The organism is Bradyrhizobium sp. UFLA05-89 (genome assembly GCF_059803475.1).
In genome coordinates, this window is the sequence record NZ_JBANBA010000090.1 from 1 (window position 1) to 40,744 (window position 40,744).

The 40,744-nt window shown below is 57.9% G+C and carries 26 protein-coding genes and 7 pseudogenes; 19 read left to right on the forward strand and 14 right to left on the reverse strand.

Going from position 1 to position 40,744, the window contains the following annotated elements; all coding sequences use genetic code 11:
• Positions 1-83 precede the first annotated feature (83 nt).
• A pseudogene (locus tag SO139_RS33555) lies at positions 84-281 on the forward strand (transposase); the annotation flags it as partial.
• Here the strand turns inward: SO139_RS33555 and SO139_RS33560 are convergent.
• From SO139_RS33560 to SO139_RS33585, 6 genes and pseudogenes are all read right to left on the reverse strand, one after another.
• A pseudogene (locus SO139_RS33560) lies at positions 281-832 on the reverse strand (IS110 family transposase); the annotation flags it as partial. The pseudogenes SO139_RS33555 and SO139_RS33560 overlap by 1 nt on opposite strands.
• A gap of 680 nt (positions 833-1,512) precedes the next feature.
• Positions 1,513-1,875 (reverse strand): transposase, encoded by a 363-nt coding sequence (locus SO139_RS33565; RefSeq protein ID WP_498541305.1) that lies wholly within the window; start codon positions 1,873-1,875, stop codon positions 1,513-1,515.
• Between the two features lie 49 nt (positions 1,876-1,924).
• Positions 1,925-2,071 (reverse strand): annotated as a pseudogene (locus tag SO139_RS33570) (hypothetical protein); the annotation flags it as partial.
• Positions 2,046-2,114 (reverse strand): annotated as a pseudogene (locus SO139_RS33575) (hypothetical protein); the annotation flags it as partial. The pseudogenes SO139_RS33570 and SO139_RS33575, both read right to left, overlap by 26 nt.
• A 70-nt stretch (positions 2,115-2,184) precedes the next feature.
• Positions 2,185-2,292, reverse strand: a pseudogene (locus SO139_RS33580) (hypothetical protein); the annotation flags it as partial.
• Between the two features lie 62 nt (positions 2,293-2,354).
• Positions 2,355-2,840, reverse strand: coding sequence for a transposase (locus tag SO139_RS33585; RefSeq protein ID WP_498541306.1), 486 nt, complete (start codon positions 2,838-2,840; stop codon positions 2,355-2,357).
• A gap of 845 nt (positions 2,841-3,685) precedes the next feature.
• On the opposite strand from SO139_RS33585, the gene SO139_RS33590 reads away from it, so the two are divergent.
• A complete protein-coding gene (locus SO139_RS33590; RefSeq protein WP_498541307.1) occupies positions 3,686-4,006 on the forward strand; it encodes a hypothetical protein in 321 nt (106 codons plus the stop codon).
• Positions 3,993-5,252, forward strand: a complete 1,260-nt coding sequence (locus SO139_RS33595; protein WP_498541308.1) for a D-amino acid dehydrogenase — start codon at positions 3,993-3,995, stop codon at positions 5,250-5,252. The genes SO139_RS33590 and SO139_RS33595 overlap by 14 nt, the downstream gene beginning before the upstream one ends.
• A 1,159-nt stretch (positions 5,253-6,411) precedes the next feature.
• Here SO139_RS33595 and tnpC read toward each other — a convergent pair.
• Together tnpC and tnpB (SO139_RS33605) are read right to left on the reverse strand one after the other, a co-directional pair.
• Entirely contained in the window at positions 6,412-7,890 is a 1,479-nt protein-coding gene (tnpC, locus tag SO139_RS33600) for an IS66 family transposase (protein ID WP_254113322.1), read from the reverse strand.
• A 122-nt stretch (positions 7,891-8,012) separates the two neighbouring features.
• A pseudogene (gene tnpB, locus SO139_RS33605) lies at positions 8,013-8,246 on the reverse strand (IS66 family insertion sequence element accessory protein TnpB); the annotation flags it as partial.
• Between the two features lie 234 nt (positions 8,247-8,480).
• Between tnpB (SO139_RS33605) and SO139_RS33610 the strand changes: the two are divergent.
• The 5 genes from SO139_RS33610 (at position 8,481) to SO139_RS33630 (ending at position 14,254) form a co-directional block, all read left to right on the forward strand.
• Positions 8,481-9,362 (forward strand): site-specific integrase, encoded by an 882-nt coding sequence (locus tag SO139_RS33610; RefSeq protein WP_498541309.1) that lies wholly within the window; start codon positions 8,481-8,483, stop codon positions 9,360-9,362.
• Between the two features lie 10 nt (positions 9,363-9,372).
• On the forward strand, positions 9,373-10,578 hold the full coding sequence (locus SO139_RS33615; RefSeq protein ID WP_498541310.1) for an IS91 family transposase: 1,206 nt from the start codon (positions 9,373-9,375) through the stop codon (positions 10,576-10,578).
• 504 nt (positions 10,579-11,082) lie between these two features.
• Positions 11,083-12,321, forward strand: coding sequence for a tyrosine-type recombinase/integrase (locus SO139_RS33620; protein ID WP_498541311.1), 1,239 nt, complete (start codon positions 11,083-11,085; stop codon positions 12,319-12,321).
• On the forward strand, positions 12,318-13,250 hold the full coding sequence (locus tag SO139_RS33625) for a tyrosine-type recombinase/integrase (RefSeq protein ID WP_498541312.1): 933 nt from the start codon (positions 12,318-12,320) through the stop codon (positions 13,248-13,250). Before SO139_RS33620 ends, SO139_RS33625 begins: the two co-directional genes overlap by 4 nt.
• Positions 13,247-14,254, forward strand: a complete 1,008-nt coding sequence (locus SO139_RS33630; protein WP_498541313.1) for a tyrosine-type recombinase/integrase — start codon at positions 13,247-13,249, stop codon at positions 14,252-14,254. The genes SO139_RS33625 and SO139_RS33630 overlap by 4 nt, the downstream gene beginning before the upstream one ends.
• A gap of 46 nt (positions 14,255-14,300) precedes the next feature.
• Here the strand turns inward: SO139_RS33630 and tnpB (SO139_RS33635) are convergent, their stop codons facing one another.
• Together tnpB (SO139_RS33635) and tnpA are read right to left on the reverse strand one after the other, a co-directional pair.
• Complete coding sequence (gene tnpB / locus SO139_RS33635) at positions 14,301-14,426, reverse strand: IS66 family insertion sequence element accessory protein TnpB (RefSeq protein ID WP_456865491.1); 126 nt, start codon at positions 14,424-14,426, stop codon at positions 14,301-14,303.
• Positions 14,427-14,452: 26 nt separating this feature from the next.
• Positions 14,453-14,905, reverse strand: coding sequence for an IS66-like element accessory protein TnpA (gene tnpA, locus SO139_RS33640; protein ID WP_254113323.1), 453 nt, complete (start codon positions 14,903-14,905; stop codon positions 14,453-14,455).
• Positions 14,906-15,757: 852 nt separating this feature from the next.
• Here tnpA and SO139_RS33645 point away from each other — a divergent pair.
• From SO139_RS33645 to SO139_RS33655, 3 genes are all read left to right on the forward strand, one after another.
• Positions 15,758-16,234: an SET domain-containing protein-lysine N-methyltransferase gene (locus SO139_RS33645; protein ID WP_498541314.1), complete on the forward strand. Its 477-nt coding sequence runs from the start codon at positions 15,758-15,760 to the stop codon at positions 16,232-16,234.
• 318 nt (positions 16,235-16,552) lie between these two features.
• Positions 16,553-18,286, forward strand: coding sequence for a class I adenylate-forming enzyme family protein (locus SO139_RS33650; protein WP_498541315.1), 1,734 nt, complete (start codon positions 16,553-16,555; stop codon positions 18,284-18,286).
• 418 nt (positions 18,287-18,704) lie between these two features.
• Positions 18,705-19,406: an aspartate/glutamate racemase family protein gene (locus tag SO139_RS33655; RefSeq protein WP_498541316.1), complete on the forward strand. Its 702-nt coding sequence runs from the start codon at positions 18,705-18,707 to the stop codon at positions 19,404-19,406.
• Between the two features lie 667 nt (positions 19,407-20,073).
• Here SO139_RS33655 and SO139_RS33660 read toward each other — a convergent pair.
• Complete coding sequence (locus tag SO139_RS33660) at positions 20,074-20,361, reverse strand: IS66 family transposase (protein ID WP_498541327.1); 288 nt, start codon at positions 20,359-20,361, stop codon at positions 20,074-20,076.
• Between the two features lie 590 nt (positions 20,362-20,951).
• Here SO139_RS33660 and SO139_RS33665 point away from each other — a divergent pair.
• From SO139_RS33665 to SO139_RS33680, 4 genes are all read left to right on the forward strand, one after another.
• The gene (locus tag SO139_RS33665) at positions 20,952-21,626 is read left to right on the forward strand and encodes a hypothetical protein (protein WP_498541317.1); all 675 of its coding nucleotides are present in this window, start codon (positions 20,952-20,954) and stop codon (positions 21,624-21,626) included.
• 742 nt (positions 21,627-22,368) lie between these two features.
• Positions 22,369-23,514, forward strand: coding sequence for an IS630 family transposase (locus tag SO139_RS33670; RefSeq protein WP_498541318.1), 1,146 nt, complete (start codon positions 22,369-22,371; stop codon positions 23,512-23,514).
• 1,047 nt (positions 23,515-24,561) lie between these two features.
• Positions 24,562-25,941, forward strand: coding sequence for a CapA family protein (locus tag SO139_RS33675; protein ID WP_498541319.1), 1,380 nt, complete (start codon positions 24,562-24,564; stop codon positions 25,939-25,941).
• Positions 25,942-28,113: 2,172 nt separating this feature from the next.
• Positions 28,114-28,560, forward strand: a complete 447-nt coding sequence (locus SO139_RS33680) for an SET domain-containing protein-lysine N-methyltransferase (protein WP_498541320.1) — start codon at positions 28,114-28,116, stop codon at positions 28,558-28,560.
• 1,806 nt (positions 28,561-30,366) lie between these two features.
• Here SO139_RS33680 and SO139_RS33685 read toward each other — a convergent pair.
• Both SO139_RS33685 and SO139_RS33690 read right to left on the reverse strand, forming a co-directional pair.
• Positions 30,367-31,447, reverse strand: a pseudogene (locus tag SO139_RS33685) (IS110 family RNA-guided transposase).
• Between the two features lie 44 nt (positions 31,448-31,491).
• Entirely contained in the window at positions 31,492-31,716 is a 225-nt protein-coding gene (locus SO139_RS33690; protein ID WP_498541321.1) for a hypothetical protein, read from the reverse strand.
• A gap of 654 nt (positions 31,717-32,370) precedes the next feature.
• Between SO139_RS33690 and SO139_RS33695 the strand changes: the two genes are divergently transcribed.
• Both SO139_RS33695 and SO139_RS33700 read left to right on the forward strand, forming a co-directional pair.
• A complete protein-coding gene (locus SO139_RS33695) occupies positions 32,371-33,546 on the forward strand; it encodes a M24 family metallopeptidase (protein WP_498541322.1) in 1,176 nt (391 codons plus the stop codon).
• A gap of 35 nt (positions 33,547-33,581) precedes the next feature.
• Positions 33,582-34,343 (forward strand): hypothetical protein, encoded by a 762-nt coding sequence (locus SO139_RS33700; protein WP_498541323.1) that lies wholly within the window; start codon positions 33,582-33,584, stop codon positions 34,341-34,343.
• A 1,271-nt stretch (positions 34,344-35,614) separates the two neighbouring features.
• On the opposite strand, the gene SO139_RS33705 is transcribed toward SO139_RS33700, so the two are convergent.
• Positions 35,615-35,785, reverse strand: coding sequence for a hypothetical protein (locus SO139_RS33705; protein WP_498541324.1), 171 nt, complete (start codon positions 35,783-35,785; stop codon positions 35,615-35,617).
• Positions 35,786-36,500: 715 nt separating this feature from the next.
• Here SO139_RS33705 and SO139_RS33710 point away from each other — a divergent pair.
• Positions 36,501-38,972, forward strand: coding sequence for a CaiB/BaiF CoA transferase family protein (locus SO139_RS33710; RefSeq protein WP_498541325.1), 2,472 nt, complete (start codon positions 36,501-36,503; stop codon positions 38,970-38,972).
• 304 nt (positions 38,973-39,276) lie between these two features.
• Positions 39,277-40,569 carry a diaminobutyrate--2-oxoglutarate transaminase gene (ectB, locus tag SO139_RS33715; protein ID WP_498541326.1) on the forward strand — a complete coding sequence of 431 codons (1,293 nt, stop codon included), beginning with the start codon at positions 39,277-39,279 and terminating at the stop codon, positions 40,567-40,569.
• Positions 40,570-40,744 lie beyond the last annotated feature (175 nt).

The following is a 40,744-nucleotide window of genomic DNA, read 5'->3' on the forward strand; positions in this document are numbered from 1 at the left end:
CAATCATCCCGACCGCGCTATCCAGAGCATTCCGCGCGAGTCAAGGCCCGGCACGGTGAGCTTCCCGTGACGCTCACATTTCAGCCGCAACATTTGTCGCCGCGATCGGCGATCTGGCTCGCTTCGAGAGTGCTCGCCATTTGATGGCGTATCTCGGCCTGGTGCCCTCGGAGCAGTCGAGTGGTGGGCGGATCCGGCGTGGTGGTATCACTAAAACCGGCAACAGCGAGGCTCGGCGCATGCTCATCGAGGCCGCCTGGAGCTATCGCTATCCGCCTCGGTGCACGGGCTGATCGAATGTCTGGCCCGCAAGCCACGAACGATGCCGTTGAGTCCAATGTTTTCCGGTATCGTAGGTGCGGCCGTGGCGCAGCAGAAATGCCAGCAATTGCTGTCGCGCCCGCATGAGATGCATGGATGCATCCATCCGAGCCCGGGTGAGATCATGCATTGCCTCATGTCCCTCGTCTGGGACCCACACTTGCGTGAGGTCGCCCGACCAGTGCAAAATTGCCAGCTTCTGGGAGTCACGGCGATCTGTCTTGATCCGCTCCCCCGGCTTGCGCGGAATCATGGATGTCGCAACAACAGTGCAACCATGTCCCAGACTGGTCAGCTGCCGATGTATGCCATAGCCGCAAGGGCCAGCTTCGTAACAAAACTCCAGTCGATGGCCATCCTTAGCCAGCCGTTTGCTCAGCTTAGATAACGCTGCCGGCGTGTTTGGGACCGCTCCGATGAAACCCACCGTCCCGCTCCGTCCCTCCTCCGCGACGGTCACAGAAATACTGACTTTGTGAACGTCGAGCCCCACGTAAAGAATCTTCTGCATCTACACTCTCCGATGTCGAGCCGCCGCGCCTTCATACGCGGCGGCGGCTCGACTGTGACGGAGACCGATGGCGCCGCTATGCTGGCGCTTCAGGACATACGGACTTAAAAATTGCAGGGATCGACGCCTAGAGCTCGAAATCTCTGCGATCTGAAAGAGCATCCTCTACTAGTCTTACTGCGTCACAAACGGTGGTCTGTGGAATGGGCGAACTTGATTGCACAACAAGGACATCTCGATAGCGTTCGGACGAGCCCTTGTTCGAGTCGCCGTCGCATCGTTGTGATCGAATCTGGAATGTGACGTTGGGTCCGTAGCGGCAGAACCGCGGGGTCTGTAATCTGCGGGAACGCGAGCGAGCGGGATCGGCCGGGCGCGCCGAGCGCCTGAGGGGGAATTCGTCTCCCGCTCGGAGATCAGGAATCCGAAGGCTGCAATGCACATCGTTGCGTGATGATGAAAGCCGCGCCAGCGGCGCCCCTCGAAGTGGCCAATCCCGACCTCCTGCTTGAGTTCCTGATAGTCGCGTTCGATGCCCAGCGAATTTAGCCGTCTCAACGAGAGTCCGGAATGCCACATCCTCCGGCAATGTCGAGAGCCAGTATTTGGTAGGCTGGTCCTCGCCTTTCGGCCATTCGATCAGCAGCCATTCCTCCAATCGCTGGGTGGTTTGCCAATAATCATGGTGCGCGGCACGGACCCGCACGCGGGCAAAGCGCGAGCTCAGCTTTTCGTTCGTTCCTTGCCGCCACGTTGATGGTGCGCCAAGCTTTGGCCGGCAGGCCGAGCGCGAGCGCTTTGACGGCGGCCGGCCGATGTTGACGGTTGCGGCGCATCAGTTTCGGGGGCCGGCCGCGGCCCGACCATGGCTTCGGCGGCAAGGGACCGGTGCCGGGCGCCCACACCGTTGTGCTCGACAGAAGACCCGCCACATAGGTCAATCCCAGCGCCGTGATCTCCGTGCGCAGATCGCTGTTGTTGCCGTAGCCCGCGTCCATCAGCACGACATCGCGCGGAAGCCCGGTCGCACAGGCCCACTGCAACTGACTCCAGTGCGATCTCCAGCTTGGTCCGGAAGCCGACTTCGGCAGGAATGCCCGCCTTGCGCCGCCGATCGCAATCCTCGGTCCATTCCTTCGGAAGACAAAGGCGATAGGCGACACAGGCTGGCGTGGTGGTTGGCAATCGACAGTGACACCGCCACCTGGCAACTATCCTGCTTGCCGAGCTGCCCGCAATATTGCCGTGCAACTCCAACGAATGTCGCCCCTGCTTGGGAAATCCGGTTTCATCTCATCGATGATCCAAGCTTCGATCGGGCCCTGGCGTTCAATCGCCGGCAGGACCATCTCGCGTACCTTGCCCAGCACCTTCTCATCCGACCAGGTGCCGCTGCCGACGAAATGCAGCAGCGATTGATGCTGGGCGGCCGTCCGTTCCGGAGCCGTCACCGCCGCCATCGGCTCCACGCTCTTGAGAAGATATCGAGGAGTTCGCCGATCTTGCGACAAGTAGCTTCGAATCACGTTTCTGCGCGGCTGGTGAGGTTGGGGCTGTAGGGCGGCAGGAAGAGTAGATGCGCTCCTCTGGCGCGGATGGCGTTGCGGGCAGACTTGCTCTTATGGGTGCCGAGATTGTCGGGAATGACGACCTCGCCTTTTGCCAAGGTGGGCGCCAACACTTTCTCGACATAGAGCGTGAAGAACTCACCGTTGATGGAACCGTCGATGACACAGGGCGCGCTGATCCGGTCGTGGCGCAGTGCTACAATGAAGGTCATGGTCTTCCAATGGCCAAAAGCGCAAGACGCTACCCGCGGCTCCCGCCCGCGCGATGGCGCCATGTTGGATTTGATCCAGGTCTCGTCGATAAAGACCAGGCGTGAGGCCTCGATCCTGTCCTGATGGACCTTCCAGCGCGTCCGTTTACGCGCGATATCGGGACGGTCTTGTTCGGCCGGCCGGAGTGTTTTTTTAAGCTCAGCCCGTCGGCGTGAACGAACGTCCATACCGCCCGCACGTTCAGCTTCCGCAAAGTAAATGGTCCGGAGCGAATGCGTTTGCGCAGCCAGTCGGCGTTGGTGCTGGTAGGACCGGCTTCTTGTGACCGCCGATCTTGCTGAGCGAAACGCCTCCGATCTCCTGCCGCAGATTCTTCCACTTCGTCACACAAGAAGGACTGATCTGAAGCGCATCTGCAATCGAACGAACTGTCTCGCCCGCGGGGACCATGGACCGCGTGCAGGTCCGCATCAATTGCAAGCTTGACGGTAACGAGCTCTTGTCCAGGGCGTTCGCGACGTCGTGCGCAAGCCAGCTCGCTATCGCCGCTCATAGGTGGCAGCAAACCCAAGGTCATCGTCACCACCGCCATTGCAAGCAAATCGGACGACTCCCAGTGAGCGATCGCTCGTCGCGTACAGGTCGTATCCCAACTAGCGCATGAGAGCATGCTCAACCGAGTCTCTGCCCCGCCTCCCAGGTGATGGCCCACTGCGGGCCGGGCGCTGGGCGGAATTACCGATTGTCCGCGAAAGAATGCGCGGTCCAGCACAGGACTATTATGCAGTTGCCGCTACACGGCGAAGTATTCCCCTGTTGGAGCCGCAAAAGTGCGTCCTGTCCCGAAAAGCGCAGGTATCCTGCAGCCGATTGGAGCGATGATTATGCCTGACCAGCACGGGAGCAAGCGCGAGTGTCGATAATCGCATTTGATTGCTTCATACGTAGTAATTCGCCTGCAGCTCTCTCGGAACGACCGCGAGGCCGGGCTTGCGTTACAGCGTTCGAACGTTACCGTCACGTAGGAATGCGTCGGTCATGTTGTTCACGGCGAATGCAGCGGCGACTTGCGATGCTTGGCATCGATGCTGCAGAGTTCGGCCCCCAAAAAGAGCTGCGCTGCTTCTCGGCGCGCTGCATGACGGCGGTGACGTCCTATCTCCGCTATTTTCGGCCGGTCGTTGAACTCAAGCAAGCGCCCGCTCTGCTTTCGCGGGTGCGCTGCAGCAATGTCGGTTCCGGCGCCAACAGGGACGCTTACTCCCCAGGCTCCGAAAATCACGCTCTCGTCGCACCGGTGCAAGTTGCTGCACGGATGTGCAGGCGAGAGGGGTTTGGTAATGATAGCGGGAGGCGCGAAGCGCGGGAGAAGTACACCTGTGAGCGTCTTTGATCATTGTCGCGTCGCCATCATCGGCGCAGGCATCACCGGCATCACTACCGCCTATAGCTTGCTCAAGCATGGGTGCAAGGTGGTCGTATTTGATTGTCAGCGCTATCCGGCGATGGAAACGTCCTTGGCGAATGGTGGCCAGCTCTCCGCCTCTAACGCCGAGGTCTGGAACAGTTGGGCCACCGTCCTCAAGGGTATCAAGTGGATGTTCTCGCCGGGTGCGCCATTTCTGGTCGGTTCAAAGCCGTCTTGGCACAAACTCTCTTGGATGGCGCAGTTCGTCGCTTGCATCCCGAAATATGAAGAGAATACCCTCACTACGGTGCGGTTGGCGATCGCGTCGCGTCATCACCTAAGGCGGATGGCACAGGAGGAAAACATCGAGTTTGATTTCGAAGATCGCGGTATTCTACATCTCTACCACAGCAAATCAGAGTTCGAGGCAGCGGCGAAGCTTTCCGCATTGCTCGCAAAAGGGGGGCTCGATCGCCGCGCGCTGAGCCCTGAAGATATCAGATCGATTGAACCCACTCTCAGGGGATCGTTCTATGGCGGTTTCTACACGGAGTCCGATTTCACGGGCGACATTCACAAATTCACTACAGGTCTCGCTCGCGCTTGTGAAAGACTCGGTGCAACACTGAACCCTTCAACCGAGGTGTTGTCGATCGGCCTGAATGGAAGCAAGAATGTATACGTAAATTGGAGATCTACGGCCCCCAAAGAAGACGCGAGGATGTGTGTCGACCAGTTCGATCGCGTTGTCGTCTGCAGCGGTGTCGGTTCGCGACGGCTTGCCGCTACCGTCGGCGATCGCGTCAACGTTTATCCGGTGAAAGGATATTCGATCACTGTGCATCTAACCGAGAGCTTAGACCAGCAGGCGGCGCCGTGGACAGGCTTGGTCGACGATCGCGCCAAAATCGTTACGAGCCGACTTGGTAAGACGCGGTTCCGAGTGGCTGGCACAGCCGAGTTCAACGGCATAAACATGGATATCCGGGCAGCGCGTATCGAGCCATTGATGGAATGGTGCCGCTTGCGGTTTCCCGACATGAGTACCCGAAGTGTTGTACCCTGGGCCGGTCTTCGGCCGATGATGCCGGACATGCTGCCACGCGTCATGCAGGGGCGCGATCCACGTGTGTTTTACAATACCGGGCACGGGCATCTTGGGTGGACGTTGTCGGCCGTGACGGCCGATGCAGTTGCGGCGCTGATTACAGCGAGCCGGAATGCCGTGTAAGAGTGTGCGGAAATAATAGTTGATGGATTGGGAACGGGTTCGAATATTCCGTGAGTTGTCCGACCTGGAAACAACAGCGGCAAATCACTTGCGACTGAATCATGCGGCTGTTGCTCTGGTAACTCACCTTGTTGGAGCAGACTCCCAACGTTAAAGTTGCTCCACCGTCACATAGCGGCTTTGTACACTCACGATGGGGAGGAGTCCAGGGACGAACCCTGAGCGCTACCAAATGCTTGTAACAGCAGGCTGACCTCGTTTTGTAGCGTGGGCCAGTTCCTATACATGTTAGCTGATGCCGTTCAGCGTCGCCATCGCGGCGGCCGAGGCACCTGCTTGCAGACTGACGATTGCCGGGCTGCCATTGATAAAGCACAACGCCGCAAAAGGTTTGGCGCAACCGGGCAGAGCCAGACGAGATCTGTCAACGCGATCGCGTCTGCAAGCAAAATGGGGAGCCAAACTAACCATAAGACGTGTCGGCCATAAATGTCGGCGATCGCGCCGGCCCCATCGAGATCAGCATGACCGGCAACATCAGCGCGGTCTGGACCAGCGACCGTATCCGCCGACGTCATCTATGTCATCGACCACGAGGCGCCACGGGCCAGGGCCCCCACATTCGAAAGCAAGCTTCAAGCCAAATACCGCGGAACGTAGTTTGTCGGGAATAGCGCGGTGATTCCGCCGACGTTGAACGTCTGGGGCTTCGGGGCGTCGGCCATATCGTATCCTTATCTCCTCCCACGGTTTGGTTCTGAATAAAATGGGCATAATCAGCGAAGATTGCCAGCCGCGACCAAGACATTTCGGAGCGCACCGCTTTGCACAGTATGGACACAAAACGTTCAGGACGCTCCTGTCGCAGGCGCGAGACACCGCCGCTTGAGATGTCCTGCTCATTAGTGTTGACTTCACAACCACCCACGTCGCGAGTGAACATGGCATACTATCTCGGCCGTCGCATTCGTTAGCTGAATTCTAGATGAGCCTCTTCGATTGCCGAGTCCTTGCACTTTTAGTCTTCTTATCAGAGTGCATAACTGGCTCAACTGAACGATACGCGGGTCAATCGTTTTGCCGAAGGCGGTAGGGCCAGCGCACCACGTCACCGCGACGATCATTCCAGAGGGATATGGCCCAAACGTAAGCGTCGTTCTCAGGCCACGGCTTTGAGGGCTTGAGCGCGGTAGGCCCAGGGCAGTAGCTGGTCGATGTCGCGGTTTGGATGCCCGTTGACGATCCTGGTCAGGACATCGGTGAGATAGGCGAGCGGATCGACGTCGTTGATCTTGCAGGTCTCGACCAGGGACGCGACGACAGCCCAGTGCTCGGCACCACCGTCGGATCCAGCAAATAGTGCGTTTTTGCGACTGAGCTTGATGCCACGGATTGATCGTTCGACGGTATTGTTGTCGAGTTCGATGCGGCCGTCATCGATGAAGCGAGTTAAGCCTTGCCAGCGCGAGAGGGCGTAGCGGATGGCGTCGGCGAGCTTGATCTTCTGGCTGATGAGAGCCAGCTTGGCGCGCAGCCATACCTCGAAGGCATCAGCCAGTGGTCGGCTCTTCTGCTGCCGCACGAGGCGACGTTCCTCCGCGCTGCGGCCGCGGATCTCCTTCTCGATCCCATAGAATGCGGCGATGTGCTTCAGCGCGTCGCTCGCGATCGGAGCGGGGCCGGCTGTCGCGAGTTCGTAGAAGTTGCGCCGCATGTGCGCCCAGCAGAAGGCGAGCTCGACCTCGCCACGTTCGGCAAGCTTTGGGTAGGCGTTGTAGCCATCGACCTGCAGGACGCCCTTGAAGCCGGCAAGATGGCTGAACAGCCGCTCGGCTTTGCGGTCGGGTGCATAGACATAGGCGATGCCTGGCGGATCGAGACCGCCCCAGGGCCTGTCGTCGGCGGCATAGGCCCAGAGCTGGCCGGTTTTGGTGCGGCCCCGGCCTGGATCGAGCACCGGCACCGTCGTCTCGTCGGCGAACAGCTTGGACCTCGCGCGAAGCACCGTGAGAAGGCGCTCATGCAGCGGGCGCAGATGGAAGGCGGCATGCCCCACCCAGTCCGCCAGTGTCGATCGATCGAGAGCGATGCCCTGGCGGGCATAGATCTGGGCCTGCCGGTAGAGCGGCAGATGATCGGCATATTTGGACACCAGAACCTGGGCGACGGTTGCCTCCGTCGGCAGTCCGCCCTCGATCAAGCGGGCCGGAGCCTCGGCCTGCATGACGCCATCTTCGCAGGCTCGGCAGGCGTATTTGGGACGTCGGGTGACGACAACGCGGAACTGCGCCGGCACCATGTCCAGCCGCTCGCTCTTGTCTTCGCCGATCTGGTGCAGGTCGCCCTTGCAGCAGGGGCAGGTCTTGGCGTCGAGGTCGACCACGACCTCGATCCGCGGCAGATGCGCCGGTAGTGCTCCGCGATTGTTGCGGCGCTTGCGCGCGCGCTCCGCTCGCCCTTCCGGTGCTGTCTCGTCCTGGCTGGCTTCCGTATAGGCCGCAACCTGTTGGACGTCCTCGAGACCGAGCAGCATCTGCTCCTCGGGAAGCGACTCTGCCTTCCGGCCAAAGCGATGACGCTGCAGCTCTTTGATGATCTGGCGCAGCCGCTCGCTCTCGTGCCGCTCGGCCAGCAGCATCGCCTTCAGCGTCTCGGGATCATCAGGAAGGTTATCGCTCACAGGCAAATCAGAGCATATTCGCGCTCGCCTGACGACGTGCTCGATGCCCCTGATTCACTTCGCCGCAGCGCGGCCCACAACTATCCGGCTTGCGTCGGGACGACCGTCTCCCGTGCCGCGTGGACACGCCGCCAATCGAGCCCTTCGAGCAGCGCCGACAATTCCACCGCCGACAAACGCATCACGCCATCCTCGATCTTCGGCCAGCGGAAGACGCCTTCCTCGAGCCGCTTGGCGAACAGGCACAAACCCGTACCGTCCCAGAAGATCAGCTTGATCCGGTCCGCCCGCTTGGCACGGAACACATAAACAGCACCCGAATGGGGTTATGTTGCGCACAACATAACCCCACTTGGACGAAGCCGCTCCGCGGCAGAACACTCGGCAAGGGTGGCCCATCGTCGGATGAAGGAATGCGGCTGAAGCAACTGTAACCGCTTTGGCGTGCCATGGTGAGACGTAATTTGCAGCGTTCATAGGCTTGGCTTCGAGCAAGATGGCGTTGCTGCCCTCGGGCAGTTTTCGTTTTTTTTGCCAAGGAGCCTTCAATGACGCCGCTTCGGTTACGCATGATAAACGACATGCAGATCCGCAACTTGTCACCGCACACGCAGGAATCCTATCTGCTGCAGGTTTCGCAGTTCGCCCGCCATTTTGCGAAGTCGCCGGCGTTGCTTGGGCCGGAAGATGTCCGCGCCTACCAAGTCTATCTAACGAACGAGAAGAAGCTGGCGCCGAAGTCGATCCACGTGACCGTCTCAGCGCTCCGTTTCTTGTACCGTGTCACGCTCGGCTTCGAATGGGATTTCGACCTCATCATTGCATGTCCAAAGGTGCCCAAGACGCTCGCCGTCATCCTCAGTCCCGAAGAGGTGCTGCACTTCCTCGGCTGCGTGGAGAGCCTCAAGCATCAAGTGATCCTGACAACATGCTACGCCGCCGGTCTGCGCATTTCCGAAGCGGTACGTCTAAAGCCGGGGGCCATCGATCGACAGCGGATGGTGCTACGCGTCGATCAAGGCAAGGGGAAGAAGGACCGTTACGTCATGCTCTCGGCACGGTTGCTGGAGACACTGACCGACTATTGGCGCGCCGTCCGGCCGAGGACGTGGATGTTTCCCGGCGGTATCCCCAACGAGCCGATATCGACCAACGCGGTGCAGGACGCCTGCAGCAAGGCGCATCGGTTAGCGGGCCTTGCCAAGCCCGTGACGCCGCATTCGCTGCGGCATGCCTTCGCCGTTCATCTACTCGAGACCGGCACCGATCTTCGCACCATCCAGCTCTTGCTTGGCCATCGCAGCCTGTCCACAACCGCGCAATATCTCCGGATAGCCACGAACAAAGTCTGCGCGGCGACCAGCCCGCTGGAGCTGCTGCCGCGCCCAATCCCTAAGGCACCACCACCGCCGCCGCCTGAACATTTCTGACGGCGGCCCCATGGGACGCTCAGGTCCGGAAGTGGCGGATATCTTCCGCCGCTATGGTGCTGCCTGGCGCGAGCAGCACTGGAGGTCTCTATCGACCGAACGGCGTGCAGCAATGACGGCGATCGAGCGCTGTCGAACGGCCGCGCTCGGTGGCCATGTCGAGCAGTGCGATCACTGCGGAGAGCGGCGGATCTCCTACAATAGCTGCCGCTCGCGCAACTGCCCCAAGTGCCAATCGCTCGCGCGGGCAGAATGGATCGAGGCCCGACAAGCGGAGCTTCTCGATACGCAGTATTTTCACGTTGTTTTCACCATACCCGACCAAATCGCAGCGATCGCATTCCAGAATGCCGGCACCGTGTACGATATTATGTTCCGCACAGCTGCAGAGACTTTGCGGACTATCGCTGCCGATCCCAAGCACCTCGGTGCCGAGATCGGGTTCTTTTCTGTCCTTCATACTTGGGGCCAGAACCTCCTTCACCATCCCCACCTCCATTGCGTCGTTCCTGGAGGAGGACTGTCCCCGGATGGCAGCCGCTGGATCGCGTGCCGGCCCGGCTTCTTTCTTCCCGTGGCCGTGCTTTCCCGTCTGTTCCGGCGCCTATTTCTCAGCGCCTTGCAAAAGTCGTTCGACACCGGCGAGCTACAATTCTTCTCGTCGCTGGAACCGTTGCGTGATCCGGCTGCGTTTCAGCGTTATCTGAACGATGTCCGCAGAATCAATTGGGTTATCTACGCCAAGCCGCCCTTTGGCAGCGCCGAACAGGTTGTGCACTATGTCGGCCGTTATACGCATCGGGTAGCGATCAGCAACAGCCGCGTCATCGATATCGAAGACGGCAAAGTACGCTTTCGATGGATGGATTACCGCCACGGAAGCCAGCAGAAAGTAATGACGCTGGACGCCGGGGAGTTCATTCGGCGTTTCCTCATCCATGTCCTACCCGAAGGCTTCAAACGTATTCGCTACTATGGTTTTCTGGGTAACCGCTACCGCAAGCAAAAGCTCGCTCGCTGCCGTGAACTGCTCGGAATGATGTCCGCCGATGCTCATTCGGAGCCGGAAGAGCTATCCGATTACCCCGAGAAGGCTGAGCACTGCAATGCCGCTTCCTTGCGTCAATGTCCATCCTGTCATCAAGGCCACATGGTGTGCGTCGAGGTCTTGCAGCCAGGTTCGTTCAGTGCCGCTCGTTCACCGGACACTTCTTGATGCGAGACCTCGATCAACCAAGAACCGCCACCTTCCATTTCGCAATTCTTCCGGCCGCCGTGGCAGCCGATAGATGCCCTGTTGTCGTTCTTCCGACGTCAAACCTCCGGCGCTTCGCATTTTTCGGCTACTTCGCTTCCCAGATGTCGCTTCCACCCAGTACTTTCATGATAATGTCCGCTTTGGACTTGCCTCCAGTACAGATCACGACGTTTCACAAATAACGGCGCAGTGATTCAACACCCATAGCTGCAGCGGCGTGCCCGCGACTTCGTCCAACACGTTTTTAGATTACCGGCGCCCCTCGCGAGTGCTCGTGTTGGGTACCGAACCACGCGCCGCCAATCTAAAAACGCTCTCTATTATGTGTCGGACGACATTATGTGGCGGAGGCGCCCTAACGCCTGCCTGGGCCGGCCACGGCTGGATTCCTCCGCCACATAATATTTGGTGCCTCTCGCGCGGACGCAGGATCCCCCTGCGCCGCAACACCAGAGGGGCACAATGCTCGAGTTCTTTTTTTCGTATCGCGGGGTGCTCAAGCGCCTTCGTACCGGGGCGCTCGGCGCCGAGATGGATCGCATCGCGGAATACTTTTTCTCGCTCGGTTACAAGCAAGCATCCGCTAAGCTTTATCTGAGCCGGATTGCGCGGTTCAGCCATTTTGCTGCAACACATTGCGGTTCACGGCCGATCGGCGAAGCTATCGTCGATAGCTATCTACGCACGTTCACCACGGACTCGCCGCGGATTGCGGCAGTCTCTGCGCTTCAACACGCGCGGCGGGTGGCGCCCGAACGATTCATTGCTTCGGTGCCCAGTGTAGTCGATGATCCGGACGCCCCGCTTTTGAGCTCCTTTTCGGACTATCTCAGCAGGGTACGAGGCCTTGAGCCAAAGTCCCGCGATGGCGTTCTCTTGGGCGCGCGGCGCTTTCTCGATTGGCTCCGCCATCGCCACCCCGGCCAAGACCTCAAGGCGTTGACGGCGGAGCATGTCCTTGCTGCCGTCGAGTATCGGCTGTTGCTCTCGGCGACCTCCGCCACTCGCACGGCGGCGACCTCTCACATCCGAACGTTTCTCCGCTTTCTGCATTGGGCTGGCCACCACGAGCAGGATCTGGCCTCCGTTGTTCCAAGAACGTCCCATTGGCGTCTGGCCCATTTGCCGCCCCGGCTTTCGTGGGATGATGTTCGCCGCGCCATCGATGCGATCGGCAAGGCGACGCCGATCGACCTTCGCGATCGGGCCGTCCTGCTGCTGCTCGCCACCACAGGCATTCGCAACGGCGAGCTGCGCGCCCTTCAGCTCCAGGATATCGACTGGCGAGCTGGCGAGATTTTTGTCCGGCGCACCAAGGGCAAGCGTGACCGGGTGGCCCCGCTCCTCGAGGAGGCCGGCGCCGCGCTCGCCAATTACATCCTGCGGGCTCGACCGAAGGTCGATAGTTCATATCTGTTCCTGTCCTTCACGCCGCCCGTGGGACCGTTCAAGTCTGCGTCGCCGGTTTCGAGGATCGTGCGGAAGCGGTTGCGGCATAGCGGGGTCGCGCTCGGTCGCGTCGGAGGCGCGCATCTCCTGCGCCACAGTCTAGCCACGCAGCTCGTCGGGCGACGAAGACCGATCAACGAGGTCGCCGATCTTCTAGGGCACCGAAGTATCAACACAACGGCGCTGTACGTGAAGGTCGCGGCCTCGCAGCTCGCTGAGGTCGCGCTCCCCTTTCCGGGAGGCGCCGCATGACTGCCTTCGCCGCATTCCTCGGCGAGAAGGTCGAGCGGTATATCGAGCTGCGCCGCTCCCTCGGCTACGCCTTCAACAAGCAAGCTGGCACGCTGCGGGCCTTCGTTCGCTACGTCGAGCGCTCTCGGTGGGATGCGCCCGCCACCCGGACGATGGCGCTGGACTTCGTCCTGTCGTTCGGCGGCGCCGCCAACAGTCGCGCCGTTCGTCACGGCGTGCTCCGCCGATTTTACGAGTACCTGACCGTCTACGCTCCCCGGACCGAGGCCTTGGAGCGCAGAGCCTTCCCTAGGTCCAGGGCGATTCCGCCGCCGCGCATCTTAAGTGAGGCTGAGCTGGCGTCGCTTATCGACGCATGCAGCTTCATTTCGCCAAGGATCCCTCTCAGCGGCCGCACGATGGCGACGTTGATCGGACTGTTGGCCAGCACGGGGCTACGATCGGGCGAAGTGGTCAGGCTTGATCGCGGCGACGTCGATCTGACCAACGGGGTCGTCCTCGTCCGTAAGACCAAGTTCCGTAAAGACCGCCTGGTTCCTGTTCACCCCACGACCCAGGCAGCCCTTCAACGATATGCCCGGGAGCGCGACGCCGTGTTTTCCAGGCCCAAAGACGAGGCCTTCTTTCTCAGCTCGCGAGGCTGCCGTCTGTCGGCGGCCGGCCTGCAAAGCAACTTCGCGAAGGCCCGCAAGCTCGCGGGTCTCGATGACGATAAGCCCCTGCGACCCCACGATCTCCGGCACCGGTTCGCGGTGACCAGGCTCAAGCTTTGGCACCAACAGCGCGCAGATGTTCAAGCGCTGCTGCCTTTGCTCGCCACCTATCTCGGCCATGCCAGCTACAGCGACACGGCCTACTACCTCACCGGTTCGTCGGATCTTCTCGCCATCGCGGCTGAACGCGCCTTTCTCGACGGAGGCACCGCATGAGCGAACATCTCCTTCTGGCGCCGCTCCTGGAGTCGTACTTCCGTCGTCGGCTGACCAAGCAGCGCAACGCCACCTCCGCGACCCTGGCCAGCTATCGCGACGCCTTGCGCATGCTGATCCTCTTTGCCGCGGCGCGTTTGCAGAAGAAGCCGGCGGCGCTGGACCTTGAAGATCTCGATCGGGACCTCGTTCTCGCCTTTCTTGATGAGCTCGAGGAGAAGCGGAACAACTCCGTTGCAACGCGCAACGCCCGACTAGCCGCGATCCGATCCTTCTTCCATCACGTCGCCGCCGCCGATCCCGCCTCCTTCGGCGTCGCTCAACGGGTTCTGACGATCCCCACTAAACGAGCGCACATTGCAGTGACGCACCACCTCACCAGCGCCGAAGTCGACGCCATCGTTGCCGCCCCTGATCAGACGACGCCCCGCGGCCGGCGCGACCGGGTGTTTCTACTCTTCTTGGCGAGAACCGGTGCCCGCGTGTCCGAAGCGACCGGCGTCAACGCGAGCGACCTTCAGTTGGAGCGAGGACGCCCGCAGGTACTGCTTCGCGGCAAGGGGCGTCGCGACCGCGTCGTTCCCATTCCTCAGGATCTGCTGCGATCGCTGACGGCCTTATTGAGCGAGCGCGGCGTGGCCCATCGTGAGCCGCGGCCGATCTTTGTCGGGGCGCACAACGAGCGCCTGACGCGCTTTGGCGCGATCCACATCGTCCGGCGTGCAGTCTCTCAGGCCGTGTCCATCACGCCAAGCTTGGAGGGCAAGCCCATATCGCCGCACATCTTCCGTCATTCCCTCGCCATGAAGCTTCTCCGGTCAGGCGTGGACCTCCTCACGATCCAGGCCTGGCTTGGCCATGCTCAGGTCGCCACAACCCACCGCTACGCCGCCGCGGATGTCGAGATGATGCGCCGGGGACTCGAGAAGGCGGGCGTCTCAGGCGACCGCAGCTCACGATTCCGGCCGAACGACGCCGTCCTGCAGCTGCTTGCCAGCATCTGATTATTATGTGGCGGAGCAACCTTGACGTGGCCGGCGCTGGCTGGCGTTAGGGCGCCTCCGCCACATAATCTCGTCCGACACATAAGAACGGATCGGCCTTCATGTGCTCGCGTACAAGCATCGCAAGCCCCTCCATTCCCTTGCGGAAGTCGACCGGCTTGGTTGCCACCATTACCCGGACAGTTCCGGACGGGCCGATCACCGGCTTGCCTTCAGCGCATGGACGATGGCCGCAATCATCGCCACGTCCGCACCGCGGCCGACCCGGATAGTGACGCCTTCGGCTTCGATCTCGATGCCCCCGGCATCGCAAGGGCGAGCCCGGACATCCGGCTTGGCCTTGCGTCGCGCTGTCTTGCGCTCATGGCCAACAGCCACGGCCGGTACCATGGCGTCTACCACCGCCGGTACAAACGGCGGATCGTCAGCCATCGGCGTCGGCAACCGGCGTGCTTGCCGGCGCCAGGTGAACACTTGTTGTGGGGTCAGCCCGTGTCGTCGGGCAATCTCGGAAACGACCGCGCCTGGTACCAGCGTCTCCTCGACGATCCGGGCCTTGTCGTCCTTCGAGAACCAACGACGGCGTCCCGTCTCAGTGATCACTTCCAGCCGGCGCGCCGTCACGTCCGACTTAAGCGTATGGTCAAGCATAGACACAGGCCGATCCCTTTAAAGAGATCGTGAAACTCGCCTATCCCATGTGCCGCGAGAAGGTGGGAGCGGAACGACGCTTACGCCCAAACCCTTCATTGTGCTCAACTCCGTTCTTGTATCACTCGTTAAGAAGACGAGGCCGGTTAACGCGTCGACCTGCCATCGATCACCAGCCGTCATTCTTCTTTCTGAAGAGGCAGCCACTTTACTTGAAGGTAGCGCCTCGAGCCGAGAGGTCACGAGCACCGCGGGGCTTTAGCATCGTATCAAGTTGTCTGGGTAATCACAGAAGTAAAAGTTCAACACTTAATGGCTTCAACCAAAAGTAATGCCGAGGGTCGGCGAGTATGCCCACCTGCACCTCCAAACTGCCCAACGTCCGTCGCGTGATCGTCGAAAGCAGAACTCTTGCCCAGTAACCGCGATACTCAACGATCCGATCGAGCGTCGAGGGTGCAAAATGTCCAGCAGTTCTGCGGAAAAGGACCTTGCACGCGCGCGGTCACGGGGGTTGCGCTGCGCCGAGCGTCAAGTGCCACACTCTTGTTGTGAGTATTCATGCGGCGAACAAGATTCGCGCTCCTCGAGCAGGTCCAGCGATACCCCATATCATCCCGGGGCCATTGCGCCGCAAAGCGACGATACCATTTCCACACTCCGCCATCCTAGACTCATGCAGCCCGACCAGCCGAAGGGGCGCATTACGCCTGAGACGCTCATCAACGACATTGACTGTCAGTGTTGATAGGTTGACCTGGCTGTCTTTGCATCGTTTAGATTGCGTGCGACGTTCGGAAATGCCTACTTGGGCGGCGGTCATCACCGCGCTGTCTCGGGGAGATTTGCACCATGAATCAGGGCGGCCATGCTAATGAGACAAGTAGTTGGCTCTTTGTCGGATCATCAAAAATCGGCGGATTTGGTCTATTTTCGAGGAGAACAATATTTAAGGGCGATGTCGTAGGAAGGCTCCCTGGGGTTGTTGTGCCGGTCGCAAACAAGAGAACGATCCAGATCGATCGTGATCGACATCTTTGTAGTGAATATATCGACTTCATCAATCACCGCTGTCGCCCGAACGCATACGTCCGAGTCGAATCCAACACAATCGTCCTAAACGCCATTCAGCAGATTGGGAACGAAAGTGACGAAATAACCATTGACTACAACTGCTCGGAGGATCGGCTTGCTGAAAGCTTCACCTGTCGATGCTGTCAACCTCCAAACCGTGTTCGCGGATACAGGCATCTGGTTCAGTCAAATCAAGCGGACTACTTACATCGCATAAATCGATTCGTATTGCCTCATCTCTTACATAATTCCTGAGACGATCGTTTCAATCGGCCGCGCGCGAGTAACGCCGCAGAGCTGTGGATGAAAACCGCGCATGAAAAGCATCTCAGACCCAACGCAATCCGTATCCATGACTTAGAAGCCCATCCGATGTCTTGTCGTGGAGTGCTCGACATGTTCTTTCGGCCAGAGCGCACTCCCGAGTTGCCAACTGGGCTAGGTTATCCGGCGCCATCAAAGGCCGCAAGCTGCGCTTCCCATCGACTCCGCGACGGCTCACAACGGTCAATGCTTTTGGGATCCCGATATGCGCCATATCGCTTCAGATAACCAGGCAAGAGCATCACCAGAGTGGGTAGTGTCACCAGCGTTGTTAACGATGTACGGTTTCTTATCACGCCGCCGTTTTTCCTGAGCAGTCCAAAAGGTTCTCCAATGACGATCCCTACAGAGTTGACACTGCAAGAACGCGTCGCAACTGCGTTGCGCAAGATCCAGGCGTTGGAATCAGCATACGAGACGATCACTATCGCAGAGCTAGTTTCAGTGCGGGCGAGAACGCACGGTTCAACGACCGCGATCGACGTCTTCGAGCGGGGCGAGCGCGCGACCTACTTCGAGATGGACCGGTCGTCCAATAAATATGCACGTGCGCTGCGTGCATTCGGCGTGCAAAAACGCGATCGCATTGGAGTGATTCTGCCCAATCGTATCGAATTCCCGATCTTGTGGTTCGCAATCGCAAAGCTCGGTGCAGTGATGGTACCAGTTGACCTCCGTTACACTCCCAGGGAAATCGAATACGTTCTGAGTGATACGCAGGCCAGGTTCGCGGTCGTTGACGAGTCCGCATGGACGGTGTTCACGGCGATGGACCCATGGCCACAAGACCTCGCCAAGGACCGGATAATTTTTGTTGGACAGCCTTCCAACACGACAGCCACTACACTCGATGACTGCCTCAAGGGGGTCGACGACTCTCCGGTGGACGAGGATATCAGCCCCGACGACCTGTTGAACATTGAATATACTTCGGGCACAACGGGATTTCCGAAAGGCTGCATGTTGACGCACGACTACTGGGGCGTGAGCTCATATCAGAGCGCGGCGTGGGGCGACGGGGCGCCGTACAAAAGGTATCTTGCTACGCAACCCTTCTCCTATCTCGATGCGAAGCAATACCTTTTGAAGTCTTATCGACAGGGTGGCACGCTCTACTTGGCTACATTATTCAACTCGACCCGCTTCATCGGTTGGGTCAGGCAGTACCGGATCGAGTGGTGCGTGTTTCGGGAGGCAGTGGCGCGCCAGGTTGAGGCCGCTGACGAGGACCGAGCGTTATGTCTGAAGCAGACTCTCAACTGGGGCTGGAGTCCCGATAGCGTACGCAAGTTCCGGAAGCGGTTTCGAGTGAGTACTCAGGATGCTTTTGGGATGACGGAGATCTGGCTTGGTACGCAAATGCCAATCGATTTTGAGGAAATGGCCGACTCCGGTTCGGTGGGAATGCGTGCTCCCTTTCGGCATCTGCGCCTAATGAATGACGATGGCACTCCCACCGAAGTCGGCGAAGTCGGCGAGCTGTGGGTGAGTGGTCGTGGAATCTTCAAGGGCTATTGGAACAGATCGGAAGCCAATGCCGCCTCTTTCGAAAACGAATGGTTCAAGACGGGGGACCTGCTGCGGTGCGACGCGTTTGGGTTTTATTGGCTGGTAGGACGCACTAAGGACATGATCCGACGCTCGGGCGACAACATCGCCGCGCGCGAGGTCGAGGCCGTCATCCGCGAAATTCCGGAGATTGCCGACGTGGCCGCCGTGCCCGTTCCCGATGCTAAGTGCGGCGAGGAAGTCAAGATCTACCTAGAGCTCAAAGAAGGTCTCACCCCTGGCGATCTGCCGGTTGCGCGCATTTTGGAACATGCTCGTGCTCGTCTTGCCCTATTCAAGGTGCCGCGGTACATCGCTTTTACCCCGGAGCTTCCTAGAACCACTTCCAGCAATAAAGTGCTCAAACGTGAGCTGATGGCCGTGAGCGATCCGCTTGCAGGTGTCTACGACACCGAGGAGAAGCGCTGGCGCTGAAGGGGACAGTTGAGTCAAATTCTTCAACAGCCTCAGCCGGCACCGCGCATTTCGAGCGTCGGCCGTTATAACCCCGGTTGTCGCGCTATAGATTGGATATCAGTGGTCGGCAAGTACGCTGGGATCATTGCTTCGGTCTGGTGTTCGGCGCCAGACCGGTCGGAATTGCGCAGCGGATCGCAATGGCACCTACTTGGTGGAAACAATTGCAAGGGTTTGGAAAGTTAGGGCTTCACCGGTCCAGGACTTTTCGTCGCGGCCGACGGGGCTGTAGATGTTCACAGCACAGCACTCGCGGCGGATCTGCGGCGGCTTTCCAGTTCTCCCAATCTTGTGCGGAGATATCATCAGACAAGATAGTCAGGCCGGTTGGCGACACAGAAAGGGGCCGTTGTGCCTCTTACAGGAGCTAAATGACGTGACGCAGAACAGAGGCGCGCTTGGAATCCTGCAGTTACAGAATACTCCACGGAGCACGGAAGGATCGTTCAGTGACCCCAAGACTTTCCCCTTTCCAACGATTTGCCGCCCGGTACCGGGCGCTTTGACCAAGGATGTTGTATTTGGCAGGGAGGATGGCAAACTCGAATCTGCATACATAAACACGGCCATTGAGTTAGTACGGGACGGCGCAGTCGCGATTACGAGTAATTGCGGATTTGCAATCAGATATCAGAAAGCAATAACGCAGGCCCTGTCAGTGCCAGTTTCGATGTCATCGTTGCTACTTTTGCCGTATCTCACTGCGACGTTTAAGGGACGGGTGGGCATATTGACGTTCGACTCAAGGCCGCTAACGTCCGATCTGCTAGAACTCGCTGGCTTGCAGGCGGGTGGCCGCATTGCAGTTGCTGGCATTGAGAATTCCGAAACATGGAGAATAATGTCCGGGTATGGGGCTAGGTGTACGGTTTCGCAGCTGACCAAAGATGTGCTGGCCGCTATCGCACTCATGCGTGCCCGCAATAATGACGTCGAAGCCATCCTATTTGAATGCGCAGGATTTCCTATCGCAGCCCAGCATGTACGCGAACAGACCCGACTGCCAGTGTATGATGCCGTGATTAATGCGAAACTACTGATGAGCGGATACGGCAGTGCTGCTCAAAACCCGAATTAAATCCTCTTCCGAGCGCGGCATCGAGGTACAAGAATGGAAGACGGAAGGTAGGTTCCAGTGCGATCAGGCTCAATGCGAATGAAAGTCGCAGGCGCTCCGAAGATGCGACGGCAATGTTCGGAACAAGGTCCCGAATTGCTGCTCCGGTAACGTACGAAAACATTGGTTCTTACACAGGGCGTTTTGATCTGAATCCAACGTCTCCAGCTTTTGGCGAGCACGATGCCGCTGACATCTGACGGGCGGCTGTCGTCTGACTCGGGAAGCAGATCTACGACAGAATTCTGGGTAGTAAGAGTCGTTCTCAGGCCACGCTTTAAGGGGGAGCGCGATAGGCCTGGGGAAGAGTTGATCGAATCCGGGTTTGGATGCCCGTTGCAGTTCCTCGTCAATATGTCGGTTACATAAGCGAGCGGCGACGTCATTGATCTTTGAAGGTTTCGGCTAGGACGCGATAACTGCCCATTGTTCGGCACCGCTGTCGGATCCGGCAAGCAACGCGTTCTTACGACTGCTTGATGCTACGGATTGATCGTTCCACCGTGTTTGGCGGGTTCGGCGCGGCCCATCCATGAAGCGTCTCACCCTGCCAGCGCCGGCGCTCTTCAGCGGTGCGGCCAAGCATCTCCTTCTCGATAGGCTAATGGCGGCAATGTGCTTCAGCGCCTCACTTGGGATGAGTGCTGGGTCGCCGTCGCGAGTTCGTAGGAGTTGCCGCATGTGTACAGAAGAATGATGGATAGACGCTGTAGCCATCGACCTGCAGGACGCCCTTGAAGCCGGCAAGATGGGTAAACCGGCGCTCGGCCTTGCGGTAGCGTGCGCAGACGTAGGCGATGCCGGGCTGGCCGAGACCGCCCCAGGGCCTGTCGTCGCGGCATAAGCCAGAGCTGGCTGGTTTTGGTGCGGCCCCGGCCGGGATGGAGCATCGGCACCTCGAGTCGTCCGCGAACAGCTTTGATCTCGATCGGAGGGTCGCAAGAAGGCTTCATGAAACGGGCGCAAACGGAAGGCGGATGCCCAATCCAGTCTGCCAGCGTCGATCGGTCGAGATGGATGCCTTGGCGGGCATAGATCTGGGCCGTACATCTGGCTTGTCAAGCACGATCCTATCAACATAGCCAGCCAGTATGAGCCCCGCCACTGTGGCGCGAATGATCTGTCCATAGCAGCAGCAGGCCAGATGCTGACCGCTTGGCGACCGTCAGTTCTTGGAGGTTAGGATAAATTCGGGACGTGCGCGTTAGCCCGAAAGGCGAACCTCGAACAGCGGCGAAAACTCGTGCGGATTCTCAACTTCCTTCGCGAGTTCCGGTTCCTCTCACGGCTCAGGGAAGAACTCGCGTCGCCCACCAATTTGCGCCATTGAATGTTGCCCAGGAGCGCTCTGCACGAAATCGCGCTGGTGCGTGGAACATCGGTTTCCTGCAGAGTGCAGGAAGCTTACCAGAGGAGGTAGTAGATTGATGCATGTTTAGGGCGGTACCACTAGGACCAACTGCCATATCCTTGGCGCAGCCTAAACTAAAGAGATGAAGTGCAGGAATGACGAGCGCAACGAATTACTTGCAAGTATCGCGCTTTCTTCGAATGTATGATGATGCGGCCAGCCAGAAAGGCATCAAACTTTCGATAGGGTTCGATTTTCATAAATATGCGTCGATCACCGGGGCCACTCCAACCAAGGAGCCCACATCTCGAACCTTCCAACCGCCAATTAAATCGGGAGATGGATTCTGGATGATGGGCGTCGACAAGAATGATGACGTTGCTGTGTTACAGGCTGTTCGGCTCTACAATCTTACGCACATCAGCTTCGCAGAACATCTTGAGAAGATGTTTTGCGATGCTCCTGCGCTCCACGCGCAGTCTCAGGAAAGGTGGACTTGCACAGCACCGAGCGCGAAGAAGATGACCGGAACCGTAGCCTACCACGGGGATGCTTGGGTACGCACAGATTATAGAGGTCACGGCGTGCCCAAGATTATGGCAGGAGTGGCATTTGGCGTGTCTTTTGCAATGTGGAATCCCGAGTTCGTGTGTGCACTTGTGGCCCCCTGGCTGCTCGATAAGGGAGTCGTTGCACAGTATGGATATGCACATCATGAGGCCGGTGGGCTACGGCTGGTTGAACGGAGCATTTTGAACGAGTACTTGCTGATTTGGCTAACTGGTGAGGAGTTGAAGAGCCGTGTTGATGGCACGACAAAGGCAAGCTGATGTCAGCCGCCCGAAGCTTGCTCAACCGTCGCATGCGCAGTGTTTGCAGATACTCCCAGAAGTGACCCAAAAGTTCTCGCGCTATTTGACCCAAATCGCCTGCCTCGATGGCTATCTGGCCCGCGCGACCGATCCGCTCACGGGTAGTCCGTCATGTGGCTCGGGCTACCTTCGCCTGGACGCCATGATCGGACCAGATTCTATGGTCTTTGAAATCTTCATAGGACGGTAGCGCTGCAATACTGCCTCGGCAGGTCCCAACGCTTAAGACGATGCTCGACGAGCGTAGACGCAAACACATTGTTAGCAGACATTCGAACGCCGGTTGGCGGCTCGGCAACTGCGCCGTGGGGTGGAGGAGTACAGCCGATGAGGCTTGCCGCAAGGGCGGCATCGAGCCGCTCGAGCAGCTCGGCTGTCCGACAACAGCGGACGATCGGCGTGCGCGCGGGCTCCGCGGGGGATGGTCTCTCAACGTCAAGACTGCCATGCCTCGGCTTGACGAGAACAGTGCTTAGCACACACACACAGCCGGCGATGCGAAAACTAGAAAGAATAGCAATTGTACTCGAATCGGTGGCGCATCCTCATTGCCTGTATCGCGACGCATCTGCGACGGCCCGCCGCAAACACTGCGCAGCGAAGCAACTAGACGACCGATTCCGTGAACTTGGCAGTGATGGAACGGGACGTTTGTTTGTGGATTCCTCGTTTGCGATTGACTGAACGAGGAGTTTTCATCATGGCGGGATGGCGGCAAGCGGTCGAGTTGGCGATGACCGATGAGGAGATTGAAACGTTGACGGCACTTTCGCGGTCGAGGACAGAACCGGCGCGCCGGGTGTCGCGGGCCGCGATGCTGCTTGCCTACCGCGAGAACCCGTCGTTCTTTGCGGTGGGGCAAAGACTTGGCGCCCATCATCAAACGGTCCAGCGCTGCGTCGAGCGGGCGGTGGCTGAGGGTGCATTGGCGGCGCTCGACGAGCGCCCGCGACCGGGCAAGGAGCCGGTGATCACGCCGGAGGCCAAGGCGTGGCTGGTATCTCTGGCGTGCGACAAGGCCAAAGACCATGGCTATCCGCATGAGTTGTGGACGACACGGCTGTTGGCGCGCCATGCGCGCGAACAAGGGCCGGCGGCAGGGCATGCGTGTTTGGCTAACTTGGTCCAGGGAACGGTGTGCAAGATCCTCGGCCAAGAGGAAATCAGGCCGCACAAGGTGAGGTACTACCTTGAAAAGCGCGACGCCGAGTTCGAACAGAAGATGGCGGAGGTCCTGTGCGTCTATCGGGAAGTCCAAGTCCTGAAGAAAGCCTCTGCCAAGTCGAAGAAGTCGGACAGGCCGGTCGCGATCGTCTCCTACGACGAGAAGCCGGGGATCCAGGCCATCGCGACGACGGCGCCGGATCTGCCGCCAGTGCCGGGCGTGCATGCGACCTTTGCGCGCGATCATGAGTACAAACGTCACGGCACGCTCAGCCTGTTGGCGGGGATTGACCTGCTCACCGGGAGGGTCCATGCGCTCGTTAAAGATCGCCACCGCAGCCGAGAGTTCGTCGAATTCCTCAAGCTTCTCGATGCCGCCTATCCAGCCAGGACCGCGATCAAGTTGATCCTCGACAATCATTCCGCACACATCTCGAGAGAAACCAGAGCCTGGCTCGACACGCGACCGGCAGGCCGCTTCCAGTTTACCTTCACGCCCAAGCACGGCTCCTGGCTCAACCTCGTCGAGGGCTTCTTCTCCAAGTTCGCCCGCTCCGTCCTGCGTCACATCCGCGTGGCCTCAAAGCACGAACTCAAAGAGCGCATCATGGCCGGAATCGACGACGTCAATCGCCATCCCGTCGTCCATACCTGGTCCTACAAACTCGCCGAGGCCGCCTGATATGATTCAAACCAAGAAAACGCTAGCCTAGGGCAATTACTGACTGATTTTGTGCAAGAAAGTTTAGCCGTTCGCGTGCCCGCGTTGGGACGGCGCGTCGCGCCAGATGTGAGCCTATAATCGCCCAATAGCGTAGCTCGTGCTCTTCCTGAAGTGTTACTGGTGGCATTCTGAACCAGCGCCAGGAGGCGATCGCACGAGCGAACATAACGCTGATCGCTCGCTGTCGGAGCGAACAACTGCACTGGGCGGAGTTGCGCGCGCAGGCGCTCTCGGGCAGCGAGTCGCAGAGCGTTTTGCTAGTAGGAATTGGTCGATTGTGCCGGAATTAGGTTATCGTGATTAGCTCTAGGGTTACCCCACGTCCTTGAGGTTCGGAATAGTCGGCTAAATGCGTGTGAAAGATGTCGCTCTTGTTCGGTTTCCGACATGAGGACCCTATCGAGGCGCAACCAAGATGAAGGAGCTGTATCATTTTGGCGGCCTTGAAATTCTGTGTTCTCACCGAGCGGATCTATTCGTTCTCCTTGGTTCGCTCGGTAGAGCTATTTGGCATCATTTGGCTCATCGCCGCGCCCAAGCTCTTCGGGGGGCTGCTATCTGGGACGAGTGTTCTGCCGGGCCCCACAGTGCAACGGCGAATCGCTCGGCCACTCTAACGCGCCTAAGCCGGTGCTTCCAGAGTGTTGGAGCGCTACCTGGCATGGTCATTGCTGAGGAGTAGAAACATCACTGAGGCCGAAATGCATACCGGCGCGCCAGGCAGGCGCGTATCCGAGCAAGGAAACTCTGCCAGCGAACGGAGATCAGAGAATGAACTTAAGATCGTTACAGAACTTCCGATTGAGCTACGGAAGACGGTGCGGGAAAATGGTCAGAACAATCCAAAAACGGAGCGGTGTTCACTCACATCCTGCTTGGGCTGCTTAGACCAGCCTTATCCGAAGCTAGGTGCCATGGCTTCGCCCCGGAGCGCTCAAAGCAGCCAAAGTCGCCGACACTCGCGGCGCCTTTAATGTTTTGCACCAGAATTCAAGGATCCAGCATATGGAGAAAGATACCCACAAAAACGTTTGCCAACTGGTCCAACAAGGCGACTACTATGAGGTAGCCCCCTCGACTGCTACGAACGTGACCGACGGATTTACGATGGTTGCGGTTGGCGATCTTCTGGTAAGACGGCCGTTGACCAAAGGCCAAGCGCTCACGTTCGACGCTATCGTCAAAATTCTACGGGATGCTGATGTTACATTTGGCAACTTGGAAACGAACATCTTCGACATTCGATGCTTCAAGGGCAGTCCGCAGGCTGAGCACGGAGGCGGGTATATCTGCAGCGTTCCGGAGCTCGCACCCGATTTGAAGGTGATGGGATTTAACGTTGTAGGTCGCGCAAACAACCATGCGCTTGACTGGGGAGTTGAAGGCATGCGGGAGACGAGCCGACTGCTCGATCAGTCCGGAATCGTCTATGCGGGCGTCGGTGAGAATTTAGCGCAGGCCGGTGCGGCTCGCTTTCTAGAGACCGCACGTGGTCGCGTGGCATTGGTGTCATTTGCGTCAACCTTCACGCCATTGTCTCCGGCGGCCGATCCTGCCGGCGAGGCACCAGGCAGACCAGGACTCAATCCACTCCGTTTGTCGAAAACCATCGTGGTCTCGCCGGAGATGTTGGGAAGCTTGAAGCGGATACGCAATGCGCTGCCCGATCCCTTCCTTGGCCGGGAGGATCAGAACCGGGTCGTGCTCGCCGGAGCGACATACAAGATAGGCAATAGGGTTGGCTACAGTTACGAAGCCGAGTCGCGCGATGTCACGGACATCCTACGAAATGTTCGCCAAGGCAAGCAGCTTGCCGGCTTCTTGATCGTCACTAATCACTGTCACGAGCCGGGTAACTGGAGCCAAGAGCCGCCGGATTACGCCCAATCGTTTGCTCATAAGCTGATTGACGCGGGGGCCGACGCCTATGTCGTGCATGGGCACCACCAGCTGCAAGGAATCGAAATCTACAAGGGCCGCCCAATCTTTTACGGCCTGGGAAATTTTATCTTTGACAACCTTCAGATAGCCGAGGGGGCTGACCTGTTCGCTGCTTACGATAAGGAGCCGCGGGTCGACACGGTTCCCGAGTTGGTAGCCGCCGCTATGAGGGAATTTCCGGATTCGGCCTTCTATGAGAGCGTTGTAAGTATCAGTCGATTTGAGCAGAACGAGCTTTCGGAATTGCGGCTCTATCCGATAGATCTCGGGTTTTCGAAGAGATTAGCCGATCGGGGCGTGCCGTGTCTCGCACCCGCTCCGCAAGCAATTGCTATTCTCAAGCATCTACAGAAGCTCTCTAAGCCATTTGGGACCGAAATTACCATGGAGAACGGGATTGGCGTCGTTAAAATGGGCACCGCGAGCAACAGTGTGCCGCGATGATGCTCCAGTACAAATTCGGTTTAAAAGACAGAGCGATATTCGCTCGGCGAATTGCCAAGCAGACGGTATTCGGCGACTCTCGTTGGTGTTGAGTGTCGACATGTTGATGTTTTGTAGCAGTTTCGGCGCCGCGTGGAGCTGGCCGCTCGTTATGGTGGTACCGCACCGAGAACACTGCCCACGAGATCGCTCGCTCTTTCGGCGAACGTGTCTTTCAAGTACGCGTCATTGACGAGGGCGACGCTCTAGGCGCTGACTGAGCTTTGTGCAGCTAGCCGACGTTTCTCAGCAATGCTGGTAGCAAGCGTTTTTTTTTGAAAACGCGGCTCCTAACATATTGGAAGGAGAAGAGCCGCTTTGGCGCCCCGGGCGGATCGTGCCTTTGCCGAGGGCAGCGCCTCATCGACCCAGGCTCCGGCGGCAGGTGTTCGATGGTGGTAACCAGCTTTCCCCTCACAGCGCAAGGATCATCTTCTTATCCTCCACCGACCGCCCTCGGGCTCGCATCGCCTTGCTGGCGTTCGCACGTTCACCATCGGCTCGCGCTGCCCGCGCTCACCCCAACCGGCTCGCCCGCCTCCCAGGGCGATACGTCCGCCTTTATCGCGGTCAGATCCAGAGAAAGAGCCGTCGACATGCTTGTCGGCCCGCAGCTGGCAAACAGTTGAATCCGCAGGCTGATGCAAGCGCAAGCCGCGTGCTCTTTCAAGGATACGACCTCATAGAAGCCGGATTGAACGAATGTGCGTTGTGAGCGCGAGTAATAACCGGCGATGACTCTACCGGGGGGCGCTGGCGCCGCCACGCAGGCGAGTCATTCATCGGATGCGAGGGCCCAATTGAGTGCGCCAAGGGCGCGACCCAGCGAGTGATTTGCTGCGCTGGTGAACTTAGCCGAACGATTGGCCCAGTTTCGATGAGGAGTGCGGCCACGACGACTTCCGACGTTGTCGACGCGAGGGTCCCGGTCATGCGTATCGCAACAAAACGATCGCGCGCGCAGGCGGGCGGTACCACATCATGCGCCGCATGGTGCCGCCACAATGCGGGCAGACTGGGGGCGTCCATTTAATGAGGGAATCGTCACGAATTTCTTGATCAGTCGGAGTGTTGCGGCTGCAGAGAGCTTTTCTATCGTTGCATCCGCCATTGGCGAGGAAATGAGATGGGATGCAAACGGAACCCATCCGGCAGGGTGTGTAGGAAAAACCGACGAATGAACTCATCCGTATTATTTCATCACTTTGGGTTTACAGTTCTGCCGATTCCACGAAAAGCTTACCTGACGTCGGCAAGCGAGATCATCCTGCTGTTGGCAATGCCGGCACGGTGCGTATAGCAGCCGAGCTAAGCCCACACCTGTTCGGGCTGACAGTTTGCCATAGACGACCAATTGGTCATTCGAGGTTGAGCCAGGCGCTCGGCGAATGCTGTGGGGCCCGCGACATCGACGAAATCGACGAGGGCAGTGCGGTACGGCTTTTGAGACTAGCGAGTACTTCCATGGAACGCACCACCTCGTTGGGATCGGACGATCTCGTTGACCCTCAGTACGACCGCCAGTTTGCTCGGTTTACGCGCATACGCGATGCGCTCCGGGACAGCGTCATGATTTGAGCGTCATACGTGAAAGAACCGCGGGGCGCAGACGATCTGATTGATCGACGGCCAGCCCTCCCCGTGTTGGTAGCTATCCTCCCCCTTAGTTATCGGTAGTTTGTATAACAGATTATATTCGCTCGCGAAGTGAGGTACCGGATGGCAAAGCATGAAGAATCGAGTCTAGTGCCGGATAGGAGGCATGCAATGATGGCTTGAGTGGAGCAGGTCCAATAGGTGTGGGAGGCGATGGTTGCGCCTAAGTTGATTTACGCGAGCCCTTCGAGTTCCCGAATTCAGCACTAGGCAGCCTGAAAAAATTCGTTTCAAAGAAAGTTCGTCAACTAGAAAGCGACGACGAGAGATCGATAAACGATGACGGGCGCTGCCAGCGCGATATCCGCTGTTATTTTCCCCGCCAAGGACTGCTCGCTATACGACGAGAACCCTTGGACCAGACAGTAAATGGCGGCGTCACGCACGAACAACCATCTCTTCGATTGCAATTAAAGTCAGAGGCTATGCCGTTTACAAAGAGGGCGCCAGTGGTGACTAAAGTCAAGGAAAGAGTCCATGATCGGCGCTCAGAGGGCATGCACGATGGTCGACAAAGTCTTTGATCGCGACGGCGCGCTTTATGTCAAAACTGTGCCACCAAAAGGCCGTGGCGTATTCGCAAATATTCCCTTCAAGGTTGGAGATGTGATCGACCGCGCTCCGACGTGGGGATTTGATGATGCTGCAGCCAGGCTGCTAAATCGCACAGGACTCTTCGAGTATTACTTCGTACGCCCCGATCGGCAACTCGAGGGGGGCGCTCCAATAGGCTACGTTGTTTTCGGTTTAATTTCGGTAGTGAACCACTCTTTCGCTCCAAATGCGCAAATCATATGGACTGATGAGGAGTCCGGCGCTTGGGCGAGCATAGTGGCAATTAAGGACATAAAGGTCGATGAGGAAATAACGCATCGCTATTCGAATATTTCGGCTTATCCGCGCACGATCGAGTTCATCGATTAGACTGGCAAATCGTTGACTTAGCCGATCTGAATCGCGTTCGCTCAGCGAATGTCTAGAGTTGTCGCAGCTGCGTAATACGCCAGAAAAAATGCAGTTTGCCGGCGCAACAGTACAGAGCGTCCGGGTCGCAGCTCGCAAAGAAAACGAAACTAGGTGGTTCATCTCATCGTAGGTCGACTACTACGGCGACTAGAATGTCTGACGCCAGTCGGTCGAGCTGCGCAGAGTTCCTCGAAACGGTTACTCATACCAGTGAGCAAGTCTTGCGCAGGCGTGACGGCCCCTTTCCGTGTAAGGCTTTGCCGGTAAAAGATGACGCCACGATCGGTGGCAAGCCGGTTGTTTGTTGCAGATAATCCGCGGCTTATCGATGTTGTCACAGGCCGTCATGACTGCTCCTGAACGGGCTTCTTGCTCGGGCTACGAGAAGATCAATATCATGGAGGTGTGACCTCGATACTGACAAGCTTGCGTGGAAACGAGGATGTCGTGGGCGGATCTGTTCAAATTGATGGCATAGGATCTGCATCTTGGAAATCCCAAATCGATTCAACGTGACGCCATCCCGCTTTAGATTTCTGCTGATCGCGGGATCGTCGTTGCGTGCTGCACGATCTCGCGAGTCGCTCACGAACGTGCCTATCGACGGCCGTCGCTCATCATCCGGCAAACGTTGAGCCGCTAGCCACACCCGGCCGCGTGCGTTGAAAAGTTTGGCATGTGAGCACGTCGGGATCAGGTGCGCGTGCAGGATAGAATGCACCTCATTCTTGAGCCCGCGTGCGATGCCGAACGACATGGTAGCGCCGCGCGCACCGGCCTGCGCTTGCCGGCTGTCTTCGCATTCCAGATCTCCGGCCGGTAGCCCGCCTCCTGCAGACCGGCGAGCGGTCTGCTATCGATCTTGTCATTCTTTAAGAGAGCTTAGCAATCGCCTTAACTTGGCGCGGATTGGCGATGATTATCATGCGCCATGCGCCAGAACTCGCGACATCGCCGAGCAACGCATCATCACTGGCCAGCTAGGGCAATCTTCCAGCGCAGTTCACGTCATCAAACGCGGTCCGATTGTCGGAGCCTGCAGTCCTCCCAAAATACCATCTTCCCGAAACTTCGTATGAACCAACGCCTACGCATTCGCAATCGTGCGAGATGAACATGACGGGATCTGACCGGTAGCAAGCCTTAAATCGAGCTCCCAGCTCGTCGTGTATCGGCCTGCCTGCACTTCCTGCTCCCAGTGCCTCCGATGGTCGCACCACACGCGACGATGTAGAACATCGCAATGCAACGTTGGAATACAGAAATGTCATATTGGTTGCCAATGCAGTCGAAGCGTTGTATCGCCTGCCCCGCAAGATCATCAAGACTCGCGGGAGTTGCCAACCGACGAGGCGGAGCTGTTGTATCTTGCACTCTTAATCGGGCGTCTTGGGCGCTTGATCTCAGCCATTGTCGCTTCCTCTCTCTGCTGTGACAAGACCTTTGCATCAACGCCACGCAGCGTCGCCGACCACGAGAGTCCCGGTGCGCCGTGCACTCTTGCGCGCTCATCGACGGCCTGATTTCGCTGCAGCAAGGCAGCGTGGACGCCATCGCGGCGCATCTTTCCATCGGTGTGACGGAGCCACATCACAGGCACTCCGGCATGGTCCAATCGCACCACAAGGCGCGTGGCCACAGCCAAGATAACGTGCGTTCCGTCGTCGTGGATCTGCACCAGGTCTCATCCGCTCACCGCGGAGCTCCGTGTTCAAACCTCGCGTTCGTCACCTCAATCGATCTCCCAAATCCGGCCCTGCGGCCTCAGGCGTGGGCCCTGAGCAGCCTGCGCGCCTTGGCCGCAGTGCGCGCGCTGACGTCCGCCTTGGCGGCGTCCGGATCGCCGCAGTAGAACGTGCCATCGACCCACATCGCGTGCATGATCACCGCAAGCTTGCGCGCCACCGCGACGGTCGCCTTGCGGTGCGAGGCGCGCTTGGCGAGCGCCAGACCCCGGCTCCTGACCTTGTCTCTCTTCTTGTAGCGGGTCAGAAGCGCGCTCGCCGCCTCGTACAGCGCGCGGCGTACATCGGCTCGCCGGCCTTGCTGATCCGGCCCTGGATGTCGATCGAGGCGCCGGACTGCCAGCGCCGCGAGGTCAGGCCAAAATACGCCGCGACATCCCGCGAGCGCCTGAATCGGGAAGGATCGTCGATCGCGGTCATAAAACTCAGCGCCGCGATCGGACCGACGCCGGGAATCTGCATGAACCGCCGGCACAGTTCGTGGCCGGCGACCAGCTTCACTCGTGCAGCCGGCAGTACTGCTTCCACAGCGCGCCGCGCGCATTCAGCATGGCGTCGATCAGCTCGCTGACCAGCGCATCACCCGCCACCGCCTCGCGCACGGCTTGCGCAAAACCGCCGCGCCCGCCCCGGTTCAAGCGGATGCCAAAGGCCTTCAGCGAGTGCCGGATCGCGTTCTCCAGATCCAAAAACTTGCGCTTCAAATTGCGCCGGTGGGCGAGCAACAGCCGCAGCCGGTAGCAAGCCTCGCTCTTGATATGAGCCTTGCGGAACCAGCCGGTGCGCATGAGGTGGGCGATGCCGAGCGCGTCCGTTTTGTCGGTCTTGTTGCGCTGAGCCTTCAGCGCCGCACGGACGTGCAGGGTCTCGAGACACACCGCCGGCAAGCCAAGTTTGAGCAGCTCCGGACGCAGCCACGGCGACAGCGACCCGACCTCGTGGCCGAGCCGCCGCAGCCGGGACAGATACGGTTTCAGCGCCATTTTGATCGCCTCCGGATCGGTCACGGCCGTCGTCTGAAGCGCCACCGCGCCCTTGTCGTCGACCACGCAAATGGCGGTTTCGTCCATGCCGACGTCCAGGCCACAGAAGTAGTCCATCGCTCGCCTCCCGAGTTGCTGAGGCGACGCAGTGTGCGGGATATTCAGCCGGCGAGCCACTTGATCGCTGGCCGCAATTTCCGGCGCAGACCGATTACGGGCGGCACTCGGGAACGCCGACGTACATGGACTGCCGTAATGGCCTGTTCGCCATCCATTTCGGTGGGCGGTTCCCAGAACGCTGCGCTGATGATCACAACGGACATCACGGCGCGGACCGAAACCTTGTCGTCAAGCTCGGCGCCTTCGGCGCGCCGCTGCGCCTTCAATATTCGGCAACTAGCAGGAGTTCCATTTTAACGAAATTCAATTATCAGAAGTTATAGATTCCTCTGGGGGAAGGCTCGCAAAGATGCGCCTTGCGTGCTTGACACCGACGACCCGCTATCGTCCGATGGGCTCCTTGCCTCCTCGCGTAGGCTCTCCAGGAGCTTTTGTAGAAAGCGCCGACGGCACTTGCTCAACGTCATCCCGACCAACCAAACTTCGCTGCTACCTTTTCGTTTTGGTCGCCTGCCGCACAGGCCAGATCGATCCTAAACCAGATGCCAACGCTTGGGTCGTCTCGCGGCGACCCCGCTAACGTCTTCTCAGCCGGCAATCACTTACGATCAGGAGTGCGAGGCTGGTTGCCGAGCTTTGTATGCTCCATCGCTGTCGCACGCAAAAACAAGGACAACGATAAAATCCTGACGCGAATGTTATATCCGAAGTTGTGACTCACACTAGCTGAAAGTCGCAATGCGGCGAGTCTTGCGTTGCCTAACGAACCTCCTCCTAATTTCTGGTAGGTGCCCACGGTCGTCAGGCGCCTCGCTTTCGCGGCGCAGACCTGCAATAGAAACGCGGCGCTCCTTCCTCTGGTCCTCTTCTCCAATTTCAACATGGCGGCTTCCGAGCCGAAATCTGATGGAGTTAAAATAATGTCGATCAGTAAAGGAACGCAGGCTTTCCCGCGAACGGAGTACCTGCGCAGGATTGCGGCGATCAAATCGCACATGGTACAGCGGGACCTCGATGCGCTAGTCGTTACAGACGGCTCAAACATCACTTATCTTACCGGGTACACGGCGAAGTCGCCCAACGACCCGAAAGGGCTAGTAGTTTCGGTCCACGATGAGGAACCGACGTTCATCTTGCGTAAGATGGATGTGCCGGCCGCTCTACATCAGACGTTTATCGAGCGCGACAAGGTGATCGCTTATCCGGAAGCGCTCGTTGGCAGCCCCCACATGGATGGCTACGATGCGACGATCGATTTTCTTTTCGAGGTTGGTCTCGCAAACCGCGGCGTGGGGCTCGAACTTGGTGCTCTATCGGCGCGTTCGGCGGAGAAGTTCAACGCGCGGCTGCCGCACGCGAGGATTGTAGATTGCACCGGCGCAGTAACCAAGATCCGGATGGTTAAGTCAGATCTCGAGATATTCGTCATGAAGGAGGCGGCAGCTATCACGGATGCGGGAATTATGCGTGCCGCAGAAGTGATACGCCCAGGGGGGCGGGAAGCTGATGCGATCTCCGAGATCTTAGCTACGTTGGTGCGGGGCGCAAACGGCAAGTCCGGAACGATGGTCGAAGTCCCTTATTTGTGCTCCTCCCCGCGTACGGGAACAAGCCACATCACGTGGACCGAGGATGTCTTTCGTCGAGGTTCACAGATTAACCTTGAAATCTCCGGTGTCCGCTATGGCTATACTGCCCCGATCAGCCGAACCTTCTCAATTGGTCGACCCTCCGAGCGTCTATGTCGCGTACATGAGGCTGGGGTCGAAGGCCTGGAGACTGCACTGGGCATGGTTCGGGCGGGATGCACCTGCAGCGACATTGCCCACGCAATCCATCGTACGATTGAAAGGCTGGGCATTAAGAAAGAATCCCGCTGTGGCTACCCTGTTGGCATTGATTGGGTGGAGCGGACCGCGAGTATTAGGGAAGATGACATGACAGTGCTGATGCCGAATATGACATTCCATCTACACTTAGGTAACTGGATGATTGATGAGGAATTTGGCTACGTTGTCAGCGAGACTTTTCGTGTGACCGACTCCGGCGTAGAGGTGTTGACGAGGGCGCCGCGGAAGCTCTTCGAGCTCGGCTAGAAGCAAATCCTGGGCGGCGCGAGCGATTGGTCCTCATGACGCGGCCCATCACGATAATTAAAGGTGAAGCTATGCAAACCAATCCGTTGCGTGTCTCACGGTCTCTTCAAGTATATGATGACGTCGCGGCTGAAAAAGGAATCAAATTTTTGATAGGATTTGATTTTCTCGAATACGTAGGGATCGCGCAGGCCACTCCAACTAAGGGGCTGACAAATCCGAATTTTCGACCGGATCGCTCGCAAATTGGAGCAGGCGAGGGGTATTGGATCATGGGCCTCGATAGCAATAACGATGTCGTGGGATTAGAGGCGGCTCGATTATATCGGCTTCCGCACAGCAACTTTGCAGAACATCTTGAATCCCTGAAGGCATTTTATACCAACCCAAGCAGACATGCTCATCCTCAAGACCGGTGTACTTGTACAGCACCAAGCGCAAAGAAAATCACTGGAGAGGTAGCCTATCACGGAGACCTTTGGGTCCGCAGAGACTTTAGAGGACAGGGCATCCGGAAGATCATAACACGAATTACGCACGGCCTTTCTTTTGTGATGTGGTCTCCCGACTACTTATGTGCGCTTGTAGCGCGCTGGACCCTGGAAAAAGGCGTCGACGATATGCTGCATCATGAAGCGGGCGGGGCTGCATTGCTGCTGGTGGAAGACGATGTAGTGGAGGAAAATTGGCTTTCTTGGCTGACTGGCGAGGAGTTGAGGAGCCGGTTTGGTCCCCACGATAGGCCCGAATTGCTTGTAGCTCCGCCATATTCGTTGCCAGGATTGGGCGGTACTTAGTTGGTGTGCTGCCGCGCAATGTGCGATAGGTACCGACCCATTGCCAATCCTCCCATGAGAATGGGAGGATTGGGCGACGCTTGGTAATCAGTTTCCCAAATGGGATGGGGCAGCTCACACGCCGAGCAAGCGTCAATGACCATAGTTTTTGCGGCTTTTGCTACAAATCAGTCGCTCCGTTCCGCTACAAATAAACTCGGTCATTACGCGACAGGCGGATGCTGTCCGCGATGGTTTCCGCGAAGCTGAGCTTCGCGCGTGAATGTGCTCCCCCAACGAGTGATAGTCGATCTTCGAGCCGTGCTCTGCAAAGAAGCCGGAGCTACATGAAATTTTGATTTCTGATCGCTTGTGAGGTCAGACCGCGTGTTGCCCGGCCAAACGCTGCCGGTCCGATCGGCCCGGATAGCCGCCGCAAACTGCTTGGATACCTGATTGCCCTCAATCGCGTCCCAGACACGCTTGCACGGATCTAGAGGGGATGGCTGCAATGTTTGGCCTCCTTCCAGCCAGAATGGTTGACCACAGCCGTGCCGATTTGGGCATCTTGAGTTCTGTGAGGTCGCGGGAAGCGCAAGCTGCGTGCCTCTTGAGCGGCGGCCTCATAGAAGCGGGATACACCGAAGCCGCAATATTGTGAGCGCTATCATATAATGCAGCCGGTGCGGCCGCCGAAAAGCTCCAGCCCTTGTCGCCCCGCCTCAGCAAGAAATTCATCGGATATGAGCGCGTCTTGATCCGACCAAAGGCGTGCGCCGGCAACGGCCGAATGGTTTTGCATTCTGTGAGTGACCGGCAACAAAATCAAGTCCGAGAGCGGGACGAAGGTGGCGCACGACGAGCGGGATCCGTGGCGTGCTCCCGCGAGTCATCTCTTAAAGTTTTTGCTGGCGTCAGTGCTCAACAGAGGATTTGGTCTTCGCGGGGCATCGAAGGCAATTGCGTGTTGGACTTCTACAGAGAAAGGAATGCAACAGGCGCCAGAAATGGGATGGCGATTCCGATCGGGCGGCGCTGCTAACGATGCGCGCTCTTGCGCTATCTGATTTGGTAGCTGCCGGAGCGAGCCAGCGAGTGGTTTAGTGCTGTTCGAAGCTGGAAGTCGACTGATGCCGAAAAATTTGCGCGAAACCCTGCGTCCAACACGATCTCCAAGCTCCAATACGTCTCAGCGGTTGGTTGCGTGTTCGTCACAAACGAGGATGGAGAGGTGATACAGAGGTGGATCGCCCTTTTGGTAAGTGTCGAAGTAGACGCTTTCGGAAGTCCCTTTACCTGATCAACGAGAGAAACCGCTGGGCTGGTCTCGAGAGCTCCAAATCCATTACGTCCGAGGCCAGCCGCTCGATAACCGCGCGGTCGTAGTCGATTTCGTGCGGCACACATACCGTGATCTTCCAAATCATGAGCTGATCGCTGCGCGATGGCGCCGCATAGGTCATTTGTCGGTTCACGAATGCGATTGATCGCCACGGTAGAATTGAAGAAATCCGTATGTCCCGTGCCCGCCTGCTCGCCCTTTTTAAAGCTAATCTGGCCCTGATGCTCAGTCAGCGAGAGCTCTCTGTGCCGTCGTTGGCCGAGAGCTTGGTTGATATGGTTAATCTTACTGCAATGGTCTATCGACCAGCAAGGCTTGTGGCTTACGTTCAGTGCTCTTGCGCTGACCTGAGCGCCGCGTTGAACTTGTCCTCTTTCTTCCCCGTTCGATCTCGTTCGTGGTGCGTTGCGCGTTTCGAGAAGCTCGCCTCCACTGGCCTTGTTCAATCTTCGATTGTAAGTCCGGCAGCTACGCCCGGCAGTCCGTGTGAACATGTGAAGACGGATGGATACAATAGCTGGTCGACGGCAATTCCCTGCCACACCGTCCGATGGGGGATGCGGCAGATAGGGCACGTTCGGCCTGGCTTTCGAACGTTCTCCCGGCGCTGCCTGACGGTTTCGTGCGGCAAGAACGCTGCAGGCATAAGCCCGCGGAGCTTTGCGCCAACATCAAGGTCATGTTGGTGCTTGAACTTAGGGGGCCGAAGCATCATCGATGCCGCTGATGCGTGACCGTGGATGAACGTGTTCTGGGCTCGCCGCACTGCGCGATTTAGCGGGTATTCGCGCTGCGATAGACCTGCATCTGATGGGGAATACTTCTGGAGCATGTTTATGGAGGAAAACGTGGGGTTTATGGAAGAAAAGTCGGAGACTTCGACGGGGGTTTTATCGCATCTGCGGGTCGTCGAGATCGGTAGCTCGGCCGCAGGGAGCTATTGCGCTCGGCTATTTGCCGATTTCGGAGCCGATGTTCAGAAGGTCGAGCCGCCAGCCGGCGATCCGCTTCGAGGCAGCGCACCGCTAACTCCCGGTGGTCACAGCGCGTGGTTCGCATTTCTGAACTTCAACAAATCGAGCATTATCATTGATGCCAACGATCCTGTTGCAATCATACGGCTGACCCGGTTGATTGAGAATTGCGATATTCTGGTTGATGGCCGAGATCTTGATTCGGCGGATCGCTCATCGATTGATGTTGCCGCGATTCGCAAGCGGCGCCCGAACTTGATCTATCTCGAAGCGAGTTGGTTCGGTCAGGAGGGCCCCTATGCAAGATTCGTCGCTACGGATTCGACGATCCGCGCCCTCGCTGGACTTGTCAAGTTAGTTGGACCGGCCGAGGGCCCGCCGTTACTCGCACCGGATTTTCAGACGGGTATCCTAGCAGGCCTTTGGGGGTTCGTCGCCGTCGCTTCTTCAGAGCTTGCGCGAAAACAGGGCGGAGGAGGGCGGTCATGGTCGCTCAGTACATTTGAAGCGAGTCTCGTTTTGAGCGAGTATCTAATCTGTGAAGCGTTTGCACGCGGCGATGTTATGAACAGGATTGGCATTAACCGCTTCTGGCCCAGCTTTCCGATCGGCATCTACGAAACCAAACGCGGATGGCTCGGGGTCACTTTACAAACGCCAGCTCAGTGGATCGCATTTTGCGACATGCTCGGTCTTTCCAGATTGTCTGATGATCCGGCGCTGCTCCTCGGCGAAGATCGCCTGCAACACATGGAAGAGATCGACTCCTATTTTACGTCCCGGTTGATAACTCAGACAGCGGAAGAATGGTTTGCGGAAGGGCTGAAGCGCAAAATCCCGATTGTGCCGCTGCCCGAGATGGCCGATCTGCTCCGGGACCCTGAGAAGAGGGCGCGTGGCGCGATCGTGCCTATCCTGTTCGGCGGGGAAGAAGGATTGACCGTTGGCTCAGTACAACGGTTGACGCTGACACCTCCGCGCCGGGGCGGCAGGGTTCCAGCTCCCGGCGAGCAGCAGTCTTTCGCGAAGACCGAAACACAGTCGACCATCATTGGGCCGCGGTCTCCGGGCATTATCAAGGTCGATCGGCAGCCGCTGCATGGGATTCGCGTAGTAGACTTTACTATGGGATGGGCGGGCCCCCTGTGCACCCGTACACTGGCTGATCTAGGTGCAGACGTTATCAAGGTAGAGGCCATCCAATATCCGGATTGGTTTCGCGGCGTAGATCGAAGGCGTGCGTATGTCGACGGCCGAATGTACGAAAAGAGGGCGCGCTTCTCCATCTTAAATCGCAACAAGCGTGGTATCACACTCGATCTGAAGCGGCCGCAAGGTCTCGTTCTTGCCAAACGCCTTTTGACAAGAGCCGATGTTGTGATCGACAACTATTCAGTCGATGTCCTGCCTAAGCTCGGTCTTAGTTACGAGGTGCTCAGTACGCTAAATCCCAGGCTAGTGATGATGGCCATGTCAGCCTTCGGCACGAATAGCGTTCATCGCGATTGCCGTGCCTATGGCTCGACTCTAGAGCAAGCATCGGGGTTGCCCGGGGTGATCGGAAATTGCGACGGACCGCCAGTGATGTGTCACACGGCCTTTGGAGATCCTGTTGGCGGGTTGAACGGATGCGTCGCAGTTTTGATCGCATTGATTCACGCTCTAAACACTGGGCGGGGACAGTTCATCGACCTGGCGCAGATCGAATGCATGATGCCATTCGCAGCACCATGGATGACCGTTCACTCGATCACTGGTGCCCCGCCACCAAAGTACGGGAATCGACACCCCCAATTCGTGCCACACGGCTGCTTCAGATGCGCGGGTGAAGACAATTGGATTGTTGTAACCGCTGCCAATGCGAGCATGTGGCAGAGACTGGCGCTGCTCATTGGCCGGCCTGACTGGGCCATTGATGCATCGCTAAAATCTGAGAAAGCTCGCCGTTGCATCGAGGATGTCATCGAGATAGCCATCGCAGCCTGGACCCAATCCAGGGATGCGGACGAGGCCATGTCCGAGTTGCAGGCGGCTGGAATTGCTGCCGGAGTGGCCCGTCTACCAATTGAACTTCTCAAGGACCGACATCTTCAGTCGCGCCGATTTCTGCAAAAGGCCGAACGCGCCTTCGTAGGTTTGCATCCGCAGCCTTCGATGCCGATTCGCGAAGAAGAAGGGCCATATACGATCCGAGCGGCGGCCCCGACACTGGGAGAACACAACAGAGAGATCCTATCAGGGCTTCTCGCCCTTTCCGACGCCGAGATCGCCGAACTTGAAAGAGAGCGTATTATTGGCACCTCGATGCTTTCTGAAGAAGATACCGCACAATGAAGCAATGTGCCGTCGGACTACAGCTCCTAGGTACGGCCCGGATGACAAAGATTCAGTTTCGGCAGGCCACCGACTGCCGAAACTGGTCGCTGCAAGGCTCGGTCACAATCTTTGCCACGGACGGCACAGCTACTTCATTGATGCAAGTAATTCACGCATGCCGGACTCCAACACTACTATTGCTAGCAGGTTCATGGCTTCCAATCTTCAGGTATGCGAGAGAACTACTGGGGAACGTCGAGTTGCTGTCCACGTCGGCAATCTGAGCTGCCCGGCTTGAAACTCATTTGCGAAGGAGACCACCATGGGTGGTGTGATTGGCGTATCACGTAATTTACAGGCGCTGGAAGCGCTAGAATCAAACGTGCGCTTATACTCACGTTCGTTCCCGAGCTTTTTCAGTCGAGCGCGCGGCTCTATCTTGTTAGCAGAGGGTGGTCGAAAGGTCATTGATTTCCTCTCTGGTGCCGGAGCGCTGAATTACGGCCACAACAACCCCCAAATCAAAGCCGCCATTACGGAGTATCTAGCGTCGGATGATATCGTCCACGGACTTGATATGGCCACACCTGCAAAGCTCGAATTTATGGAGACTTTCAGCTCTGCTATACTTCAGGAGCGGGATTTGAAGTACCGGTTCCAGTTTACGGGACCAACAGGAGCTAATGCTATTGAGGCCGCTTTAAAGCTTTCACGCAAATTTACAGGTCGTCAAAATATTGTTTCATTCACGCATGGGTACCATGGCCTGAGTCTAGGTGCGGTTGCTGCGACTAGCAATCGGTTCCATCGCATGGTTAGCGGATCTTCGTTGTCAGGCGTAACTTTCATGCCCTACGACGGCTATTTTGGGTTAGGTGTTGATACCGCTGACTACTTGCGAAAATTACTGCTGGATAAGAGCAGCGGCATTGATTCTCCAGCCGCTATTCTCGTCGAATCTGTACAGGGAGAAGGAGGTATAAACGTAGCCCGCAAGGAATGGCTGCAATCGATTCAGGCCGTGGCAAAAGAGGCTTGCGCCCTTTTCATAGTTGACGATATTCAGATGGGCTGTGGCCGTACGGGCGATTTTTTCAGCTTCGAGTTCGCAGGGCTGTCACCAGATATGGTCGTCATGTCGAAGTCGCTCAGTGGATACGGTCTGCCATTATCGCTGTTGTTGATCAAGGATGGCTTAGACGTGTGGCAGCCTGGAGAACACACTAGCACTTTTCGGGGAAACAACCTCGCGCTTGTGTCTGCAACCGCAGCTATAAATCTCTATTGGCGTAGTCGGGCCTTTTCGCAAGGCGTTCAACGCATGGGAGAACTCATGCGGTGCCGAGTCGAGGCCATTTCACTTAAGCATGGAAACAGTTTTGCTGTTCGAGGGCGAGGAATGGCACTGGGATTTGATTGTAAAACGGCTAAAATTGCGGAGGCTACCGCCCGCAAGGCATTTGAAAAGGGGTTAATGGTCGAACGATGCGGACCCGATGATGAGGTCCTAAAGCTGTTTCCTGCACTTACGATCGATCCTGAAACTCTAAGTCAGGGCCTTGAGATATTTGACGAATCCTTGGCCGAGACGCTAAATCAGATTAGCGTGGGATGATCTGACCTGCGGCCATTCGTGCAGACAATCCGAGCACCTCCATGTGGAGCCTCCAGCACGCAATCAAATATTCGCTTTCCAAGCTCCATCATTTCATCGTGAGCGTCACGGGAAGCTCACCGTGCCGGGCCTTGACTCGCGCGGAATGCTCTGGATAGCGCGGTCGGGATGATTG

Excerpts from the sequence above, each read along its gene's own strand:
- SO139_RS33585 (WP_498541306.1), bottom strand. The coding sequence starts at position 2,840 with ATGGACGTTCGTTCACGCCGACGGGCTGAGCTTAAAAAAACACTCCGG.
- SO139_RS33590 (WP_498541307.1), top strand. The coding sequence starts at position 3,686 with ATGCTTGGCATCGATGCTGCAGAGTTCGGCCCCCAAAAAGAGCTGCGC.
- tnpC (WP_254113322.1), bottom strand. The coding sequence starts at position 7,890 with ATGCTGCTGGCCGAGCGGCACGAGAGCGAGCGGCTGCGCCAGATCATC.
- SO139_RS33610 (WP_498541309.1), top strand. The coding sequence starts at position 8,481 with ATGACGCCGCTTCGGTTACGCATGATAAACGACATGCAGATCCGCAAC.
- SO139_RS33615 (WP_498541310.1), top strand. The coding sequence starts at position 9,373 with ATGGGACGCTCAGGTCCGGAAGTGGCGGATATCTTCCGCCGCTATGGT.
- SO139_RS33620 (WP_498541311.1), top strand. The coding sequence starts at position 11,083 with ATGCTCGAGTTCTTTTTTTCGTATCGCGGGGTGCTCAAGCGCCTTCGT.
- SO139_RS33625 (WP_498541312.1), top strand. The coding sequence starts at position 12,318 with ATGACTGCCTTCGCCGCATTCCTCGGCGAGAAGGTCGAGCGGTATATC.
- SO139_RS33630 (WP_498541313.1), top strand. The coding sequence starts at position 13,247 with ATGAGCGAACATCTCCTTCTGGCGCCGCTCCTGGAGTCGTACTTCCGT.
- tnpB (WP_456865491.1), bottom strand. The coding sequence starts at position 14,426 with ATGGTGGCAACCAAGCCGGTCGACTTCCGCAAGGGAATGGAGGGGCTT.
- tnpA (WP_254113323.1), bottom strand. The coding sequence starts at position 14,905 with ATGCTTGACCATACGCTTAAGTCGGACGTGACGGCGCGCCGGCTGGAA.
- SO139_RS33645 (WP_498541314.1), top strand. The coding sequence starts at position 15,758 with ATGAATCAGGGCGGCCATGCTAATGAGACAAGTAGTTGGCTCTTTGTC.
- SO139_RS33665 (WP_498541317.1), top strand. The coding sequence starts at position 20,952 with ATGACGAGCGCAACGAATTACTTGCAAGTATCGCGCTTTCTTCGAATG.
- SO139_RS33670 (WP_498541318.1), top strand. The coding sequence starts at position 22,369 with ATGGCGGGATGGCGGCAAGCGGTCGAGTTGGCGATGACCGATGAGGAG.
- SO139_RS33675 (WP_498541319.1), top strand. The coding sequence starts at position 24,562 with ATGGAGAAAGATACCCACAAAAACGTTTGCCAACTGGTCCAACAAGGC.
- SO139_RS33680 (WP_498541320.1), top strand. The coding sequence starts at position 28,114 with ATGATCGGCGCTCAGAGGGCATGCACGATGGTCGACAAAGTCTTTGAT.
- SO139_RS33695 (WP_498541322.1), top strand. The coding sequence starts at position 32,371 with ATGTCGATCAGTAAAGGAACGCAGGCTTTCCCGCGAACGGAGTACCTG.
- SO139_RS33700 (WP_498541323.1), top strand. The coding sequence starts at position 33,582 with ATGACGCGGCCCATCACGATAATTAAAGGTGAAGCTATGCAAACCAAT.
- SO139_RS33705 (WP_498541324.1), bottom strand. The coding sequence starts at position 35,785 with ATGACCTATGCGGCGCCATCGCGCAGCGATCAGCTCATGATTTGGAAG.
- SO139_RS33710 (WP_498541325.1), top strand. The coding sequence starts at position 36,501 with ATGGAGGAAAACGTGGGGTTTATGGAAGAAAAGTCGGAGACTTCGACG.
- ectB (WP_498541326.1), top strand. The coding sequence starts at position 39,277 with ATGGGTGGTGTGATTGGCGTATCACGTAATTTACAGGCGCTGGAAGCG.